Source organism: Deinococcus actinosclerus (genome assembly GCF_001507665.1).
In the GTDB taxonomy this organism is placed as follows: Bacteria; Deinococcota; Deinococci; order Deinococcales; family Deinococcaceae; genus Deinococcus; species Deinococcus actinosclerus.
In genome coordinates, this window is record NZ_CP013910.1 from 2,831,360 (window position 1) to 2,885,150 (window position 53,791).

General features: G+C 72.5%; 57 protein-coding genes, 2 tRNA genes and 1 riboswitch (1 of these 60 only partly in view). Of the genes, 31 read left to right on the forward strand and 28 right to left on the reverse strand.

The features are described 5' to 3' along the window. The 15 genes from AUC44_RS13890 to prmC all read left to right on the forward strand — a co-directional run. Window positions 1–1,425, forward strand: partial view of a phytoene desaturase family protein gene (locus AUC44_RS13890; protein ID WP_062159253.1) — the 3' portion only. The gene continues 111 nt to the left of window position 1, outside the view; 1,425 of the gene's 1,536 nt are visible here — the last part of the coding sequence; the start codon falls outside the window, past its left edge; the stop codon is at window positions 1,423–1,425. A 109-nt stretch (window positions 1,426–1,534) separates the two neighbouring features. Next, complete coding sequence (locus AUC44_RS13895) at window positions 1,535–1,918, forward strand: NUDIX domain-containing protein (RefSeq protein WP_062159254.1); 384 nt, start codon at window positions 1,535–1,537, stop codon at window positions 1,916–1,918. Further along, a complete protein-coding gene (locus tag AUC44_RS13900) occupies window positions 1,915–2,928 on the forward strand; it encodes a carotenoid biosynthesis protein (protein WP_062159255.1) in 1,014 nt (337 codons plus the stop codon). Before AUC44_RS13895 ends, AUC44_RS13900 begins: the two co-directional genes overlap by 4 nt. After that, window positions 2,915–3,607, forward strand: a complete 693-nt coding sequence (locus AUC44_RS13905) for a lysophospholipid acyltransferase family protein (protein ID WP_231724457.1) — start codon at window positions 2,915–2,917, stop codon at window positions 3,605–3,607. Before AUC44_RS13900 ends, AUC44_RS13905 begins: the two co-directional genes overlap by 14 nt. A 29-nt stretch (window positions 3,608–3,636) precedes the next feature. Then, on the forward strand, window positions 3,637–4,719 hold the full coding sequence (locus AUC44_RS13910) for a glycosyltransferase family 2 protein (RefSeq protein ID WP_417926376.1): 1,083 nt from the start codon (window positions 3,637–3,639) through the stop codon (window positions 4,717–4,719). 91 nt (window positions 4,720–4,810) lie between these two features. Further along, a complete protein-coding gene (locus tag AUC44_RS13915) occupies window positions 4,811–5,539 on the forward strand; it encodes a hypothetical protein (RefSeq protein ID WP_062159256.1) in 729 nt (242 codons plus the stop codon). 92 nt (window positions 5,540–5,631) lie between these two features. Further along, the gene (locus AUC44_RS13920; protein ID WP_062159257.1) at window positions 5,632–7,065 is read left to right on the forward strand and encodes a phytoene desaturase family protein; all 1,434 of its coding nucleotides are present in this window, start codon (window positions 5,632–5,634) and stop codon (window positions 7,063–7,065) included. Between the two features lie 82 nt (window positions 7,066–7,147). Beyond that, the gene (locus AUC44_RS13925; RefSeq protein ID WP_062159258.1) at window positions 7,148–7,918 is read left to right on the forward strand and encodes a hypothetical protein; all 771 of its coding nucleotides are present in this window, start codon (window positions 7,148–7,150) and stop codon (window positions 7,916–7,918) included. Further along, window positions 7,915–9,093: a cytochrome P450 gene (locus AUC44_RS13930; RefSeq protein WP_062159259.1), complete on the forward strand. Its 1,179-nt coding sequence runs from the start codon at window positions 7,915–7,917 to the stop codon at window positions 9,091–9,093. Before AUC44_RS13925 ends, AUC44_RS13930 begins: the two co-directional genes overlap by 4 nt. Window positions 9,094–9,273: 180 nt before the next feature. Then, the gene (locus AUC44_RS16900; protein WP_197408547.1) at window positions 9,274–10,611 is read left to right on the forward strand and encodes a carboxypeptidase-like regulatory domain-containing protein; all 1,338 of its coding nucleotides are present in this window, start codon (window positions 9,274–9,276) and stop codon (window positions 10,609–10,611) included. A gap of 30 nt (window positions 10,612–10,641) precedes the next feature. Then, complete coding sequence (locus tag AUC44_RS13940) at window positions 10,642–11,832, forward strand: DUF418 domain-containing protein (protein ID WP_062159261.1); 1,191 nt, start codon at window positions 10,642–10,644, stop codon at window positions 11,830–11,832. Then, window positions 11,825–12,325, forward strand: a complete 501-nt coding sequence (locus AUC44_RS13945; RefSeq protein WP_062159262.1) for a low molecular weight protein-tyrosine-phosphatase — start codon at window positions 11,825–11,827, stop codon at window positions 12,323–12,325. The genes AUC44_RS13940 and AUC44_RS13945 overlap by 8 nt, the downstream gene beginning before the upstream one ends. 190 nt (window positions 12,326–12,515) lie before the next feature. Next, window positions 12,516–13,097 (forward strand): Jag family protein, encoded by a 582-nt coding sequence (locus AUC44_RS13950; RefSeq protein WP_062159263.1) that lies wholly within the window; start codon window positions 12,516–12,518, stop codon window positions 13,095–13,097. Window positions 13,098–13,100: 3 nt separating this feature from the next. After that, window positions 13,101–13,280, forward strand: coding sequence for a hypothetical protein (locus tag AUC44_RS17330; protein WP_335338671.1), 180 nt, complete (start codon window positions 13,101–13,103; stop codon window positions 13,278–13,280). After that, on the forward strand, window positions 13,277–13,954 hold the full coding sequence (gene prmC, locus AUC44_RS13955; RefSeq protein ID WP_335338700.1) for a peptide chain release factor N(5)-glutamine methyltransferase: 678 nt from the start codon (window positions 13,277–13,279) through the stop codon (window positions 13,952–13,954). Before AUC44_RS17330 ends, prmC begins: the two co-directional genes overlap by 4 nt. Here the strand turns inward: prmC and AUC44_RS13960 are convergent. The 3 genes from AUC44_RS13960 to AUC44_RS13970 form a co-directional block, all read right to left on the reverse strand. Next, on the reverse strand, window positions 13,951–15,351 hold the full coding sequence (locus AUC44_RS13960; protein ID WP_231724458.1) for an MFS transporter: 1,401 nt from the start codon (window positions 15,349–15,351) through the stop codon (window positions 13,951–13,953). The genes prmC and AUC44_RS13960 overlap by 4 nt on opposite strands. Next, the gene (locus tag AUC44_RS13965; RefSeq protein WP_062159264.1) at window positions 15,348–16,253 is read right to left on the reverse strand and encodes a ChbG/HpnK family deacetylase; all 906 of its coding nucleotides are present in this window, start codon (window positions 16,251–16,253) and stop codon (window positions 15,348–15,350) included. Before AUC44_RS13965 ends, AUC44_RS13960 begins: the two co-directional genes overlap by 4 nt. A gap of 262 nt (window positions 16,254–16,515) precedes the next feature. Continuing rightward, window positions 16,516–17,610, reverse strand: a complete 1,095-nt coding sequence (locus AUC44_RS13970) for an acyl-ACP desaturase (RefSeq protein WP_062159265.1) — start codon at window positions 17,608–17,610, stop codon at window positions 16,516–16,518. Window positions 17,611–17,800: 190 nt separating this feature from the next. Here AUC44_RS13970 and AUC44_RS13975 point away from each other — a divergent pair, with 190 nt between their 5' ends. Together AUC44_RS13975 and AUC44_RS13980 are read left to right on the forward strand one after the other, a co-directional pair. Continuing rightward, a complete protein-coding gene (locus AUC44_RS13975; RefSeq protein ID WP_062159266.1) occupies window positions 17,801–18,256 on the forward strand; it encodes a peroxiredoxin in 456 nt (151 codons plus the stop codon). Then, window positions 18,256–19,254 carry a ParA family protein gene (locus tag AUC44_RS13980; protein WP_062159267.1) on the forward strand — a complete coding sequence of 333 codons (999 nt, stop codon included), beginning with the start codon at window positions 18,256–18,258 and terminating at the stop codon, window positions 19,252–19,254. The genes AUC44_RS13975 and AUC44_RS13980 overlap by 1 nt, the downstream gene beginning before the upstream one ends. A gap of 10 nt (window positions 19,255–19,264) precedes the next feature. Here the strand turns inward: AUC44_RS13980 and AUC44_RS13985 are convergent, their stop codons facing one another. Next, window positions 19,265–19,993 (reverse strand): PIG-L family deacetylase, encoded by a 729-nt coding sequence (locus tag AUC44_RS13985; RefSeq protein WP_062159268.1) that lies wholly within the window; start codon window positions 19,991–19,993, stop codon window positions 19,265–19,267. A gap of 107 nt (window positions 19,994–20,100) precedes the next feature. On the opposite strand from AUC44_RS13985, the gene AUC44_RS13990 reads away from it, so the two are divergent. After that, window positions 20,101–20,175, forward strand: a tRNA-Thr gene (locus AUC44_RS13990). A gap of 45 nt (window positions 20,176–20,220) precedes the next feature. Here the strand turns inward: AUC44_RS13990 and AUC44_RS13995 are convergent. The 5 genes from AUC44_RS13995 to gatC form a co-directional block, all read right to left on the reverse strand. Beyond that, window positions 20,221–20,664, reverse strand: coding sequence for a hypothetical protein (locus AUC44_RS13995; protein WP_062159269.1), 444 nt, complete (start codon window positions 20,662–20,664; stop codon window positions 20,221–20,223). Continuing rightward, a complete protein-coding gene (locus tag AUC44_RS14000) occupies window positions 20,661–21,188 on the reverse strand; it encodes a DinB family protein (protein ID WP_062159270.1) in 528 nt (175 codons plus the stop codon). Before AUC44_RS14000 ends, AUC44_RS13995 begins: the two co-directional genes overlap by 4 nt. Window positions 21,189–21,220: 32 nt before the next feature. Beyond that, window positions 21,221–21,787, reverse strand: a complete 567-nt coding sequence (locus AUC44_RS14005; protein WP_062159271.1) for a hypothetical protein — start codon at window positions 21,785–21,787, stop codon at window positions 21,221–21,223. A gap of 80 nt (window positions 21,788–21,867) precedes the next feature. Then, window positions 21,868–23,145, reverse strand: coding sequence for a serine--tRNA ligase (gene serS, locus AUC44_RS14010; RefSeq protein WP_062159272.1), 1,278 nt, complete (start codon window positions 23,143–23,145; stop codon window positions 21,868–21,870). Then, on the reverse strand, window positions 23,145–23,438 hold the full coding sequence (gatC, locus tag AUC44_RS14015) for an Asp-tRNA(Asn)/Glu-tRNA(Gln) amidotransferase subunit GatC (protein WP_062159273.1): 294 nt from the start codon (window positions 23,436–23,438) through the stop codon (window positions 23,145–23,147). Before gatC ends, serS begins: the two co-directional genes overlap by 1 nt. A 61-nt stretch (window positions 23,439–23,499) precedes the next feature. On the opposite strand from gatC, the gene AUC44_RS14020 reads away from it, so the two are divergent. After that, on the forward strand, window positions 23,500–24,969 hold the full coding sequence (locus AUC44_RS14020) for a serine hydrolase (RefSeq protein WP_062159274.1): 1,470 nt from the start codon (window positions 23,500–23,502) through the stop codon (window positions 24,967–24,969). Between the two features lie 58 nt (window positions 24,970–25,027). On the opposite strand, the gene mscL is transcribed toward AUC44_RS14020, so the two are convergent. The 3 genes from mscL to hisA form a co-directional block, all read right to left on the reverse strand. Beyond that, entirely contained in the window at window positions 25,028–25,411 is a 384-nt protein-coding gene (gene mscL, locus AUC44_RS14025; protein ID WP_062159275.1) for a large conductance mechanosensitive channel protein MscL, read from the reverse strand. A gap of 81 nt (window positions 25,412–25,492) precedes the next feature. Next, the gene (locus AUC44_RS14030; RefSeq protein ID WP_062159276.1) at window positions 25,493–27,007 is read right to left on the reverse strand and encodes a DUF512 domain-containing protein; all 1,515 of its coding nucleotides are present in this window, start codon (window positions 27,005–27,007) and stop codon (window positions 25,493–25,495) included. Window positions 27,008–27,197: 190 nt separating this feature from the next. Then, window positions 27,198–27,911 (reverse strand): 1-(5-phosphoribosyl)-5-[(5-phosphoribosylamino)methylideneamino]imidazole-4-carboxamide isomerase, encoded by a 714-nt coding sequence (hisA, locus tag AUC44_RS14035; RefSeq protein ID WP_062159277.1) that lies wholly within the window; start codon window positions 27,909–27,911, stop codon window positions 27,198–27,200. A gap of 59 nt (window positions 27,912–27,970) precedes the next feature. Between hisA and AUC44_RS14040 the strand changes: the two genes are divergently transcribed. Then, on the forward strand, window positions 27,971–29,116 hold the full coding sequence (locus AUC44_RS14040; RefSeq protein WP_062159278.1) for a glycosyltransferase family 4 protein: 1,146 nt from the start codon (window positions 27,971–27,973) through the stop codon (window positions 29,114–29,116). A 107-nt stretch (window positions 29,117–29,223) separates the two neighbouring features. On the opposite strand, the gene AUC44_RS14045 is transcribed toward AUC44_RS14040, so the two are convergent. Together AUC44_RS14045 and AUC44_RS14050 are read right to left on the reverse strand one after the other, a co-directional pair. After that, window positions 29,224–29,308, reverse strand: a tRNA-Leu gene (locus tag AUC44_RS14045). Window positions 29,309–29,502: 194 nt separating this feature from the next. Further along, window positions 29,503–30,294: a VC0807 family protein gene (locus AUC44_RS14050; protein WP_157445388.1), complete on the reverse strand. Its 792-nt coding sequence runs from the start codon at window positions 30,292–30,294 to the stop codon at window positions 29,503–29,505. Window positions 30,295–30,440: 146 nt separating this feature from the next. On the opposite strand from AUC44_RS14050, the gene chrA reads away from it, so the two are divergent. After that, window positions 30,441–31,562: a chromate efflux transporter gene (chrA, locus tag AUC44_RS14055; protein ID WP_335338672.1), complete on the forward strand. Its 1,122-nt coding sequence runs from the start codon at window positions 30,441–30,443 to the stop codon at window positions 31,560–31,562. A gap of 23 nt (window positions 31,563–31,585) precedes the next feature. On the opposite strand, the gene AUC44_RS14060 is transcribed toward chrA, so the two are convergent. Beyond that, entirely contained in the window at window positions 31,586–32,038 is a 453-nt protein-coding gene (locus tag AUC44_RS14060; RefSeq protein ID WP_157445389.1) for a GNAT family N-acetyltransferase, read from the reverse strand. A 49-nt stretch (window positions 32,039–32,087) separates the two neighbouring features. On the opposite strand from AUC44_RS14060, the gene AUC44_RS16675 reads away from it, so the two are divergent. Genes AUC44_RS16675 through AUC44_RS16905 form a run of 6 tightly spaced genes read left to right on the forward strand, consistent with a single transcriptional unit; the run spans window position 32,088 to window position 36,652 of the window. After that, window positions 32,088–32,651, forward strand: a complete 564-nt coding sequence (locus AUC44_RS16675) for a hypothetical protein (RefSeq protein WP_157445390.1) — start codon at window positions 32,088–32,090, stop codon at window positions 32,649–32,651. 53 nt (window positions 32,652–32,704) lie between these two features. After that, the gene (locus AUC44_RS14070; RefSeq protein ID WP_062159281.1) at window positions 32,705–33,298 is read left to right on the forward strand and encodes a hypothetical protein; all 594 of its coding nucleotides are present in this window, start codon (window positions 32,705–32,707) and stop codon (window positions 33,296–33,298) included. Continuing rightward, the gene (locus AUC44_RS14075; RefSeq protein WP_231724460.1) at window positions 33,295–33,885 is read left to right on the forward strand and encodes a nicotinamide mononucleotide transporter family protein; all 591 of its coding nucleotides are present in this window, start codon (window positions 33,295–33,297) and stop codon (window positions 33,883–33,885) included. The genes AUC44_RS14070 and AUC44_RS14075 overlap by 4 nt, the downstream gene beginning before the upstream one ends. Window position 33,886: 1 nt before the next feature. Beyond that, complete coding sequence (locus AUC44_RS14080) at window positions 33,887–34,888, forward strand: AAA family ATPase (protein WP_157445477.1); 1,002 nt, start codon at window positions 33,887–33,889, stop codon at window positions 34,886–34,888. Next, complete coding sequence (locus AUC44_RS14085) at window positions 34,885–35,676, forward strand: class I SAM-dependent methyltransferase (protein WP_062159283.1); 792 nt, start codon at window positions 34,885–34,887, stop codon at window positions 35,674–35,676. Before AUC44_RS14080 ends, AUC44_RS14085 begins: the two co-directional genes overlap by 4 nt. A 40-nt stretch (window positions 35,677–35,716) precedes the next feature. Further along, a complete protein-coding gene (locus AUC44_RS16905) occupies window positions 35,717–36,652 on the forward strand; it encodes a TM2 domain-containing protein (protein ID WP_197408548.1) in 936 nt (311 codons plus the stop codon). A gap of 79 nt (window positions 36,653–36,731) precedes the next feature. Here the strand turns inward: AUC44_RS16905 and AUC44_RS14095 are convergent, their stop codons facing one another. Continuing rightward, a complete protein-coding gene (locus tag AUC44_RS14095) occupies window positions 36,732–37,991 on the reverse strand; it encodes an aminotransferase class V-fold PLP-dependent enzyme (RefSeq protein ID WP_062159284.1) in 1,260 nt (419 codons plus the stop codon). A gap of 125 nt (window positions 37,992–38,116) precedes the next feature. Here AUC44_RS14095 and AUC44_RS14100 point away from each other — a divergent pair, with 125 nt between their 5' ends. Continuing rightward, entirely contained in the window at window positions 38,117–39,331 is a 1,215-nt protein-coding gene (locus AUC44_RS14100) for a hypothetical protein (RefSeq protein WP_062159285.1), read from the forward strand. Window positions 39,332–39,408: 77 nt separating this feature from the next. Then, a complete protein-coding gene (locus AUC44_RS14105; RefSeq protein ID WP_062159286.1) occupies window positions 39,409–40,110 on the forward strand; it encodes a creatininase family protein in 702 nt (233 codons plus the stop codon). A 51-nt stretch (window positions 40,111–40,161) separates the two neighbouring features. Here AUC44_RS14105 and ribH read toward each other — a convergent pair whose 3' ends face one another. The 4 genes from ribH to ribD all read right to left on the reverse strand — a co-directional run bounded on the left by ribH (window position 40,162) and on the right by ribD (window position 43,707). Next, the gene (gene ribH / locus AUC44_RS14110) at window positions 40,162–40,626 is read right to left on the reverse strand and encodes a 6,7-dimethyl-8-ribityllumazine synthase (protein WP_062159287.1); all 465 of its coding nucleotides are present in this window, start codon (window positions 40,624–40,626) and stop codon (window positions 40,162–40,164) included. Between the two features lie 107 nt (window positions 40,627–40,733). Beyond that, entirely contained in the window at window positions 40,734–41,939 is a 1,206-nt protein-coding gene (locus AUC44_RS14115; RefSeq protein WP_062159288.1) for a bifunctional 3,4-dihydroxy-2-butanone-4-phosphate synthase/GTP cyclohydrolase II, read from the reverse strand. Continuing rightward, the gene (locus tag AUC44_RS14120; RefSeq protein ID WP_062159289.1) at window positions 41,936–42,592 is read right to left on the reverse strand and encodes a riboflavin synthase; all 657 of its coding nucleotides are present in this window, start codon (window positions 42,590–42,592) and stop codon (window positions 41,936–41,938) included. The genes AUC44_RS14115 and AUC44_RS14120 overlap by 4 nt, the downstream gene beginning before the upstream one ends. 59 nt (window positions 42,593–42,651) lie before the next feature. Then, window positions 42,652–43,707, reverse strand: coding sequence for a bifunctional diaminohydroxyphosphoribosylaminopyrimidine deaminase/5-amino-6-(5-phosphoribosylamino)uracil reductase RibD (ribD, locus tag AUC44_RS14125; RefSeq protein WP_062159875.1), 1,056 nt, complete (start codon window positions 43,705–43,707; stop codon window positions 42,652–42,654). A gap of 96 nt (window positions 43,708–43,803) precedes the next feature. Continuing rightward, window positions 43,804–44,053, reverse strand: a riboswitch (FMN riboswitch). 162 nt (window positions 44,054–44,215) lie between these two features. On the opposite strand from ribD, the gene AUC44_RS14130 reads away from it, so the two are divergent. Continuing rightward, the gene (locus tag AUC44_RS14130; protein WP_197408549.1) at window positions 44,216–44,971 is read left to right on the forward strand and encodes an SDR family oxidoreductase; all 756 of its coding nucleotides are present in this window, start codon (window positions 44,216–44,218) and stop codon (window positions 44,969–44,971) included. Here AUC44_RS14130 and AUC44_RS14135 read toward each other — a convergent pair. The 3 genes from AUC44_RS14135 to AUC44_RS14145 all read right to left on the reverse strand — a co-directional run bounded on the left by AUC44_RS14135 (window position 44,959) and on the right by AUC44_RS14145 (window position 47,477). Further along, complete coding sequence (locus AUC44_RS14135) at window positions 44,959–45,804, reverse strand: hypothetical protein (protein WP_062159291.1); 846 nt, start codon at window positions 45,802–45,804, stop codon at window positions 44,959–44,961. The genes AUC44_RS14130 and AUC44_RS14135 overlap by 13 nt on opposite strands. After that, window positions 45,801–46,535, reverse strand: a complete 735-nt coding sequence (locus AUC44_RS14140; protein WP_062159292.1) for a Sir2 family NAD-dependent protein deacetylase — start codon at window positions 46,533–46,535, stop codon at window positions 45,801–45,803. Before AUC44_RS14140 ends, AUC44_RS14135 begins: the two co-directional genes overlap by 4 nt. A 426-nt stretch (window positions 46,536–46,961) precedes the next feature. Next, window positions 46,962–47,477, reverse strand: coding sequence for an RNA 2'-phosphotransferase (locus tag AUC44_RS14145; RefSeq protein WP_062159293.1), 516 nt, complete (start codon window positions 47,475–47,477; stop codon window positions 46,962–46,964). Between the two features lie 85 nt (window positions 47,478–47,562). On the opposite strand from AUC44_RS14145, the gene AUC44_RS14150 reads away from it, so the two are divergent. Then, on the forward strand, window positions 47,563–49,062 hold the full coding sequence (locus AUC44_RS14150; protein WP_062159294.1) for a carboxypeptidase M32: 1,500 nt from the start codon (window positions 47,563–47,565) through the stop codon (window positions 49,060–49,062). A 72-nt stretch (window positions 49,063–49,134) separates the two neighbouring features. Here AUC44_RS14150 and AUC44_RS14155 read toward each other — a convergent pair whose 3' ends face one another. The 5 genes from AUC44_RS14155 to AUC44_RS14175 form a co-directional block, all read right to left on the reverse strand. Continuing rightward, a complete protein-coding gene (locus AUC44_RS14155) occupies window positions 49,135–49,512 on the reverse strand; it encodes a RidA family protein (protein WP_046844003.1) in 378 nt (125 codons plus the stop codon). A gap of 28 nt (window positions 49,513–49,540) precedes the next feature. Next, window positions 49,541–50,605, reverse strand: a complete 1,065-nt coding sequence (locus AUC44_RS14160) for a PP2C family protein-serine/threonine phosphatase (protein WP_062159295.1) — start codon at window positions 50,603–50,605, stop codon at window positions 49,541–49,543. Between the two features lie 59 nt (window positions 50,606–50,664). Then, window positions 50,665–52,353: an HD domain-containing phosphohydrolase gene (locus AUC44_RS14165; protein WP_062159296.1), complete on the reverse strand. Its 1,689-nt coding sequence runs from the start codon at window positions 52,351–52,353 to the stop codon at window positions 50,665–50,667. A gap of 75 nt (window positions 52,354–52,428) precedes the next feature. Continuing rightward, on the reverse strand, window positions 52,429–52,824 hold the full coding sequence (locus AUC44_RS14170; protein ID WP_062159297.1) for a methylglyoxal synthase: 396 nt from the start codon (window positions 52,822–52,824) through the stop codon (window positions 52,429–52,431). Between the two features lie 45 nt (window positions 52,825–52,869). Next, window positions 52,870–53,766 carry a DUF1206 domain-containing protein gene (locus AUC44_RS14175; RefSeq protein WP_082689084.1) on the reverse strand — a complete coding sequence of 299 codons (897 nt, stop codon included), beginning with the start codon at window positions 53,764–53,766 and terminating at the stop codon, window positions 52,870–52,872. Window positions 53,767–53,791 lie beyond the last annotated feature (25 nt).

Sequence of the window (53,791 nt, forward strand, 5' to 3'; positions counted from 1 at the left end):
GTCGGCGGGGCCGTGAGTACCGAGGAGCTCGTGCCGGGGTACCGTTTCGATTACGGCGGGAGCGCGCACATCCTGATCCGCATGACGCCCGTGGTGCGCGAACTGGAACTCACCCGGCACGGCCTGCACTACCTGGAGGTGGACCCGATGTTCCACGCGTCGGACGGGGAGACGCCGTGGTTCATTCACCGGGACGCGAACCGCACCGCGCGGGAACTCGACGCCCTGTTCCCCGGTCAGGGCGAGGCGTACACGAAATTCCTGGACGACTGGACGCCGTTCGCGCGCTCCGTGGCGGACCTGTTCAACTCCGCGCCGGGGCCGCTGGACATGGGCAAGATGGTCGTGTCCAGTGGGAAGGGCAAGGACTGGATGGAGCAGCTGCCCCGGATTCTGCGCCCGTACGGGGACGTGGCGCGGGAGTACTTCACCGAGGAGCGGGTGCGCGCCCCGCTGGTGTGGATGGCGGCGCAGAGCGGGCCGCCCCCCAGTGACCCGCTGAGTGCGCCGTTCCTGCTGTGGCACCCGCTGTACCACGAGGGCGGCGTGGCGCGGCCCAAGGGCGGCAGCGGCGGCCTGACGAAAGCCCTGAAACGCGCCATCGAATCCGACGGCGGGCAGGTATTCGTGAACGCGCCAGTGAAGGACATCCTCGTCAAAGGCGGGAAGGCGCAGGGCGTCCGGCTGGAGAACGGCGAGACGTACACCGCGCGGGCCGTCGTGTCCGGCGCGCACGTCCTGACCACGGCGGGCGCCCTGCCGGACGAGTACGTCCCGCCCGCCGCGCGGCAGGTGCGGGTCGGGAACGGCTTCGGGATGATCCTCCGCCTCGCCCTGAGCGAGAAGGTGAAGTACCGCAACCACACCGAACCGGACAGCCGCGTCGGCCTGGGCCTCCTGATCAGGAACGAGCAGCAGCTCATGAAGGGGTACGGCGAGTACCTCGCGGGCGAACCCACCAGCGACCCGCCGCTGATCGCCATGAGCTTCAGCGCCGTGGACGACTCGCTGGCCCCCCCGGGCGGGGACGTGCTGTGGCTGTGGGCGCAGTACTACCCCTACGAACTCAGCAGCGGCTCCTGGGAAACCCGCACCGCCGAGGCGCGCGAGAACATCCTCAACGCCTTCGAGCACTACGCGCCCGGCACCCGCGACACCATCGTCGGGGAACTCGTCCAGACGCCGCAGTGGCTGGAAACGAACCTCGGCCTGCACCGCGGGAACGTCATGCACCTCGAAATGAGCTTCGACCAGATGTTCTCCTTCCGCCCGTGGATGAAAGCCAGCCAGTACCGCTGGCCCGGCGTGCAGGGCCTCTACCTCACGGGCGCGAGCACTCACCCCGGCGGCGGCATCATGGGCGCCTCCGGCCGCAACGCCGCGCAGGTCCTCGTGAAAGACCTGACGCGCCGCCGCTGGCGGTGAGGAAGTTGATGGGTTCTGAGCTGTGGGCTGTGAGCGGAGAGGGTCGGGGTGAGGGGGCGTATCCGCCGTGCTCCCGCCTGATTCACTGGAGTTACCCTTGATCCGGCGCATGGGTGCAGGCGTTGCTGTCCTGCACGCCGGGGCCGTCCTGCTGGTGCGCCGGGGCGATAACGCCCTGTGGGACGTGCCGGGGGGCGGCGCGGACGCCGGGGAGTCACCCGAGGACACCGCGCGGCGTGAGCTGCACGAGGAGACGGGCCTGAGCGTGGGCGCGCTGCGCTCACTGGGCGTGTTGCCACACCGGCACACGTATCCGGACGGGAATTTGGTGGCGTGGGAGACGCACGTGTTCACGGCCGACTTCGCGGGTGGGGAGCCGCGCGCCTCGGATGACGCGGTGGAGGTCCGCTGGTGGCCCCTCTCGGCTCTGCCGGTGGACGTGTCGGAGGCGACCCGCGCGTACTTCGCGGCGTTGACGGCGGTGCGGGCGTGAGCTTCTCCCCCACCGTGTGGCGGGCCGGGCTGGCGTTCGCGGCGCTGGGCGTGGCGTTTCTGGGGGCGCTGCTGGTCCTGGCGGATCTGCCGGCAGGCTGGGCGCTGATCGCGCTGGGGCTGCCGCTGTCGGGCGTGCTGGCGCTGGCGGGGGACGCGCTGGGGCGGGAGTTCGCGGGGGTGCTGGCGTCGCGGTTCGCGGGGCTGCTGGCGGTGACGCGCCCGTGGATGTGGTTCGTGGCGTTGTATGTGGCGCTGAAGATTCCGGTGCCGCTGTGGCCGGACGGCTTCCCGGTGCTGGGGCTGGCGAGCACGGGGGCGCTGTTCGTGGCGGCGCTGCTGTTCGTGTGGGAGCGTGAGAACGCCTGGAAGGCAGGACTGATGGCGCTGGTGGCGTTCCTGCTGGGCCTGGGGGTGGAGGTGCTGGGGAGCCGCACCGGGATTCCGTTCGGGCTGTACTCGTACGCGACTGCGCCGGGGCCGACGCTGCTGGGCGTGCCGCTGATCGTGCCGCTGGGCTGGTTCGCGCTGACCCTGACCGCCACGAGCCTGTCGGGCGGGCGGCCCTGGCTGGCGGGGCTGCTGATGCTGCTGTGGGACGTGGGCCTGGAGCCGCTGATGACCGCGCAGCGCTACTGGCTCTGGAGCGATCCGCTGCCGCTGTGGGCGGGCGCGCCGGTGCAGAACTTCCTGGGCTGGTGGGCGGTGGGGTCGCTGATCTCGTGGGTGTTCACGGGCCTCGCCCCGCGCCTGTTCGGGCTGCGGCGCGAGCCGTGGGCGCTGCCGGGGCAGGCGCCGCAGGTGCCGCCCCACCGGGGCCCCAGCCTGAGCCTGCTGCCGGGCCGCGCGGCGCGGCGCGCAGATTTCCGGGTGGTGTACCCGGTCGAGGCGTTCTTCCTGCCGGGCGGGCTGGTGCTCGTGGGCCGGTATGTGGAGGCCGGCGTGACCCTGGCCGCGATGGGCCTGGGCCTGATGCTGGCGCGGCGGGTGACTCGCTTTGACCGCTCCTGACCGCCCCGGCACCGACGCGCCGCAGCGGCACGCCTGGGCGACCGGGCTGCTGTCGCTGAGCATCCGCCGCAGCGTGCGGGGCTCTCTGGGCGGCGTGTGGGTGCGCGGCCCGCTGCCCGGCGGCGGGGCGGTGCTGGCCCCGAACCACCACAGCTGGTGGGATGGGTACGTGCTGCGCGAGGTGGCGCTGGCGTGCGGGCAGCCGTTCAGCGTCCTGATGACGGCGCGGCAGCTGGCCCGCTTTCCGTTCCTGCGGCGGGTGGGTGCCCTGCGCGCGGACGAGGTGCGGGCCGGGGTGCGCTGCGCCCGCGCGGGCTGGCTGGTGGTCTTCCCGGAGGGCGAGCTGCACCCGGCGGGGCCGCTGCGGGGCGTGCAGCCGGGCGCGGCGTGGATCGCGCGGCACGCGGGAGCGGCGCTGGTGCCCGCAGCGCTGCGGGTGGTGCTGCGCGGCGCGCAGTTCCCCGAGGCGTTCGTGCGCGTCGGGCCGCCGGTGGACGCCACTGAGCTGCCGGGTGCCCTGGCGGCGCTGCTGGCCGAACTGGACGCCGACCTGCTGGGCAGCGACCCGGAGGCCCCGCTGGCCGGGTACCTGCGGCTGGTGCCGGGCCGCGCGAGCCGTTCGGACCGGTTGGACTGGCCCTCGCGGCTGCTGGCGTGGCTGACCGGGGACCGCGCGTGACGCGGCGCCGCGTGAAGGGGCCGCCCGAGCTGGCCTGGGTGCGGGCGTACCGCACGGTCACGGCCGTGTGGCTGCTCGGCAAGGCGCTGACGCTGGCCGTGAACGCCGTGACCTTCCCCCGCCTGCGCCCGGCCCCCGTGCCGCCGGGGGGGCCGCGCGTGTCCATCCTGATTCCCGCGCGCAACGAGGCGGCGAACCTCCCCGTCACGCTGCCCGGCGTGCTCGCGCAGGGCGCGCACGAGGTGCTCGTGCTGGACGACCGCAGCGACGACGGTACGGGCGACGTGGCCCGCCACCTGGGTGCCCGCGTCATTCCCGGCGCGGCGCGGCCGGACGGCTGGCACGGCAAGCCCTGGGCGTGCCAGCAGCTCCTGCGGGCCGCGAGCGGCGACATTCTGATCTTCACGGACGCGGACGTCACGTGGCATCCGGGCGCGCTGGGCGGCCTGCTGCGCGAACTGCACGCGTCGGGCGCGGACCTGCTGAGCGTGCAGCCGCGCCAGTCGAACGTCACGCCCGGCGAGCGGCTGCTCACGCCCCTGGTGGACGCCGCCGTGCTGTCGTACTTCCCGTTCCCGCTGCTGCGCATGACCCCGCCTCACCCGCTGGCGACCATCGCCAACGGGCAGGTCATGGCGTACCGCCGCGCCGCGCTGACCCGCGTGGGCGGGTACGCCGCCGTGCGGGATCAGGTGCTGGAGGACACCGTCATGGCCCGCAGGCTGGGTCAGCTGGGCCTGCGGGTCTCCACCGTCATGGGTCAGGCGTGCATCGGCGTGCGGATGTACCGCTCGTACCCGGACTCCGTGGCGGGCTTCGGGAAGAACGCCCTGCCCATCCACCTGAACTCGCGGGCGTTCATGCTGGCCAGCGTGGCGCTGCACGTCGCGGGGCACACGCTGCCGTGGCTGCTGCCCCTGCCGAACCGCAACGCGCTGCGCGCCGCGAGCCTGCTGGAACGGCTGGCCGTGAACCTCATCGCGGGCCGCCGCACGCCCGCCGATCTGGCCGAGGGGCTGCTGGGGCCGGTCACACCGCTGCTGGCCTTGCCGGTCATGGTGCGCGCCCTGCGCCGCCGCGTGAGCTGGAAGGGCCGCGAGTACCGGCAGTGACCGCCCCGGGCCAGGACGGCCCCGCCGATCCCTGAACGCCCGGCGGGCGGGGGTTCATGCGCCGCTCAGGGGCCGGGCGGAGGCTCGGGGCATGTTCCTGAACCGTGTCCGTCTGGCCGCCGCCCTCCTCCTGTCGTCGCTGCCGCTGGCGTCCGCTGCGGGCTTCACCGAGGCGTCGTTCGCGCAGGTTGGCGCACAGGGCGGGGCGGGCATCTGGAAGCCGGTGCGCTTCTGGTGCGATACGCCGGGGCGGGTGCTGGCGCTGTCCGGCACGGGGGCCGGAGCGGGCACGCTGACGCAGTGGGTGGGTGGGGCGCGCTCGCAGGTGGGCGTGACGGTCGGCGCGGACGATCCGGGCGCGGGGCAGGTGTACACGCCGCTGACATTCGCGGGCCGCACGGCCCCGGCGCCGGGGTTCTTCGTGCACAGCAGCAACGTGGAGAACGTGCAGGACCCCGCCTACCGCCTGACGCACGTCAGCGAGTTCCGCGTGCCCGCCGGGTCGTTCGCGTGCCGGTACGTGCCGCAGGCGGCGGTGCTGGCCGCCACCGCGAAGCACAGCGTGATCGTGTGGGAGGCTGGTGGGAAGGTCACGTACGCCAGCCGCAACCGCGACGGCACGCCGGGCGTCATGATCAACGGCGGCACGCGCGCCACCCGGGACGGCCGGACCGAGTACCGCTGGAACCGGGGTGGGTACGGGTACGTCCTGACCGTGGGGCTGGCCGGACACGCGGGCGGTGAGCTGCGCGTGGAACGCGCCGGGCGGACGCTGAGCCGCGAGAGCCTGCTCGCGTACTCGGTCAGCACCCCCCGCTGAGCGGGTCTCGCATCTGACACTGTGCGCCGCCGGGGGTGCTCTATGCTCTGCCTCGTGATCCGTTCATCTGTCTGCCCGTCCGGGGCGCGGCCGTGAGGCGCACGCCGCAGCATGTCGCGGTGATCGGCGCGGGCTTCGCGGGGCTGGCGGCGGCGCTGCGGCTGGCCCGGGCGGGCGCGCGGGTGACGGTGCTGGACGCACTGGACGGCCCCGGCGGGAAGGCCGCGCTGGGCATGACGGCGTTCTCCAGCGGACCGACGGTGGTGACGATGCCGCAGGTGTTCCGCGCGCTGCACGCCCGCCTGGAGCTGCCCCTGCCGGAGCTGAGCGCGGCGCGGCCCACCACGACGTACCACGCGCCGGGCGGGCGGCTGTTCGCGCCCGAGGCGCTGCACGTCGCGGGCAGCCTGGAACCGACGCTGGCGCAGCTCTCCCGCCCCGAGGGACGGCGCTACGCGGCGCTGCTCGCGTCGTCCCGGCGGATGTACCTGGACGCGCAGGACACGTTCCTGTTCGCGCCGCCGCCCGGCCCGGCCCGGCTGGCCCGCTACGCGCTGACCCGGGGTCGGCGGGCCGCGCCGCTGTCCCCGCTGCACCGCCACGTGCGCTCGGGGCCGTTCATGACGCCGTTCTGGCTGCGCTTCGCCACGTACCTGGGCGCCGACCCCTACCGCGCGCCGGCCGTGCTGCACAACATCGCGTGGGTGGAACTCGGGTACGGCGTGTGGCACCTGCGTGGCGGCCTGCTGGATCTGGCGCGCACCCTGCACGCGCAGGCCGAGGCGCTGGGCGTGCGCTTCGAGTTCGGCACGCGCGTCACCAGCCTCAGCGCGCACGGGGGCCTGATCCTGGGCGCGCACACCAGTCAGGGCGCCTTCGCGGCGGACGCCTGGGTGAGTGCCGCCGACCGGGCCCTGACGCTCTCCTGGCTGGGGGGCACTGAGAAACCCACCCCGCGCGGCGTGAGCGGCTTCGCGCTGCAACTCCAGCTCTCGGAGGACCGGGGGCAGGCGCACCACATCTTCTGGCCTGCCGAGTACGCCCGCGAGTGGCGCGACATCCGCGCCGGGCGCCTGCCGCGCGACCCGACGCTGTACCTGCACCTGGACGGCACGCGGGGGTTCCTGCTCGTGAACGCCCCGCCCGACCCGGGCGTCACCGACCGCCCCGAGGAGTACGGCGCGTGGCTGCTGGGCCGCCTCCAGGAGCGGCTGCGAGACACCCCGGCCGGCCCGCTCCCGGTGGCCGACTGGCGGGCCCTTTCCCCGGCGGAGTACGCCCGCACCGCGAAGGGCGGCGCGCTGTACGGCCGCGCCCCGCACGGCCTGACCGGCAGCCTGCGCCCCGGCTGGCAGCTGCCACACGCCCGCAATCTGGCGCAGGTAGGCGGCACCGTCCATCCCGGCGGCGGCGTGCCCCTGAGCGTCCTGAGCGGCTGGAACGGCGCCGGGCAGCTGCTGGGCCTGAAGTTCGACGACCTCGACGGCCGTCAGGTGCCCCAGGGGACGGAGGTCTGGGAGTTCTGAACCCGGCCTCTCCCCTGGAGTAGGACCCCGCCGTCCACCTTCGGAGTGACGGCCCTGACGGGACAGCCCGGTACGCTGAGTCATGCGACTGCTGCTGCTGATCTTCGCTCTGATGGGTCTGGCCGGGGCGCAGGGGCCTGCTTCGCCGCTGCGACTGGTGACGTCCGAGGGGGTGGTCACGGCGTTCCGGGGGGCCGCCGCGCTGCGAACTCCGGCGGGGCGGCTGATCTGGCGGCGGGACCTGCCGGTGCGCTGGATCGAGGACGTGCAGGTGACGGGCGAGTCGCTGCTGCTGGCGGTGGCGGCGCAGGACGGTTCCGGGGTGCTGATCCTGAACCTGCGAACGGGGTTGCTGACCGGCGCTGACCTGCTGGCCGGGGCGAACCTGAACGTGGACGCGGCCGGTCGTGGGCTGCGCCGGGGCTGGGGGGTCGAGGGCGAGCGGGTCTGGTGGGTCTCGACGTCGTCCGGGGCGTACATTTCGTCGAGGACGCGCGTGGTGGATCTGACCTGGGGCCTGACGCAGGAGATCAGCGGGGTTCCCTTTGCCCGTCAGGGGCCGGTGCTCTTCTTCTCGCCGAGCACCCAGATCAGTCCCCTGTCGCAACCGGAGCGACTGGCGCTGATCTTCTGGGACACCCGCGCCGGGCTGGCGCAATCCCGCACGTTCACGGTCGCCGCGCGGCCCGGGTGCGGCGCGCTGCTGGACGCCTCCACGCTGGACGATTACGCGAACGACCTGGACGGACCGACCTTCACGGCGCTGCGCCGCGACGGGTGCGGCCTGTTCCGCAGTCGGTTCCTGTGGGCGCAGTCCGAACGGCAGACACCCGGTATCCTGCCTGCACCTTGAACCGCGCCGACTTCCGTGTCCTGCCTGAGCCGCCGACCCGTGCGGGGAACGGGCACCTGCAGGACTGGGCCCTCGCGCCGCTGCCGCTGATCGAGGAGGGCGCGGCGCGGGCGCGCGCGGCGGGTGGGGACGTGTTCCGGTTGCGGCTGGGCCTCCCGGCGGTGGTGGGGGTGGGGGCGGCGTGGAACCGGGCGGTACTGACGGACCTGGGCACGTTCCGCAGTGCGGGGAGCCTGTCGCGGATCGTGCCGTACCTGTCGGGCGGGGTGATCCTGTCGGACGCACCGGGGCACGCGGGGCGGCGCTCTCTGATGAATCCGGGCTTCGGGCGGGCGCACCTGCTGGCCTTGCAGGCGCGGACGCGGGCGGCGCTGCCGGGGGTGCCGGAGGGGGAGTTCGATGCGCTGGCCTGGGCGGACGGCGCGGTGCTGCGGCTGCTGAACGCGGCGTACTTCAGCGGGGAGTTCGATGAGGGCCTGCTGCACGCGTTCCTGGCGCCGCTGCGCCGCCCGTTCCCGGTGCCCGCCATTCCGCGTCCACTGCTGTTCGTGCGGGTCGATGCGGAGGTGCGCCGCCTCGCGCACGCCCGCCTGCGGGGGCGCGGCCACGACGACCTGCTGGCGGTGCTGGCCCCACTGCCGGGCGGGCTGGAGGAGGTGCGGGTGTCGCTGGCCGCCGCGCACGACACGACCACGCACGCGCTGGCGTACGCGATCTGGTTCCTGGCCCGTCATCCCGAGTGGCACGCGCCCGGGCATCACTCAGCGGTGCTGAAGGAGGTGCTGCGCCTGTTCCCGCCGGGCTGGATGGGCAGCCGCCGCCTGAGCCGCGACCTCATCTGGGGGGGCGTGCGGCTCCCGCGCGGAGCGCTGGCACTGTACTCCCCGTACCTGTCGGGGCGGGACCCGGCGGTGTGGGACCGCCCCGCCGAGTTCGATCCGGGCCGCTGGGCGCACAAACCCCCGGCCTGGGCGTACCTGCCGTTCGGCGGTGGGGAGCGGCTGTGCCTGGGCATGCACCTCGCACAGATGCTCATTCACGATGCGCTGGCGGCGCTGCCGCCGCTGCGGGCGGTACGGGGGAACGCGACGCCGCTGCCGGGCCTGACGCTGGGTCCGCGCGGGCCGCTGGTGGTGACGCGCGCCCCGGAACGCTCCGGAACCGGGCCAGCGTAGGCGGGGGCGCCTTTAGTCCGGTGGTCCGTGAGTGAGGTGTCAGCCGGAAGAGGGTACGCTTCAGGTCCGTTCCGCGTGCCACGGGGCAGCTGCCCGGTCTGCGGAACCTGCCCTGTCCACCCGCTGCCCGCCGCGGGGCTGACCGTCCGGTCGCCCCCAGACGCTCTGTAAGGAGATCCCATGCGCCGAACCCTGATGACCCTGACCCTTCTGCTGTGCGGCTCGGCCCTGGCGGCCGGACCGAAGTCCGCGCTGGTGGACGCGGCGTTCATTGACGGCGCGCAGATCGTGAACGGCTCGCCGGAACTCGCGGAGTTCGCCGGGGCGCTGCGCACGGTCGCGTCGGAGGCGGGGGGCAGCTGCACGAAGAGCGAGTTCGTGGTGTGGGATTCCGTGCCGGACCTGGAGGGCAGTTTCCGGCAGGTGCTGGGCAGCCTGGGGTACACGTACTCGGAGCTGAGCGCCAGTGACGATCAGGACGGCCGGTTCGTGGCGTTCAAGCTGACCAGGGGCGCGGCGGCGCTGTCGGGCATCTGGGCGGACAGTGACGGCACGACCCTGCTGGGCTGGTGCACGCTGAAACTCAGTGCGCCGGTGGCGGCCCCGGCGGCGCTCACGCCCACCACGCCCGCGAAACCGGCCGCGCCGGCCGCGCCCACGCGTACCCCGGCGCCAGCCGCGCCCGCCCCCACCGTGAAGCCGCCCGCACCGAAGCGCGGGTTCGTGACGGGGCTGGTGCTGGACACGCAGGGCCGGCCGCTGGCGGGCGCGGAGGTGTTCATCGTGGGCACCACGTTCACGCAGGGGCAGCGGACGAGTTTCACGGCCATCAGCGGCAAGGACGGCACGTACGCGATCCGCGTGCCGGATGGCCGGTACCACGCGTCGGCCAGCGTGAAGCGGACCCTGGGCGGCGCGAGCTTCACGCTGCCGCTGCACCCGGAATCGGGCTCCCTGAACACCGAGGTTGATTCCAGTGAGGGCGGGAACCTGAACTTCCGCTGGCGCCTGACCGGCAGCAAGCCCGGCGGCGGGAAGGACTGGGATGACTACTACGGGGCGAGCGTGGACCTGAGCTACTGCGGACTGCCTGCCAAGGCGTACTGCAACGAGCGCTACGCCGAGGTGATCCGGACGGCCGCGCCGGGGGGCAGCGAGGTCACGCTGACCTTCACGCCGCAGGGCGCGCTGATCGACGGCACGGCGGGCCGCCCGGTCGTGATGACGTTCCGGGCGGCGCCCCTCTCCCCTCCCGGCGGGTACCCGTACACCGATCCGAATGGTGGGGGGCGCACCACGCTGGGGCAGGGCTGGGCGTACCACGGGGAGAACTTCAACGACCTGCCGCTGGGCGTGTACACCGTGAGTGCCGTGGCGACCACCCCGGACGGCCGCAGGGTGCCGCTGAAGCTGGGCCTGACCGACAGTGACGTGGAGCACGCGACCGTGACGCTGCGCTGGGCGTCATACGACGTGAGTGGCGGCCTGAAGCAGCTGCGGGTCTACGTCCGCGACTGAGGGCCGGCCGGGCGCGCTAGCCTGCGGGGGATGACCGAACCTGCCCCCGCGCCGCTGCCCCCGGACCTGGCCCCGCCCGCCGCGCCGGAGGTGGGGCCGGTGCGGGACCGGGCAACCCTGCCGGACGTGCTGCGCGGCGCGGCGCTGCTGGGCATCCTGATCGTGAACATGCAGGATTTCGCGGGCTTTCTGGAGTGGCAGCAGCGTGGCCTGGACCGCGCCGCGCAGGTCGTCACGGACACCCTGGCAAACGGGCGGTTCATCTCGATCTTCGCGATGCTGTTCGGGTGGGGCGCATCCGGCATCCTGGCGCGGCGCGGAGTTGGCGTGTTCCTGCGGCGGCACGCGGCGCTGCTGCTCGTGGGGGCGCTGCATTACGTGCTGGTGTGGCACGGGGACATCATCAGCAACTACGCGACGCTGGCGCTGGCGCTGCTGCTGGTCGCGCACCTCTCGGCCCGGGCGCTGCTGGTGGTCGCCGGCGCGCTGGGTACGTGGTGGCTGGGCCTGGGCCTGCTGGCCACCGCCGCCATCGCCGGCCAGAACCGGCCGCGCTTCGCGTTCCTGCCGGACCTGCTGCCCACCTACGCCCAGAATGTTCACGCGCGCGCCGCCGAGTTCTGGCCGCTGCTGTGGGAGGGCGACCTGTTCAACGGGCCGTGGCTGGTGGCGCTGTTCTGCCTGGGCGCCGCCGCCGGGAAGACGGGGCTGCTGACCCGCCCGGCCGAGCACCGCCCGCTTCTGCGCCGACTGGCCGTGGGGGGCCTGGGCGTGGGGCTGCCGCTGGGGCTGCTGCTGGCGTACCTCAATACCCTCCCCAGCGAGCTGGCGGGCACGCTGGCCCTGCCGGTGCGCATGGCGGGCGGGCTGGCGGGCGCACTGGGGTACGTGGGCGTGCTGGGCCTGCTGGCCGCGTCGGATCGCCTGGGGGCGTGGCGCCTCTTCGCGGCGAGCGGCCGGATGGCCATGACGAACTACCTCACCCAGAGCGTGGTCATGACCCTGATCTTCTACCCGTACGGCCTGGGACTGGGCAACTGGCCGGGCACCGGCCGCAGCTGGGGCGCGGCGGCGGGCCTGGGCCTGTCGCTGCTGTTCGGGCTGGCGCAGCTGCCGCTGAGCGCGTGGTGGCTCTCGCGCTTCGGGCGCGGCCCGGTGGAGTCGCTGGTGCGCTGGGTGGCGTACGGGCCTGCGGCCCGGCAGAATCGTGGGCATGACTGAGCAGGCGGGAGAGACGGGAAGGCCGCTGCGGGTGCTGGCGCTGTGCCTGGGCAACATCTGCCGCAGCCCGCTGGCCGAGGCGCTGCTGCGCCGCGAGCTGGCGGCGGCGGGCGTGCCGGCCGTGGTGGACAGCGCCGGGACGGGCGCGTGGCATGTGGGTGAGGCGGCCGATCCGCGCAGCCGGGAGGTCGCGGCCCGCCACGGCGTGACCCTGGATGGCCGCGCGCGGCAGCTGGACGCGGCGGATTACTACGAGCATGACGTGATCCTGGCGATGGACGCCTCGAACCTGCAGGGCGCGCGCCGCCTCAGCCCGCCGAACGCGGAGGCGCACCTGCGGCTGATGCGGGACTTCGATCCGCTCGCGCCGGGCGCGGACGTGCCGGACCCGTACTACGGCGGCGCGGACGGCTTCACGCAGATGTACGAGATGCTGGAACGCAGCGCCCGCGAGTTCGCGCGGCGGGCGGCGGCGGGGGCCCTGGGCAGGTAATCCGAATCCCGCCTGTTGCGGTGGCAGACCGGACCACCGAGCGGCGCACTCTACGCCCGGAAGGACGTTTCCTGCGCCGCAGCCCTGCGGGTCGCGTCCGCCCGGCTGGAACAGCGTGCGCCGATCAGTCCGCCGGAGTCCGGAGAACCCGGTGGGAGGTGTGTGAGAATCGCGCGCTAGACTGCGGGGCATGGATAACCGCACGAACCTGGACGACTACCTCGCGGGGCTGGGCATCAGCGACGCGGACGAGAGCGAGCTGCCGCCGCCCGCTCCCGACGCGGCCCCCAGCGCCCCCACGCTGGAAGCCGCGCCGGAAGATCCTCGCGCGGCGCTGGAACGTTTCCTGCAGGGCCTCGTGACCCGCATCGACCCGGACCTGTCCGTCACCGTCCGCGAGGCCGAGGACGCCCTGGAAGCCGAGATCACCGGCGAGCACGCCGCGCGCCTCGCCGGGCGCGACGGCCGCACGCTGGGCGCAATCGAGGTGCTGGCGTACACGGTCCTCGCCAAGCAGGAGGGCCGCGGGCACCTGCGCGTCCGCGTGGACGTGGGCGGCTTCCGCAGGCGGCAGGCCGACACGCTGACGAAGCTCGCCGAGCGGCTGGCGGTGCAGGTCGCCAAGAGCGGCGAACCGCACGAGCTGCAGCCCATGCCGCCCGCCGAGCGCCGCGTGATCCACATCGCGCTGAAGGAGCACCCGGACGTCATGAGCGAGTCCGTGGGCGAGGGCGCCGCCCGGCGCCTGATCATCAAACCCCGGCACGGGTGAGACATGACGCTGCGTGACCTGCTGAGGCGGGGCGCGGCGCAGCTGGGCGCGGCGGGCGTTCCCTCTCCGGAGGTGGACGCCCGCGCGCTGCTGCTCTGCGCGCTGAACCTTTCGCCCGTGTCGCTGCTCACCCGCGCGGGGCCGAGGTCGCCCCGGCGGACGAGGCGCGTTTCGAGGCGCTGATCGCTCGGCGCGCGGCGCGGGTGCCCCTCCAGTACCTGCTGGGCGAGGTGGAGTGGGGCGGCGTGCGGCTGCGCTGCGACGCCCGCGCGCTGGTGCCCCGCCCGGAGACCGAGTGGCTGCTGCACCTGACCCTGGAGGCCCTCTCGCCCCTGGCGGCCCCGCGCGTGCTGGACGTGGGCACCGGGACAGGCGCACTGGCGCTGGGGGTGAAGGCCGCCCGCAGAGGCGCGCAGGTCACCGCGACCGACCTCAGCCCGCAGGCACTGACGCTGGCGCGTGAGAACGCCGCCCTGAACGGCCTGGAGGTCACGTGGGTGCAGGCCGACCTGCTGACGGGCGTGCCGGGACCGTTCGACCTGATCGTCAGCAACCCCCCGTACCTGCCCGACGCGGACCGCGAGGACGTGCAGCCGGAGGTCACGCACGACCCGGAACTCGCGCTGTACGGCGGCCCGGACGGCCTGACCCTGGCGCGGCGGCTGGCCGCGCAGGCGACCGGCGTGCTCGTGCCCGGCGGACGGCTGCTGCTGGAACTCGACCCGCGCAACGCGACAGCCTTCGCCGCCGAGCTGCGCACCCAGGGCTGGGCGGCCGGCACGGCGGCGGATCTGACGGGACGGGAACGGTTCGTGACAGCGCAGTGGCGTGGGGCGGCGGGGTCAGCCCTGCCCTAACTCTGGGCGGCGGCCTGCCCGGTGCGCCTGCTCGCCAGGGCGTCGCGCATGGCGCTCAGGCGCGCGCCGTGCAGGGGGTAGAAGCTCAGGATCGCCAGGGCCAGCAGCGCGCCCGCGATGGGCGGCACGGTCATGAAGAAGCGGAAGCCGTCGGCGACCACGCCGGGCTGCACGGTCAGTGTAGGATCGTAGCCGCTGGCACGCGTGACGGCCCCGAAGGTCTGGGAGGTCAGGGCGCTGCTGAGGGTGGTGATGAAGCCCGCCATGCCGTAGTACATGCCCTCGCGGCGCTGGCCGCTGCGGAGTTCGTCGTCGTCGATGACGTCGGCGAGGATCACGTCGCCCATCAGGATCAGGCCCGCGAGGGCCGCGCCGAACAGCACGGTGGTGATCGCCGCGCCCACCAGGGAGTTCACGAGGGCCAGCGGGATCAGCGAGGCGGCCGTCAGCGCGAAGGCCAGCATCAGGGTGCCGCGCGGGCCCAGGCGCGGCGCGATGAAGGTCCGCCAGGGGTACAGGGCCAGTCCGGCGGTCACGAACGCCCCGGCGAGCAGGATGGTGGTGGCCGCGCCGCCCTCGATGCCGAGGCTGTAGCGGACGTAGAAGCCCATCCCGGCGGCCAGGGTGCCGGTCGCGAAGAAGCGCATGGTGAGCGCCGCGACCACGATCAGGAACGCGCGGTGCGTGAAGGTGGCGCGCAGGGCGGTGAAGAAGCCCAGTTCGCGGTCACTGCTGCCGGGCCGCTCGAACAGGCCGCCCAGCCCGGCGAAGATCGCGGCGGCGGACAGCGCGGCGAACACCCAGGCCATGGCGGTCCAGCCGATCATCCCGGCCAGCAGGGGCGGCAGCGCCAGCCCCACGAGCAGGCCGAAGATCTGCACGGCGTTCATGCGCCACGCGACGTCGGTGCGCTCGCGGTAGGTGCGGAACATCTCGGGCAGCAGCGCCAGGTACCCGGTGCCCACGGCCGTGGCGAAGCCCTCCCACAGGACGAGCATCACCACGAAGTACACGAGCAGCGCGACCGGCTGATCGGTGCCGCTGAACGGCGCGCTGAACAGCAGCCCGAACAGCAGCAGGCTGGGCAGCGCCCCGAACCGCACGTACGGGATGCGGCGGCCCCAGCGGCTGCGGGTGCGGTCGCTCAGGAAACCGATCAGGGGATTGTTGGCCGCGTTGTACAGCGCGAAGAAGGTCATGGCGGTCGCGGCCCAGGCGGGATTGAGCTTCAGGTGGTCCACGTAGTACAGCAGCAGGAAGCTGGTGGTCTGCGCGGGGATGGTCAGCCCGAAATTCATGATGGCGTAGCGCCAGCGCTGCGAGACGGTGGTGTCGGGCGTCAGCTCCGCGCCGGGTGCGTCGGGCAGCGGCGCGTCGGGGACGGGCGTGGCGGTCACGCCTGACCCCGCAGGGCGCCCTGCAGCGCGCGGTACGTGGTGGTCTTCACGCCGCTGCGCGCGAGCATCGCCGGGAAGTCCGGCGAGAGGAACGCGGCGTGGTTTGCCACGCGCCCCGCCCAGTCGCCGCAGATGGCGCGCAGTTCGGGCGTGTCCCGCGCGGGGTGCAGGATGAAGTGCGTCAGGCCCGCCGGAAGCGAGAGGAGCAGGTCCTCGATCAGCGGCAGGTGGTCGCCGCCCACGTGCAGCGGCAGCATCACGAGGTGATCCACGAGCGGCACGCCCCGCGCCTCCAGCGTGCGGGTCACGGCCGCCATCTGCGCGGCCTCCGGCTCACCCAGCCCGTGCGAACGCCACCCGGCCTCGTCCAGGCGCGGCAGCATCGGCACGATCCCGCGCGGCAGGGCGGCGTCCAGGCACGCCTGGAGGAATTTGGGGTGCGCGGCGGCGCCCATGTGCGCGTCCACGTGCGAGACCTCGATGCCCCAGTCCAGGGCGCGGCTCACCTGCGCCTCCAGTTCGGCGCGCGCGGCGGCCGGTTCAGCGTGGGCCTGCGCGGCCTCCACGCTGGCGTGCATGAACCCCTGCGGGTCGATCAGGCCGCTCTGCGGGTCGCGGGTGCTCAGGGGAGCCCAGCGGTAGGTGGGCCACTCGCTGGTCAGGGTCAGGTGCACGCCCAGGTCCGCGCCGGGCAGGTCGCGGGCCAGGTCGGCGGCGGCGGGCGCCCAGGCGCAGGGCGTCATCACGGACGCGCTGCTCAGCGTGCCGGCCCGGAACAGATCGGCGCAGCCGCTCACGGTGGCCTCGCACATGCCCAGGTCGTCGGCGTGGAAAATGACGACCCGGTCGCCGGGACTGAATCCCAGCGCGGCCAGGGCCGGATTGAGGGCAGGGGTGGTCATGACGGTCTCCTTGAGAGGGGGCGGCTGGACTGAACGGTGAACCCAGCATGCCACGCCCCCGCGCGCCGCGCGACGAAAAACCCGCCCCGGAGCAGGGGGCGGGCAGAGGGAGAAGTTGCGGCTTTACATACGGGTTCCGGGCGTGGAGTTGACAACCCGGAACATCACCGGGTTGCCAACTCCACGCCCGGAACCCGCCTTACTCCTCCTCGCATCCGCTCGGATTGAACGATTTTGGCAAACCGTTCAATCGGAGTGGGGGTCAGTCGTCGGCGGCGCTGGACCCCGTGCGGGGCACCTCGGGGTTCTCGATGAACTCGGTCGGGTCGATCGCGTCGAAGCCGATCTCCTTCTCGTAGTCCTGGATCTTGACGTGCAGGCGGCGGACGTCGCCCTCGACGGCGCCGTAGTCGAAGGTGTCCCAGATGGCGGTCGTCTTGAAGTTCCCGCCGTCGAAGTCCGGCACCTCGCGCGTCTTGCGGATGCCCTCCTCCAGCGCCTTGCGGCTCTCGATGCCGAGGTTGCGGAAGGCGACCTGCATCACGTCGCGCTGGAAGTCGCGCGGGCCGTAGATCCCGGCGCGGTACACCGTCTCGAAGAAGTGCTCCCAGTTCGGCACGAGCTGCGCGGCGGGCATGCTGAACTGGCTGATCACGTTCTTGATCGCTCTCAGGGTCTGCTCGGGGTAGTAGTACAGGTACATGCGCACGCCTTCCAGGAAGAAGTTGTAGTGCGCGGCCTCGTCCACCGCGATGGTCTGCGCGACCTTCGCGAGTACCGGGTCCGAGACGCCCTTCAGGTGGGGCTTCTCGCTCCTGCCCTGGGCGATCTTCATCATGTTCAGGTAGTTCAGCTGCGTGGCGCGCTCCTGGAACACGGTGTACACGAGGTTGTGGATCGCGTCCGGGAACGGCAGTTCCCAGGTCTGGGATTTCAGGCGGTCCTTGTACTCCTCGACCCACTGCGGGCTGCGCTGGCCGCTGAACAGCACGGCGTTCTCCCAGGCGTCGGCGTGTTTTTCCTCCTCGCTGCCCCAGCGGAGCTGGAAGTGCGAGCGGCCGTGGCTGCGCCGCACGAGGTGCACGAGGTTGCTCGTGAAGTCCGGCGCGTACTGCTCGACGGCGAAGAAGCCTTCGAGGACCGTGATGACCTCGGGCGGCAGGTTCTTGTTCAGGCTGCGCCAGTCGAAGCTGCGGTCCGGGTTCCAGTTGCGGGTCTCCTGGCTGCGGGCGGTGTACCAGCGGTACAGGCCCAGGAAGCCGCGCTCGATCAGGCGGTCTTTCTCACGGTTGCTGAGCAGCCCGGCGGGGGTGCGGGGGCGCTCGTTGAGCATGTTGGGGGGCATCACATCGGCCATGGGTTTTCCTCCTCGGATGGCGCGCCGCCTTGCCGCGTGTGAAGCTGCGCGGGGCAGACGGCGGGGACGGTACACAGGCAGGCTACGCCCAGCCCCGGCCCGGCAGGCTCATCACGGGACTCGGTTCAACATGAGAGACCGTGTCGGGCTGCGCCGCGCGGCCCCGGGCGCGCCCGGTACACTGCCGGGCATGAGCCTCGTCGGACAGCCCGCGCCCGATTTCACCCTGCCTGCCTCCACGGGTGAGCAGATCACCCTGAGCAGCTACCGCGACCAGCAGCACGTGGTGCTGGTGTTCTACCCGCTGGACTTCAGCCCGGTGTGCTCCATGCAGCTGCCCGAGTACTCCGGCCGTCAGGACGACTTCGCGGACGCGGGCGCCGTGGTGCTGGGCGTGAACCGCGACAGCGTGCACGCGCACAAGGCCTGGGCGGCCGAGTACGGCATCGAGGTGCCGCTGCTGGCCGACATGAAACTCAACGTGGCCAGGGCGTACGGCGTCGCCATCGACGACCGCGGCATCAGCGGGCGCGCGGTGTTCCTGATCGACCGGTCGGGCGTCGTGCGCTACCAGCACGTCGAGGAGAAGACCGGGGACTACACCGTGCGCCCCGAGGCGGTCCTGGCGAAGATCCGCGAACTCTGATGGCCCCGCAGGTCATCAGCTTCATCAACCTCAAGGGCGGCGTCGCGAAGACCACCGCGACCGTCCAGCTGGCTGACACGCTGGCGTTCATGAAGCACAGGCGCGTGCTCGTCATCGACCTGGACCCGCAGACGAACGCCACCCTCGCCCTGATCGGTGAGGACCGCTGGGAGCAGGCCGACGACGACGGCCAGACCCTCGCGCACCTGTTCCTGGACCTGCTGCGCGGCGACGGCACCTTCACCTTCGACGCCACGCAGGCCATCATCCGGGGCGTCAGCAACCTCAACCGCGTGCCGCCCGAGATGATCGACCAGCTGCCCCCCCAGACCCGGTACGGCCGCGTGGACCTCCTGCCCAGCTCCATCCGCCTGATCGACGTGCAGGACCACATGCAGGACATCGCGGGCCGCTCGCACTACTCGGTCGGCCCGATGGAAGCCGTCAAGAAGTTCGTCGCGCCGGCCTTCAGCGCGTACGACTACGTCCTGATCGACTGCCCGCCCAACCTGGGCTTCGTCACGCAGAACGGCCTGGAGGTCAGCGACCACTACCTGATCCCCACCATCCCCGACCGCCTGAGCACCTACGGCATCCCGCAGATCGCGTCCCGCATCGCGCAGATCCGCCGCGCCCGCGACCTGAGACTGCGCTGCCTGGGCGTCCTGATCACCAAGTACCAGAGTCAGAGCGCCCAGCACCGCCAGGGCCTCCAGCGCCTCCCGGACGACCTGAAACGCGCCTTCCAGACGACCGGCGAGGACACCCCGCCCATCCTCACCACCGTCCTGCCGCAGACGAACGCCAGCGCCGAGGCCATGACCAGCGACCGCGCCCCCGCCAACTACCGCGAGAAGTACGGCGGCGGCGTCGTCGCCGGGCAGGCCGCGTACAGGTACGGCCTGGACCTCGCCGACGAGATCGAGGACCTCCTGGGCGGCCAGACCCGCGCGCCCAGCCCCTTCAGCCAGTGGGCGCAGGCGATGGGCGGCCGCTGAGCCTACTGCTCTACAGAGTCAGCGGGTCGACCAGCAGGGCGTCCTCCGCCTCGAACGCCTCGGCGTAGCGGACGCGGGCCATGGTGCCCCAGTACGTCATGCGGGCGCGGCGGCGCTCCACGATCTCCGGCGTGACCGTCTCCGAGATGGCCGCGCCGGAGAACTGACTCTCGTGCGCCAGCACCGACGCCGCCCACACGTCCTGCACGTCCGCCACGTCGATCAGCACGTTCGGGGTGATGTCCGCGTTCCCCTGATACAGCAGCACCCGCGACACCCGGTGAGGGTCGCCCGGCAGGTCCGCCTTCGCCAGCTGCGCTAGGTGCACCGCGCGCTTGCTCAGGTGGTACGACCCGAAATGATCCGGGTGCCGGTCCCGGTGGTGCGGCACGACCAGCACGCGGGGCCGCACCGCGCGCAATGCGGCCGCCAGGGCGTGCGCGCCCTCCAGCGTGTCCCGCAGCTCCCCGTCCGGCAGGCCCAGCTGCCCGCGCCACGCCAGCCCCATGATCCCGGCCGCCCGCGCGCACTCCGCCACGCGCACCTGCGGCGACCCCTGCGTGCCCCGCTCGCCGCGCGACAGTTCCAGGATGCCCACTGCGCGGCCCGCCCGCGCCAGCCGGATCAGGGTGCCGCCCGCGCCGATCTCCGCGTCATCCGGGTGCGGGGCCAGCACCAGCCACTCCAGCGGCTGCACCCGCCCATGAATCGTCTCGAACACCAGTTCCGCGTCACTCATGGCCCGCAGCATAGGCCCCCGCCCCACCCGGGCGGCTCGCCTTGACACCCCCCGCCCCCCTCCATATACTCTTTGAGCTTCACATGGGAAGCCCCAATCCGTAGCCCGCCAGTGTAGCTCAGGGGTAGAGCAACTGATTCGTAATCAGTAGGTCGTCGGTTCAAATCCGACCTCTGGCTCCAAAGAAAAGGCCCGCCTAGTGCGGGCTTTTTTGCTGTCTGCTGGGGTCATTCCAGCACGAAGCGGATGCTCTCCTCGAAGGTGATGCGGGCGACATCGGCGCGCGGCAGGACGACGTTGCGGCGCCAGGGCATCCATTCGGTCTGGCCCTGGGCGCTGCGCAGGAAGCCGCGCAGGCCGACCTCGACGTAGCGGGCGTCCCCGCCGAGCAGGGCGGCCAGTCCGGCGCGCACGGCGTCCGGGTCGGTCAGGGGGCCGGTCAGGCGCGCGGAGGGAACGCCCGGGGCCTCCTCCAGCGTGGGGGGGGTCTGTCCGGTGTGGGGCTGACCGGTGGGGTTGGGGTGCGGGCGGTACAGGTCCACCGTGAAGCCCGGCAGGGCCAGCAGCGCGGCGCGGGCCTGCGCCTCGGGCAGCGGACGGGTGAAGGTGACGTGCAGGTCGAGCTCGAAGCCGCGCGTGCCCTTATCGGTGCGGGAGGTGGGGGCACTCACGGCTGCGCACTCCGTTCCAGGGCCTTGCGGTGCTGGTACAGGTGCGCGGCGACCATGCGGGTCCAGTCCAGGGCGTCCAGTTCCCCGAAGAACGGGTGCCACAGGGTGCGGCCCGGCGTGGCGCGCAGCCCGGCGGCGACGTTCAGGAAGCCCGCGCGGCTCTGCGTCCAGCTGCCGTCCAGGTCGGCCCAGGCGAGGCCCGTCTCGCTGGGACGGGTGTGGGGCGGGGCGACGCGGCGGCCGTCGGGGGTGAGTTCCCCGGGGGTCTGTGGGGTGGGGCGCAGTTCGCGCTCGGAGAGGAGCAGACCGACGCCGCGCGCGATGGAGTCGTTGATCTTCAGGACGTGCTCGGCCTCCTGCGCGGGGCTCCAGTCGCGGCCGGGCTGGGTGCGGGTCCAGTCGTCCCGGCGGGTCCGCAGGTGGGCCTCCAGCAGGTCGAATTCGCGTTCCAGGCGGGCGCGGACGTCCTCGGGCGTGGCGCCCATGGTGGCCAGCACGGCCGGGTCACTCAGGGGTCGGGTCATGCGGGCAGTGTACGCCGCGTGGCCCGGCGCGGTCAGCCCTGCATCCGCCCGGCCCACACGCCCAGCGGGCCCGCGCCCGCCACGCCGCAGCGCGCCCGGAACGGCAACCCGGCGGGCGTGCGCCAGCGGCTCAGGGGCTCGGCAGGGCCGTAGGCGTCGAAGTCCCGGTCCTGCGCGGCCAGCCCGGCGGTGACGCAGTCCTGCACGGCCTGTGGGCGGAAGGCCCGGCCAGTCAGGGCGCTCAGGAACGCGGCGGCCTCGCGGGTCTGCGCGGCGGTCAGGCGCGTGCCGCGCGGGGCGCTGGGGCGCAGCAGGCGCGCGCCGCTGACCTGCCCGCCGGGGCGGACGTCCACCTCCAGCCGCCAGCCGCTCGCGGTGCGGTAGGTGAGCTGCTGGCCGTCATGCCAGCCCAGGGTGTCCGGCGTGTTCACCCGGACGGTCTGGAGGGTGCAGCGCAGCGCCCGGCACAGCGGCGTGGCGGGGACGTCCACCGGGCGGCCGATCCAGGCGGGCTGCGCCGCGCCGCCGGCCTGCGCGGACGTGAGCAGGAGCAGCGCCGGCAGGGCGGCGCGCAGGACCTTCATACCGGCAGCCTTCATACCAGCAGGGTAGCGGGCACGCATGAGGAGGGGAGGGGGACCGCAGGTCGGCGCGGTCCCCCTCTCCCCCGTTCCTGAAGTCAGCGGACGGGCTGGCCCAGGACGGCCCTGCCGCCCAGGTACGGGCGTAGCGCCTCGGGCACGTGGATAGTCCCGTCGGCCCGCTGGTGGTTTTCCAGCAGCGGCACGAGGATGCGCGGCGTGGCGATCCCGGTGTTGTTCAGCGTGTGCGCGTACACGAGTTTGCCGTGCTCGTCGCGGTAGCGCAGGCCGGTGCGGCGCGCCTGCCAGTCGCCCAGGTACGAGCAGGAGTGCGTCTCGCGGTACTTGGCCTCACTGGGCACCCAGGTCTCGATGTCGTACATCAGGACCTTGCCGGCGCCCATGTCGCCCGTACAGTTCTGCACGACGCGGTACGGGAGTTCGAGCGCCTGCAGGATCGCCTCGGCGTTGCCGAGCAGGGTCTCGAACCACTTCAGCCCCTCCTGCTCGTCGGCGCGGCAGATAACGTACTGCTCGACCTTGCGGAACTCGTGCACGCGGATCAGGCCGCGCACGTCCCGCCCGGCGCTCCCGGCCTCGCGGCGGAACGCGCCGCTGATCGCGGAGAAGGCCATCGGCAGCTGGTCGGCGCTCAGCTGCTCCCCGGCGTAGAGGCTGTTCACGGGTACCTCGGCGGTCCCGGCCAGCATCAGCTCGTCGCCCTCGAGCTTGTACACGCTCTCCTCGTCGCCGGGGAAGTGCCCGGAGTTCACGAGGGTCTCCGGGCGCACGAGCGCGGTCGTGCTCAGCGGCGTGAAGCCCCGGCCCGCCAGGAAGCTCATGGCGAACATCTGCACGGCCATCTCCAGCAGCGCGCCCTCGCCCTTCAGGAGGTAGCTGCGGCTGCCGGACACGCGCGCCACCCGCTCGAAGTCGCTCCAGCCCTGTCCTTCGAGCAGTTCGACCTGATCGCGCGGCGTGAAGTCGAACTCCGGGAGCTGCCCCTCGCGGCGCAGTTCGACGTTCTCGCTGTCGTCCCGCCCGACCGGCACCGAGGCGTGCGGGATGTTCGGGACGCGCAGCAGCAGCTGCCTGAGGTTGTCCTCGTGGGCGCGCAGGGCCGGGTCGAGCGCCTTGATCTCCTCGGCGAGGTCCTTGCCCTTCTGGATGAGCGCGGGGCGCTCCTCGGGCGTCGCCTTCGGCACCAGTTTCGCGTTGGCGTTGCGTTCGGCCTGCATGGCCTCCACCCGCTGCTTGAGGTCCACCAGTTCGCGGTCGATTCGCAGCAGCTCGTCGATGTCCAGGGGCACGCCCTTGACCTCCACGGCGTGCTTCACGGCCCCGGCGTTCTCGCGGATGAACTTGAGATCCAGCATCAGTCGGTCTCCACGGTGCGGGGGACGCGGATGTGGCCGTCGGGCATGCTCTCGGGCGCCAGCGCGGTCACGGTGCTGACGGGGAACGCGTCGCCCGCCACGTCGTCGCGCAGGACGTTCACGAGGTTCACGGGGCGCTGCATCTCCTGCACGCCGCCGGTGTCCACCTCGCTGAGCTGTTCGAAGTAGCCGAGCACGCGGGTCAGGTCGGCCTGCATGGCCGCGCGTTCCTCCGGGGTCAGGTGCAGCCGCGCAAGCTGCGCGAGATGGTCGATCTGGGCCGCGTCAATCATGCCCAGAAGTATAGGCGGCGGCCCCCGGAACCCGCACCCGCCCGCTGGCGTAGTCAGGGGCATGCGACCTGCCGCGACCGTCCTCCTGACCGTTCTCGCCGCTGCGCCCCTCGCGTCCGCGCAGGCGCAGGCCGCGCCCAGCCCGGCGGCCGCCGTGACGCGTCTCTTCAGCGGACCGGTGCAGCCCGCGTGGCTGGCGCTGTCCTTCCTGGCGGCCCTGCCGACCGAGGCGCTCCAGACGGCGCTGGACGGCCTGACCGACCAGCTGGGGGCGTTCGTGCGGGCCGAGGAGCGCGGTGAGACGCTCGTGGCGGTGTTCGAACGCGGTGACCTGACCGTGCTGAGCACGCTGGACGACCAGGGCCGCTTCACGGCCCTGCGCTTCGCGCCGCTCGTGGCGACGGCGACCGGGGCGGGCTCGCCGCGCGAGATCCTGACCCGCATCTTCGGCGGGCCGTTCGACGCCTCGCTGTTCGCCCCGTCCTTCCTGGCGGCCGTGCCGGAGGCGCAGCTGCGCGCCCTGCTGGCGGACGTGCGCGCCCAGTTCGGGGCCCTGAGGGACGTGCAGATCAGCGCGCAGATAGCGGGGCTGATCTTCGAGCGGGGGCAATTGAACGTCACGCAGTTCGCGCTGGACGACCAGGGGCGCGTGACGGCGCTCATCCTCACGTCCCCTCCGGCGCAACTGGCCTCGCTGGACGAGGCCCGCGCGGCCTTCGCGGCGCTGCCCGGTCAGGTCAGCCTGCTCGTGCAGGAGGTCGGGGCGCCTGCGCCCGCCGCCGCACTGAACGTCACGCGGCCCCTGGCGGTCGGGTCCACGTTCAAACTGGCGATCCTGGCTGACCTGCAAGCACAGGTGAGCGCCGGGCAGAAACAGTGGACGGACGAGGTGACCCTGACCGACGCAGACCGCAGCCTGCCCAGCGGCACCCTGCAGGACGCCCCCACGGGCAGCCGCTACACGCTGCGGGACCTGGCGGCGCGGATGATCGCGCAGAGTGACAACACCGCCACCGACCTGCTGCTGGGCGTGGTGGGCCGCGCAGGCGTGGAGGCCCGGTTCGGCCAGCAGCCCCTCCCCAGCACCCGCGAGGTCTTCGCCCTGAAGAATCCCGCGAACGCCGCGCTGCTGGCCGAGTACCGCGCCGCCGTCCTGAGCGTGCCTGCGCGCCGGGCCGTGCTGGAGCGCGCCCGGGTGGCCCCTCTGCCCGCCGCCTCGGCGTTCGCGGGCGGCGGCACCCTGGCGCGGGACGCGGAGTGGTTCGCCACACCGGCCACGCTGTGCCGCCTGATGGCCGGGGTGGCGGGCCTGAAGGAGACGCAGCTGAATCCCGGCGTGGCCGACCCGTCGAAGTTCCGCAGCGTGAGCTACAAGGGCGGCAGCGAGCCCGGCGTGCTGAACCTCACGACCCAGGTCACCACCCTGACGGGCCGCACGTACTGCGTGAGCGCCACCTGGAACGCCCCGAGGCCCCTGCAGGAGGACGCCTTCTTCGGGCTGTACGGCGCGACCCTGAACCTCCTGAAGTGACAGCCGAGCGGAGATTCGCCGGGGCCCGCAGGTCCGGGGGACACCACGGCGCGGCGGGTCAGGGGCGGCGGCGCAGTTCGTCGCGGATCTCGGCCAGCAGCTTCTCCTCGTTGCTGGGTTCGGCCACGGCGGGTTTCTCCTCGCGCTTGAAGCGTTCCATCAGGCGGTTGAAGGGCGTGATCACGAAGAAGTAGATGACGGTCGCGGTGATCAGGAAGCTGATCAGCGCGGTGAGGAACTGGCCATACAGGAACTCGCTGCCGTTCACGCTGAATTTCAGGTTGTCGAAGTTCGGGACGCTGCCGAAGATGCCGATGATCGGCATGATCACGCCCTTGGTGAACGTGTCGACGACCTTGCCGAACGCCGCGCCGATCAGGACGCCGACCGCGAGATCGATGAGGTTGCCGCGCAGCAGGAACTTCTGGAATCCACTCAGCATGACCGGAGTGTGTCAGGCCGTGAGGGCCCGGGACAATCCTCCCGGGCCCTCACCTGCCTAGACAGAAAGTGTGCCGGGGGCTTACGCCTGCCCGCGCATGTTCTGCTCGGCCACCTGCACCGAGACCGGCTCGGCGGTGTCCTTGACGGCGTGTGCGCTCATGCCGAACTGCGGGCCGCTGCTCTGCGCGCCCTGGAGGATCACGCGGGCCAGTTCACCCAGCGTGGAGCCGCCCGAGCGGATGTCCATGCGCAGCTCGGCGCGCAGTTCGTCCAGGCTCACGTCGTCGAGCATGAGTTCCGTGCCGTAGCGCAGGGTGGTGGGCGGCACGATCAGCAGGTCGGCCTCGCCGGGCTTCACCGCGTGCCGGAAGCAGCGGCCCGTGAGAAGACCCGCGACGGTCGTGACCTTGCCAAACGTCTTGTTCTCGACGGCGCGCACCTCGATGCTGAGGTTCCTGATGGCCCGCAGGGGCTCCACGGCGCGGTCAAGGGACTCGGCGAACAGCGTGCCGGTGCCCAGGATCACGCGCCGGGGTTCGGGCAGCGCGGCGGGCAGCTCCGGGACGCCCTCGGTGAGGAAGTCGCGGATCATGCCCACGCCGTTTTCCAGCATGGGGAAGCCCTCGTACTCCTCCTCGCTGGGGAGCGGCTCGCCGGCCAGCAGGTACAGCTCGTCCGACGGGAACACGAAGCGGGTGCCGCGCTCGGCGAGGAACTGCTTGCGCCACACGTTCAGGCGCCGCAAGGTGTCCTGCGCTTCCTCGCGGGAGAAGGTCCGCACGTCCGGGAGGTTCGTGCGGTGACTGGTCAGGCCGATCGGCACGACCGCCGCGCTGATCACGTTCGGGCGGCTCGACAGGTACTCGACGGTCTCGTCGAGGTGCTCGCGGTCGTTGCGTTCGGGCACGAGCACGATCTGCGTGTACAGGTCGATCTGCTCCAGCCGCTCGATCATGCTCCGGATCTGCACCGCCTGGGGGTCCTTCACCTTCAGGCGCCACCACTTCATCATGTCCTGGCGCAGGTCCTGGTTGGCGGTGTGGACCGACACGTACAGCGGCGAGAGGTTCTCCTCCTCGATGCGCCGGATGTCGTGCTCGGAGAGGTTCGTGAGGGTCACGAACGAGCCGTACAGGAAGCTCAGACGGTAGTCGTCGTCCATGATGTACAGGCTCTTGCGGAAGCCCCGGGGCATCTGGTGCACGTAGCAGAAGTCGCACTTGTTCGCGCACTTCTTGATGCCGTCGAACAGCACTTCCTCGAACTCCAGGCCCGGGTCCTCCCACTCGACGCTGAACGTGAACGTGTCGTCCAGGCTGGGCGCCGCCGCCAGGAAGAGGCGGTGGTGGTCCTGCGCGGTGCCGGGCACGCCGGTCATGACGCGCGGCGCCTCCTGCGGGCGGGCGATCTCCAGCGTCGCCTTGCCCTGCGAGAGCAGGTGGCGGTACGCGAGGACGTCCGTGACCGCCTGCCCGTTCACGCGCAGCAGCACGTCGCCGGGGCGCACGCCCGCACGTTCGGCGGCGCTGCCGGCCTCCACGGTCTTGATGGGCGCGGGAAACACCTGATCCTGAATCTGTTCGGCTGCCGTCACGTCACTTCACCCCTTTTCGGGACGCTGTGGCGGCCCCTCACCTGTCACCTGCGCGCGGGCCGCCCTGGGGGCACCGCATCAAGCACAGCAGCATAACAGCCGCGTCCAGGGTCAGGTGTGAGCGGAGGCAGGTTCCCGGCGCTCCCGCCGGGGCCCGCTGCCCCGCTCTGTCCGGAGCCGCCCCCGGCCGTCAGTCCAGCGTCGCCGGGAAGGGCAGGGTGCCCTCGTAGATGGCGCGGCCCACGATGGCGCCCTCGATGTGCTCCTCACGCAGCAGCCGGACGTCGTCGAGATTGGCGACGCCGCCCCCCACGATCAGGGTGTTCGTCCACAGCTGCCTGACCTGCGCCATGAGCTCGCGGTTCAGGCCGCGCAGCGTGCCGTCGCGGGTGACGTCCGTGAAGATCAGGGTTTCCAGGCCCGCGTCGGCCAGCGTGGGGGTCAGGTCGGCGACCATGACGCCGCTGCCCTGCGCCCAGCCGTGCGTGGCGACCTCCAGCCCGCGCGCGTCCAGGCTGACGACCACGCGTTCCGGGCCGTGCGCGGCGATCAGGTCGCGCACGAGCTCCGGCTGCTTCACGGCGGCGGTGCCGATCACGACCCGGTCCACGCCCAGGCGCAGCAGCTCCTCGGCGGCCTCGCGGCTGCGGATGCCGCCCCCCACCTCGACCGGCACGCCGAGTTCCTGCGTGATCTGCGCGATCACGGCGCGGTTCTCGCCGCGTCCGGTGGCGGCGTCCAGGTCCACGAGGTGCACCAGGCCAGCCCCCAGGTCCACCCAGTGCCGGGCGGCGTCCAGGGGGGAGTCGAAGTACACGGTCTCGCGGTCCGGGTCACCCTCGAACAGGCGCACGGCGCGGCCGGACTGGATGTCCACGCAGGGAATGATGAGCGGCTCTTGCATGCGCCACAGGATAAGGGGACCGCTCGCGCGCGGGCTCCGGGGGGGGCTACACTGCGCGGGTGCGCGTCGGGATTGTCACTGCGACCTACCTGCCGTCCCGGAACGGGGTGGCGACCAGCACGGCACTGTTCGCGCGCGGCCTGCGTGAACGGGGGCACGAGGTGCGGATCTTCGCGCCCCGCCACCCGCTGATGCCTCCACGCGAGGACGGCGTGTACCGCCTGAACTCGTCCTTTGCGGGCGCGCGGGCGCTGGGCGCCCCGGCGGACTATCCGGTGATGCTCGCGCCGGGCCCGCTGCTGACCTCGCGGCTGCCGCTGCGTGGGCTGGACGTGCTGCACACCATGCACCCGTTTCTGGCGGGCCAGCTGGCGCTGAAATGGGCGCGGCTGTCCGGCGCGCCCGTGGTGTACACCGCCCACACGCAGTACGACCAGTACCTGCACTACGCGCCCATGCCCAAACGGGTGGGCCGCGCGGTGCTGCGCCCGCACGTGAGCGCCTTCGCACGCCGGGTGGACGCCGTGCTCGCGCCGGGCCGCGCGATGGTGGACATGCTGCGCGAGTACGGCTTCCAGGGGCACGTTGACCTGATGCCGAACCCGGTGGATCTCGCCGCGTTCCGCGCGGCCACCGGCGCGGCGTTCCGCGAGGCATACCACGTCGCGCCCGACGCCCCGCTGGTGGTCTCGCTGGGCCGCCTCGCCCCGGAAAAGAACCTCGACGTGCTGCTGCGCGCCTTCGACCGCGCGCGGGCCAGCCGCCCCGACCTGCGCCTCCTGGTGGTGGGGGACGGCCCCAGCCGCGAGGCGCTGGAACGCGCGGCCCCCGAGGGCGTGACCTTCACCGGCCCCGTCCCCTACGAACGGGTGCCGCAGGCCCTGGCCGCCGCCGACGTGTTCCTCACCGCCAGCACCAGCGAGGTGCTCCCCATGAGCATGATCGAGGCGCTCGCCGCAGGCGCGCCCCTGGTCGCCGCGCAGAGCCCCGCCGCGCTGGACCTGATTCAGGAGGGCGTGAACGGCACCGTCCGCGCCGCCACGCCCGAGGCGCTCGCCGAGGGCCTGCTCGACACGCTGATGCCCGCCCAACTGCCCACGCTCCAGGCCGGGGCGCGCGCCAGCGCCGCGCAGTACGACCTGACCACCCGCGCCGCCGCGCTCGAAGCCGTGTACGAACAGGTCATCCAGCGCAAACGCCGGTAGGGAACGGAAGGGCAGCGGAGGCGAGGCCGCACTGGTCTCCCCTCCGCTGCCCTTTGATCGTCAGGCGATACAGGAAGGCCCCGGCATTGCTGCTGGGGCCTTCTGTGTGGTGCCGAAGATGGGACTTGAACCCACACGCCTCGCGGCGCTAGTCCCTGAAACTAGTGCGTCTACCAATTCCGCCACCTCGGCACACCTTTGGTATTCTCGCCCGCGCTCGGGCGCGTTTCAGGGCTCGCTTACTTTATAGGCGAGTGCCGAAACTGTCAACACCCCTTGCCCTGGATGTGGCCGGGCCGCGCCGGAGCACCCTCCCCTGACGCGGCCCGTGGTGGTGATTCAGGCGTCTGGACCGGCGCATGCACACCCGTCCAGCCGGGTCCGGATCAGGCGACAGGTTCACCGCGTTCGCGCATCCGGTCGGCCAGCTTGCCGGGTTCGAAGAGGCTGGCGCCCGCGCCGTAGCGGGCGGTCACGGCGCGGTTCAGGAGCCACACAGCGCCCGCGACGCCCACAAGGCTGATGATCAGGCCCGGGACGCGCATGACGGCGTTCACGGCGGCGATCTGGGCGTTGAAGTCGTCCGTGCCGAACTTCGCGGTGACGCGCTGGTAGTTCACGACGCTGTTCACGACGCCGCCGATCAGGTCCACCACGGCGAACACGACGGTGCCCTGCACCAGGCCGCGCCGGACGATGGGGTCGCGCATGGCGGTCTGGGTGGCGGCGCGGTGCTCGGGGCTCTCGCCGATGCTGGTCGCGTCGATGAACACCCGGAACAGCGGGACGCTGGTGGCAGCGCTGATCAGGAACAGCAGGCCCGTCAGGTAAGAGCGGGCGCTGTCCTTGATGGCGTACCAGAAGCCGTCCACGTACCAGAAGGCCAGCGCGCCGCTGAACAGCGCGCCCGCCCCGCCGATCAAGGCGACGGGACTGACGTTGCGGTTCACCAGCAGGTCCCACAGGACGTACCCGACGGGGATCAGCGCGGCCAGGAGGTACGCGCGGACGTTGCCGGTGGTGCCGCCCCCGAAGACCTGCTCGGCGACGCTGATGCCGCTGCCGAGGATGTTCGGGCTGAGAATCAGGATCGGGATGACAAGCGTGAACACGAGGTCCCAGACGGTCTTGGGCACGCGGGGGCGTTTGGCGGGCGTGGGGGTGGGGGCGGCGGTCATGCCTGGCATTCTCGTGCATTCCCGCGTGAGGAGCAGCCCGGGGCCGGGGGCGGGCCTGACGGGCGGTCCGGTACGCTGGGGGCAATGCGTGTCCTGGAGGTCTTCACGGTGTTCCTGCGGCTGGGCCTGTCGAGTTTCGGGGGCCGGTGGCGCACCTGGGGTTCTTCCGGGCGGAGTTCGTGGGGCGCCGCGCGTGGCTGTCGGACGCGGAGTACGCGGAGCTGGTGGCGGTGGCGAACTTCCTGCCGGGGCCGAGCAGTTCGCAGGTGGGGCTGGCGGTGGGCCTGCGCCGGGCGGGGTGGGCCGGGGCGGGCGCGGCGTGGCTGGGGTTCACGCTGCCCAGCGCCCTGATCATGGCGCTGCTGGGGTTCACGCTGGCGGGCGGCGCGGCGGACGGGGCGGGGTGGGTGCAGGGCGTGAAGCTGGCGGCCGCAGCGGTCGTGGCGCAGGCGGTGGCGGGCATGTGGGGCGCGCTGGTGACGGACCGGGTGCGGGTGGGGCTGGCGCTGGGCGCGGCGGCGGCGCTGCTGGTGCTGCCTGCGTGGTGGCCGGGCGTGGGCGGGTGGGGCACGCTGGGGGTGCTGGGCTTGTGCGCGCTGATCGGCTGGCGCACCCTGACGGCGCCGGTCGCAGAGGGGCAGGCGCTGCGCGTGCCGGTGTCGCGCCGGGCGGGCACGGCGCTGCTGGCCCTGTGCGCGGCGCTGGCCGCAGCCCTCGCGGCCCTGTCGGCCCTGGGGGGCGGCTGGGCGCTGCTGTGGGCGACCTTCCGGGCGGGCGCGCTGGTGTTCGGCGGGGGACACGTGGTGCTGCCCCTGCTGGAGAGTGCGTTCGTGCCGGGGCTGCTGCCGCACGGGGCGTTCGTGGCGGGGTACGGCGCGGCGAACGCCATGCCGGGGCCGCTGTTCACCTTCGCGTCGTATCTGGGAGCGGCCGCCGCGCCCGCGCTTGGCTTAGGGGCGGGTGTGGGGGCGCTGCTGGGCACGCTGGGCATCTTCCTGCCGGGCGCGCTGCTCATGCTGGGGGCGCTGCCGTTCTGGTCCGCGCTGAGTGGGCGCGCGGGCGCGCGGGCCGCGCTGGCGGGCGTGAACGCGGGCGTGGTGGGCCTGCTGCTCGCGGCGCTGTACACGCCGGTGTTCACGGGCGCGGTGCGCGGCCCGGCCGATCTGGCGGGCGTGCTGGTGGCCTACGCGGCCCTCACGGCCGGGCGGGTGCCCGCGTGGGTGGTCGTGCCGGTCTGCGCCGCGCTGGGTGGACTACTGGGCCGGTAACCGGGCTGCGCCGACAGAGCCCCTCAGTTCAGGTCGGCCACCATGTCCACGCGGTGCAGGCCCGGGCCGTAGCCGTCGGGCGTGCGCCCCAACTCGCGGAAGCCCAGGCGGGCGTAGAACGGCGCGGTGTGCTGGCTGGTGTCCAGCGCGGCGTGCGGGACGCCCAGGGCGCGCAGACGGTCCAGGCGGGCCTGGGCCAGGGTGCGGCCCAGCCCCTGCCGTTGCCGGTCCGGGTGCACCATGCCCCACGCGAACCCGGCGGGCCGGGCCGGATCGGGGCTGAACCACAGGCCGCCGCAGGCGATGACCTGCCCGCCCTCCTCGATGACGAGGTACTCGGCGGGGCCTTCTTCACCGTCGAGCCAGCCCTCGAAGTCGCGGCGTTCCTCCGGCAGGAAGAAGCGGGGGGTGTTCGCGTCGAACAGGTGCAGGCACGCGGCCCGGTCGCCGGGCTGGTAGGGGCGCAGGGTGGGCATGCGGGTCAGTGTGGCACGCGCCGCCGCGGTGGGGCCGTAGAGTGGGCGGATGCGGGAGGCTGCGGGATTGGCGGTGCTGGGTGGGCTGGACGTGCCGGTGTCGGCGCGGCTGTCGCCCCTGCTGGCCGAGGCGCTGGCGGGCCTGGAGGCGGACCGGGTGGACGTGGCGTACGTGCGGTCGGCGGCGTTCCGGGCGAACGTGATGCAGGCGAACCGCGCGGCGGAGATCGCGGAATCCGACGGAAAGCTCGCGCTGATCGCGCGGGCCCTGGCGGGCTGCGCGCGGCTGCACCCCTCCCCCACCCCGGACCGCTTCCAGGCGCTGCGGATCGTGGAGGGCCTGTCCGCGCGGGAGATGGACGCGCTGGGCGAGGTGTTCGACCTGCTCGACCCCATTGACCCGTTCGCGGACGCCCTGCCCCTGCGCGGCAGCGTGCCCCTGGGCTGGTCGCGGCTGGAGTTCGAGGGGGCGCTGGGCGGACTGGCGGGCCTGGGCCTGCTGGCCCGCGAGGACCGGACCGGCAGCCTGGACACCCCGGAGCGGGCGTGGGTGCTGACGCCCCTGGCGCGCGGCGTGGCGACCCTGTGCGGCTTCTTCGGTGAGGCCCTGTGAGCGGCCGCTGATCTTCACTGGACGGAGCGGGGCGCAGGCGGCAGAGTGTCCACATGACGGAACCGGGCGGGGATCTGAACGGGCGGGTGCAGCTGGAGCGGCTGGTGGCGTACCGGGCGGACGGGTCGGTGTCGCCGGTGGTCGTGGCGGGTCGCCTGTCGCCGGACGGTGTGTTCGGGTGGGAGGGCCAGCCGGGCCCGCCGGTGGACGGGGCGGGCGTGCAGGAGGGCGTGGCGTTCGCCGGGGCGCTGGTGTCGGCGCTGGGGGGCCTGACCGAGTCGAGTGACACGGACGCGCCGTTCGTGCCGTTCGTGCTGCCGCGCGCGTTCACGCCGGAGGCACTGGCGCGCGTGGACTGGCTGGGGCTGCTGCCGCTGCCAACCGGGGAGGTCGAGGTGGAGGTCGTCCCGTCCGCCTTCCGGCTCGCGGAGCGCCTGACGAGACGGGAGGCCGAGGGGAACGCGGCGGACCTCTACGCGCCGGGCGAGCCGGAGGCGATCCGCACGGCGGCGGCGCTGTTCGCGTCGGGCGCGGACGGTCGCTTGGTGACGGTCACGGCGGGGCGAGTGGCGCTGCTGCTGATCGACGTGGTGCGCCTGCCGCGCGGCGCGTGGGCGGGCGTGGCGACCCTGAGGATCGACACGTGAATCTGTTCGGTCTGACCGTGCCGCCGCTGCTGCTGGACCTGACGGGCGGGGCATGCGTGCTGGTCAGCCTGTACTTCCTGTGGTCGAAGCGGGCGGTGTACTGGCACTGGTCGAACCTGTCGCTGCTGCCGTACTTCCTGCTGTTCCTCAGCGGTGGGCAGTGGATGCTGGCGGGCTTGCAGGTCACGTACCTGCTGTTCGGCATCCATGGGCTGTACCTGTGGCATCTGGAGGCCCGGCGGGCGCGGGGGGAGATCCGTTTCAACGAGCCGCTGTGGTACGGGGTGACGTGGGTGGCGAGCCTGCTGATCTTCGCGTACACGGTGGCGGTGACGGATTTCGGCGCGGCGTGGAACTGGGTGCAGTTCGCGGCGGTGACCTTGGCGCTGGTGGCGAATTTCGGCACGACGCGCCGCTGGGCGTGGTCGTGGCCGGTGTGGATCGCGGTGAACGCGGTGCAGGCGGTGTTCTTCTGGCATACGGGGTACTGGGTGCTGTTCGCGTTGCAGTTCGTGCTGGCGGGCATGAGCGTGTACGGCTGGCGCGAGTGGCGGCGGGACGAGGCGCGGGAGGTGGCGTTTGCCTGACGTGACGGGTCGGCGCTACCGGCACGGGCTGGTGGTGGGGAAGTTCGCACCGCTGCACCGGGGGCACCTGAGGGTGCTGGACGAGGCGCTGGCCCGCTGCGAGCGGGTGAGCGTGTGGGTGTACTCCCGCCCGGACTTTCCGGACATGCCCAGCCCGCTGCGCCGGGGCTGGGTCCGGTCGCTGTACCCGGCGCGGCTCTTCCCGGGGCTGGACCTGCTGCCGGACGCGCCGAATCCACCGCTGAACGAAGCGCCGGACGCCACCCACCGCGTGTACGTGCGGGGCGTGCTGGACGGCTGGGGGGTACGGCCCGACGCGGTGTTCACGTCCGAGGCGTACGGCGAGGCGTTCGCGGCGTCGCTGGGCGCGGCGCACGTCTGCGTGGACCGGGCGCGGGCAGCGGTGCCGGTCAGCGGCTCGGCGCTGCGCGCGGACGTGCACGGCCTGCGTGAGTTTCTGGAGCCGCTGGTGTACGCGCATTTCGTCCGGCGGGTGGTGATCCTGGGCGCGGAGAGCACCGGCAAGAGCACCCTGACCCGCGCGCTGGCGGAGGCGTTCGGGACGGCCGGGGTGCGCGAGTACGGCCGGGACGTGTACGAGCGGGAGAACGGTGCGCTGACAGAAGCGCACTTCCTGGAGATCGCGCGGGGGCACCGGGCGCTGGAGGACGAGGCGATCACCTCGCCCGGCGTGCACCGCTGGGTGTTCAGCGACACGGACGCCGCCACGACCCTGATGTGGTCGCACCTCCTGACCGGCGGGGCGCTGCCGGAGCTGCGGGCGCTGGCCGACGACTGCCGCTCGCGGTACGCGCACGCCTTCCTGTGCGGCACGGACCTGCCGCACGAGCAGGACGGCTGGCGGGCGAACACGGAGGTGCGGGCGGTGCAGCAGGCGTTCATCCGGCAGGATCTGGAGGCGCGGGGCGTGCCGTTCACCCTGCTGAGCGGGTCGGTTCCCGAGCGGGTGGCGCAGGTGCGGACGGTCCTGGGGGACGGATGAGCGAGGAACGGGTGCGGGCGAACGAGCGGCTGTTCGATGCGGTGGCGGACCGGTACGACGGGGTGGGGTTCCTGGCCCAGGCGGCCCGCTTCGTGGCCGAGGTGGCGGGCGTGCAGCCGGGCGAGGCGGTGCTGGACGTGATGACCGGCACAGGCGCGGTGGCCGCCGCCGTGGCAGGCCGCGCGGGGCGGGTGGTGGGCGTGGACGTGTCGGCGGGCATGCTGGCGCGGGCCAGGGCGCGGGTGCCGGGCGCGGAGTTCGTGCGGGGGGACGCGGCGGCGCTGCCCTTCCCGGACGGTGCCTTCGGCGTGGCGGTGTGCGCGGCGGGCGTGTTCTTCCTGCCGGACATGCCGGGCGGCGTGCGCGAGTGGGCGCGGGTGGTGCGGCCCGGCGGGCGGGTGGTGGTGTCGTCGTTCGGGCCCGAGTTGCTGGGCCCACTGCCGGGGCTGTGGCGGGCGCGGCTGGCCGGGGCAGGCCTGAAGCCGGGCGCGCCGCCGCTGGGTCGCCTGCCCACCCCGGAGGCCCTGGCGGACGTGCTGCGCGCGGCGGGCCTGACGGACGTGCAGGCGGCCCTTCACCCGCTGACGTATGCCCTCCCGGACGTCGAGGCGCGCTGGGCCGACATCCGCGCGGGGCTGGAGGGGCTGCCGCTGGCGTCCCTGCCCCCGCAGGAGGTGGCGGCGCTGGAGGCCGCGCACCACGCCGACCTCGCGCCGCTGTTTGAGGGAGGGCCGCTGACTGTGCCCCTCCCCGTGATCGTCGCGTCCGGGCACGTCGCCACCGTTTGACGAATGAAACGGCCCGCGTGGGAATCGCGTACTGTGGGGCATGACCAACCCGGACGACAAGCAACCCGACGCCTCCAGCAACGCGCCGTCCTGGGTGGACGAGGTCCTCGGCGGGTCCAGCGCCAGCCCGGCCACCAGCTCGACCTCGGCCCCGACCGCCGCGCCGAAGCCCGCCGGGGCGGACGACCTGCGCATTCCGGACGCTGCCCCGCGCGCCGCCGCGCCCTCCTGGGTGGACGAGGTCGCGGGTGCGGCTCCCACCGCCCAGCCGAGCCGGCCCGCTGAGCCCGCGCCTGCTCCGTCGTGGGTGGACGCCGCCGTGGGCACCTCCGGCACGACCAGCAGCGCCCCCGGCAGCGCGCCGGTCAGTCCGGCCCCGGCGCCGTCCTGGGTGGATCAGGCGGCCGGGAGCAGCGCCGCGCACACCCCGCAGCCCCAGCCGCAGCAGGTGCCGCCCGCGCATCACGTGCCGCCCACCCCGGTCGCCCCGACGGTCGTGCCGCCCCCCCGCCCCCCGGCGGACGACGACTGGGTGGCGCGCGCCACGGGCGGAGCGAAGAACCCGTCCATCCCGCAGGGCCCCGCCCCCATGCCCCACGCGCCCAGTCAGAGTGGGAACTTCGACGATCTGGAACGGCAGGCGCGGCAGGCCATCAACCAGTTCACGCAGGGCGTCCAGAGTGGCGACGTGGCGCAGAAGAAACTCATCGCGGGCCTCCTGGCGATCTTCCTGGGCGGCCTGGGCGTGCACAAGTTCTACCTGGGCAACACCCAGGCCGGCGTGATCATGCTCGCCGCCACCATCGGCGGGTGGATCCTGGGCATCATCGGGTCGTTCATCATCGTCGGCGCAGTGTTCTTCCTCGTGCCGTTCCTGGTGGGCCTGCTGGGCTTCATCGAGGGCGTCATCTACCTGACGAAGAACGACGCGGACTTCCAGCGGGACTACATCATCGGCAAGAAAGCCTGGCTGTAAGGCGTTGACGGTGGAAAGTTGATGGTTGAGAGAGGGAGTGACCCTTCCATCAACCATCAACGTCGACCATCCACCCCTCTTACAGCGCCTGTTCGATGTCCGCCTGGAGGTCGCGCAGGGCTTCCACGCCGACGCTCATGCGGATGGTGGTGGGGGTGACCCCGGCGGCGTGGCGGGCGGGTTCGGGCACGCGGCCGTGCGTGGTGGTCCAGGGGTGCACGACGAGCGTGCGGACGTCCCCGAGGTTCGGGGCGATGCGGAGCACGCGCACGCGCGACAGGAACGCGCTGGGGTCCGGCACCTCGAAGGTCAGGACGGCGCCCTGCCCGCCGCGCAGGTACGTCTGCGCGAGGTGGTGGTGCGGGTGGCTGCTCAGGCCGGGGTAGCTGACCTTCCCGACCTTCGGGTGCGCCTCCAGCCACTGCGCCAGGGCGAGGGCGGTGGCGCTCTCGCGTTCCAGGCGCAGCGCGAGGGTCTCGAGGCCCTGCGCGATCAGGAACGCGCTGTGCGGCGCGAGGGTCATGCCCAGCTGGTGCGCGCCGAACCAGCGCTGCCGCCACGCGAGGGCCGCGTCGCCCCGCACGCTGAGGATGCTCTGCTCGCCGCCGTCCGTGTAGATCGGGTTGCGGGTCAGGTCGTGCCCGGTGCCGACCGTCACGGCGCCGCCCAGGACGCTGCCGTGCCCGCCCGCCCACTTCGTCAGGGACTGACTGACGATGTCCGCGCCGTGCTCGAGCGGGCGGCACAGGAAGCCCACACCCCCGCAGGTGTTGTCGATCGCCAGCAGCGCCCCGCGCTCGTGGGCGATGTCCGCGAACGCGCGGATGTCCGCGATGTCCCCGGCGGGGTTGCTGATCATCTCCGCCCACACCAGCCGGGTGTTCGGCTGCATGGCGGCGCGCACGGCGTCCGGGGTGTTGTCCACCAGCGTCGCCGTGATGCCCATCAGCGGCAGGATGTTACTCAGCATCCCGGTCGTCCCACCGAACAGGCTGCTGGCCGACACCACATGATCCCCGGCGCGGCACACGCTGAGGATCGCGGTGAGGGTCGCCGCCTGCCCACTCGCCACCGCCACGGTGGCCGCGCCGCCCTCCAGGGTGGTGATGCGGTCCTCCAGCGCCCGCACGGTCGGGTTCTGGAGGCGGGCGTAACTCAGGCCGGTGTTCTGCTGGAATTCCAGTTGCGCCTCCTCCAGCGTGTCGAACTGGAACGCCGCCGCCGCGTGGATCGGGAAGCCGATGGTCTGTCCCAGTCCCCGGGGAATGCTGCTCTGCACGGCAGTCGTCTCGAACGTCCACCCCTGGGGGTGCGTGGTGTCGGCGGGCGTGTCGCTCATGCCCCCACGCTACGCCGCGACGCCCCGGCGCGCTCCGGCCATGTCCGACCCGCCCGGATGACCCGGTGGGGGGGGATGCGTCACATGAGGACGACAGAGGCATGAAGGCTCCTTAAGGTGACCGTGTGAAACGAACTGCCGTCCTCCTGACCGTCACGACCCTGCTGCTGGCCGCCTGCACGCCCACACCGACCCCCGTCGTGGAGCCCGACCCCGCCACCACCGTCCCCGCCGCGCCGGCCCTGGGGCAGAGCCTCGACCTGAAGGCGGCGCCCGCCACCGCCGAGGCCGCCGCGCAGCAGTTCCAGACCCTGACCGACCCCACCAACCCGGACCTGGACCCGGACCTGAAGACCCTGATGGGCCTGTTCGCGCCGGCCGGTGGACCCATGAGCCTCAGCCTGGACCAGCCCACAAAGATCGGGCGTCAGATCCTGGATCGCGTGACGGGTCAGGCGAAACTGAGCAGCCAGAGCGCCGTGGCGGCCCGGAAGTACGCGCTGCCCACCGGCACCACGACCTTCAAGGCGGACGGCACCCGCACCTACAGCGAGGCTCCCACGGACGGTTACGTGGAGATTGAGGAGCGCCTCGGTGCCCGCATTGACGTGAAGTGGACAGTCGGCGGCGCCGCTACCGTCTGGATGGATCGCGGTGAGGACTATGACTCCCAGACGGGTCAGATGGTGCCCGTGCAGGTCGAACTGCCCACGAACGCCAGCGCCACGATCAGCTCGAAGGGCGCCGTCCGCGCGGGCGCGACCTTCAGCATGACGCCCGGCGGCTGCCTGAACACCTTCGGGCCCGAGGCGCTGACGCTGAGCGCCTGGGCGGGCCGTCAGACGAACGCGCCGCTGAGCATGACCCTGGATTACGGCTGGGGCCCGCAGGGCCTGAAGCTGAAAGCCGCCGCCCAGCACACCACCACGAGGAACGCGGGCAGCGTGAGCGTGGACCTCAGCCTGAACGGCACCACCGCTGGCCGCTGCACGGACACCGTGACCTTCACGCCCACGGCCGCCACCCTGAAGGCCGACCTGAGCCTGCCCGGCCACAAGGTCGCCAGCGCCGTGTACCTGCGTGACGTGAAGAACGTCGTGATCAGCGACGCGGCACTGAAGAAGGCGAACTTCTTCCAGAACGTGAGCGGCACCCTGAACGCCGCCCTGAGCTACAACGACCGGAACGTCCTGACGGCCAGCGGCTCCATCGCCGACGGGACCGACCTGGACCTCGCGCCCGGCGATCAGGTGACCGTGAAGTACGTCCGCGACGGCAAACTGGTCGGGAAGACCCTGCCGGACGCCCTGACTGATCTGGGCACGCTGCTGCCCCGCTGACCGCCCCCCGCATCTGGACGCGCCCGCCTGCCCGGCCGGTGCGTCCTGTCCATGCACCCCACACGCTAATGTGACCCATGCACATTCGGGATATGAACTGGGTCATGGTCGAGGACCTGCTGACCCGCGAGGACCGCTGCGTCCTCCCGCTGGGCTGCACCGAGCAGCACGCCACCCTCAGCCTCGCGACGGACACGCTGCTGGCCGAACGCGTCGCGCGTGAGGCCGCCGAGGGCAGCGGCGTACCCGTGTTCCCCGCCCTCCCGTACGGCATCACGCCCACCTTCGCGGCGTACCCGGGCACGCTCAGCCTGCGGGTGAGCACGTACCTGAATCTGCTCGACGACCTGCTGAGCGGCCTGCACGCCCAGGGCTTCCGGCGCATCCTGATCGTGAACGGGCACGGCGGGAACGCCCCGGGGCAGGGCTGGCTGGCCGAGTGGCTGGCCCGGCACCCGGACGCGCGCGTGCAGTGGCACAACTGGTGGAATGCGCCCCGCACCTGGGCCGCCGTGCAGCGCGTGGACCCCCTGGCCAGCCACGCCAGCTGGATGGAGAACTTCCCCTGGACCCGCCTGGACGGCGTCCCGGCACCCGAGGAGCGCAAACCCATGGTGGACGTCGCCGCGCTGCGCCAGCTGCCCCCCGCGAGGGTGCGCGAGGTGCTGGGCGACGGGAACTACGGCGGCCTGCACCACCGCCCGGACCGCGAGATGCAGCTCATCTGGCAGGAGGCCGTCGCGGAAACCCGCGCGCTGCTGGAGAGTGGCTGGGCCTGACAGGCGCGGGGCCCGGGCCGGGGTCTCCCCCACCCGGGCCCCGCCGCCCGTTTACCCGATCTGTTTCAGCAGGTTCACGGTCTCGACCATCGCCAGGACCGCCTCGGCGCCCTTGTTCCCGGCCTTGATGCCCGCGCGGTTCAGGGCCTGCTCGACCGTGTCGGTCGTCAGCACGCCGAACGCCACGGGCACCCCGGTGTGCAGACTGGTGTTCAGGATGCCGTTCGCCGCGCCGCCCGCCACGAAATCGTAGTGGTCCGTATCGCCCTTGATGACGGCGCCCAGGCACACCACCGCGTCGTACTTCCCGGACTCCGCCAGCTTGCGGGCGATCAGCGGCACCTCGTAACTGCCCGGCGCGAGGAAATGATCCAGGTTCTCGGTCTTCCCGCCGTGCTGCACGAACGCCAGCTCCGCCCCCTCCACCAGACGGTCCACGATCAGGTGATTCCAGCGGGTACTGACAACAGCGAACTTCAGGTCGGTGGCAAGCAGATTGGCTTCGATTCGGTTCATGGTGATTCTCCTTCGGAAGGGCTATGAGCGCTGGGCTGTGGGCTATGCGTGGGGTAACGAGGTGTCCCTCGGCTCGTGGACTGGCCGCGAAATGGACTGAGGGATTCTCAGTCGCCGCTGCCGTCGGTGCCGAGGTGGCCGAGTTTGGCGGCCTTGGTGCTGAGGTAGGCGGTGTTGTGTTCGTTACGGCCGACGTGCAGGGGCACGCGTTCGACGACGTCCAGGCCGAAGCCGCCCAAGCTGTGGAGTTTGCGGGGGTTGTTCGTCAGGACGCGCAGTTGCCGCGCGCCCAGGAGGTGGAGCATCTGAGCGCCGATGCCGAAGTCGCGGGCGTCGGCGGGAAAACCCAGTTGCAGGTTCGCCTCGACGGTGTCCGCGCCGCCGTCCTGGAGGTGGTAGGCGCGGATCTTGTTCAGCAGGCCGATGCCGCGCCCTTCCTGCCGGAGGTACACGAGGACGCCGCGGCCCTCGGCGGCGATGGCCTGCATGGCGGCGTCGCGTTGCGGGCCGCAGTCGCAGCGCAGCGAGTGGAAGCCGTCCCCGGTGAGGCATTCGCTGTGCACGCGCACGAGCAGGGGCTCGGGGGTGACGTCGCCCATGACGAGCGCGACGTGTTCCGCGCCGCTGAGGGTGTCCTCGAAGCCGACGAGGCGGAACTCGCCGTACTCGGTGGGCAGCCGCGCCTCCGCCACGAGCTGCATGAAGGGGTCGTGTTCCATGCGGTACGCGATGAGGGCCTCGATGCTGCCGACCTTCAGGCCGTGCCGTTCACCGAATGCGAGGAGGTCCGGGAGGCGGCTCATCTCGCCGTCGTCCCCCATGATCTCGCAGATCACGCCGACGGGCGCGAAGCCCGAGAGCCGGGCGAGGTCGCAGCCCGCCTCGGTGTGACCGGCGCGGCGCAGCACCCCGCCGGGCCGCGCGACGAGCGGGAAGATGTGGCCGGGGCGGCGGAAATCGGTGGGTTTGGCCGCGTCGTCCATCAGGGCGGCGATGGTGGCGGCGCGGTCGAAGGCGCTGATGCCGGTGGAGTTGCTGACGTGATCCACGCTGACGGTGAACGCCGTGCCGTTCGGATCGCTGCTCTGCCCCACCATCGGCGTCAGGTCCAGCGCGCGCGCCCGCTCCGGCGTGAGGGTCACGCAGATCAGGCCGCGCCCCTCGCGCGCCATGAAGTTCACCCACTCGGGCGTGGCGGTCGCAGCGGGCATCAGCAGGTCGCCCTCGTTCTCGCGGTGCTCGTCGTCTACCAGGATCACGGGTCGCCCGGCGCGCAGTTCCGCCAGCAGTTCAGGGATGGAGGCCAGCGTCATGCGCCCACCTCCTGCTCCGCCTGTTCGGGCGTCCAGTCGCGCATCAGGATGAGCCGCTCGACGTACTTGGCCATCTGGTCGGCCTCCAGATTCACCTGCGTGCCCGCCGCCCAGGTGTGCAGGGTGGTGACCTCCAGCGTGTGCGGCACGAGCCACAGCGTGAACTCGTCCGGGCGCAGGTCGGCGCGGCTGCCCGCCGGGCCGCCCGCGTCCACGACGGTCAGGCTCACGCCGTCCACCGTGACGCTGCCCTTCGGCACGAGGTAACGGGCGAGGTGCGGCGCGGCGCGCACGGTCATGGTGTACGCGCCGGGCTGGGCGTCCACGCGCAGGACCGTGCCCACGCCGTCCACGTGCCCGCTGACCACGTGCCCGCCGAAGCGCGCCTGGGCGGTCATGGCGCGCTCCAGATTCACCTTCGTGCCCTCGCGCCAATGGGGCGCGGTCTTGGCGATCGTCTCGCGGCTGAGGTCCACGGTGAAGCCCGCCGCGTCCCAGGTGGTCACGGTCAGGCAGGTGCCGTTCACGGCGATGCTCTCGCCGAGTTCCACATCCGCCCACATGCGGGCGGGCTGGATGGTGACGGTCAGGTTGCCCTCGTTCTCGGTGGTGCGGGCGATCTGCCCGACCTGTTCGATGATTCCAGTAAACATGGAGTGACCTCGGGTGGAGGCAGGAGCGCACTCGCTCCCCCTCCACGGGGAAGGAAGGCTCAGACGCGCGGGATGGCGTGCAGCAGGCCGGTGATCAGGACGTCCGGGCCGAGCGTCTCGACCGTGACTTCGTGCAAGGCCTGCGCCTCGTGCATGGGGCGCGCGGGACCAGTCAGGGGACTCAGGCCCGCGCCCAGGAGTTTCGGGGAGAGAAAGACCCGCACCTCGTCCACCAGTCCCTGCGCCAGAAAGGCACTCAGGAGGGTCGGGCCGCCTTCGAGCAGCACGCTGCCGATCCCCAGGCCCGCCAGTCCGCTCAGGGCGTCCGGCAGCGATGCGGCGCGCTGCACGGTGATCCCGGCGGCCTCGTGCGCGGCCGCGTCGGCGTCCGGAGCGGTCACGAGGACGGCACCGTCGCGCCACGCGCGGGCCTGCGGATCGCTCGCCGCGCGGCGGTCAAACACCACCGGGCGCGGGTCCCGGCCCCCCGGCACGCCGCGCGTCGTCAGGGCCGGGTCGTCCAGGCCCAATGTGCCGCTGCCGACCGCGATGGCGTCCAGTTCGTCGCGCCAGCGCATGGTGCGCTCCCGGGCCTGCGGGCCGCTGACCGCGCCGTTGCCCTCGTTCAGCGCGGCCACCTTGCCATCGAGGGTCATGGCGTACTTCGCCACCACCCACGGGCGACCCCGCACCACTGCGCTGCGGAAGCCCGCCTGCTGCCGCGCGGCCTCGGCCTCCAGTACGCCCACCGTGACCTCGATCCCGGCGTCCCGCAGGCGCTGCACGCCGCGCCCCGCCACCAGCGGGTTCGGGTCCAGCGCCGCCACGACCACGCGCCGCACGCCCGCCGCGATCAGCGCGTCCGCGCAGGGCGGCGTGCGCCCGTGATGACTGCACGGTTCCAGTGTCACGTATACCGTCGCGCCGCGAGCCCGCTCGCCCGCGTCCCGCAGGGCGAACACCTCCGCGTGCGGCTCACCGGCCCTGGGGTGGAAGCCTCGCCCCACCACCTCGCCGTCCTGATCGGTACGGGCCTGCACGATCACGCAGCCCACGGGGGGATTCGGCGCCGTGCGGCCCAGTCCTCTGGCAGCCTCCACCAGCGCGAGCGTCATGAATCGCTCGTCGACCGGCAGTGCCGCCGCCACCCCTGCGGGTGGAGCATTCACTTCATACATGGTCTGTCGCCGCCTGCTGGGGGGCAGGCAGCGTTCCTCCTTCTCTCATCCGGACTGAATGGGCCACAGGCTCAGGGACGGCCCCTCGCCTTGCTTGATCCGCCTGAGCGTCTCTGCGCGCCATAACACCGTCGGCTCTGGATTCCCACCAGATCGGGCCTGCGCGTGGTGCAATCTGCGCGGGCTTCGCGGGCTGAGCCAGTTCAGCAGGACGAGCCTTCTGCTCGCTCCGTGAAGCGACATCACCGCCGGTAGGGAATTTCACCCTGCCCCGAAGGAAGTCGGCCCACCCGGAAGCGGGCCAGCTCTGAAGCTAGCACCCTCCTCCCCCCAGACTGTGGGGGAGATCAGACACCTGCCGGGGGACAATCCGCCACGCGCGATGGCGTCTGCTGAACGCAGCAACGCCCCCTCTCCCCCTTTCCGCGCCGCTGGAGGCCACCCCATGACAACGATCCTCGTGACCGGAGGCAGCGGCGTACTGGGCCGCGCCCTGACGCCCGCCCTGGAGGGCCGCGCGGACGTGCGCGTCCTGTCCCGCCACGCCGACCCCCGCCCCGCGTTCCGGCAGGGTGACCTCCAGACCGGCGCGGGCCTCGCGGAGGCGCTGCGCGGCGTGGACACCGTCATCCACGCGGCCAGCCAGCCCTCGCGGCCCCAGGCGGACCTCGAGATGACCGGCGTGCTCCTCGCGGCGGCGCGGGAGGCGGGCGTGCGGCACGTCGTGTACGTAAGCATCGTGGGGTGTGATCAGGTGCGGGCCTTCCCGTACTACCGCGCCAAGACCCAGACCGAGGCGCTGGTCGCGGCGGGCGGCGTGCCGTTCACGGTGGTGCGCGCCGCGCAGTTCCACGAGTTCGTGGCGTTCATGCTCTCGCGCCTGAACCGCGCGCCGCTGCTGCCCCTGCCGGGCCTGCCCCTCCAGCCCGTGGACGTCCGCGCCGCCGCCGCGCAGATCGCCGCCGTCTCGCTGGGGGCGCCGCAGGGTCGCGCGCCGGACATCGTCGGCCCACAGGTCATCCCACTGCCGGAACTGGCCCGCACCTGGGCCGACGCGACTGGTGTGCGCACCCGCATCCTGCCCGTCCCCGCCGCGCGGCGCTTCACGCCCCTCACCCGTCCCGACCTGAGCGGCGTGGGCCGCACCTGGGCGCAGTGGCTCGCGCAGGAGGCCGCGCGCCCTAATCCCTACGCGGGCTGAGCCGGGCGGAGCGGCTGGTCGGCATTCAGGTCCGCGAGTTCCGTCTCCTGCCCCCCGTGCCAGATGAACACCCGTCCGGCGCGGGCGACCAGCAGCCGCCCCCGACGGTCGAGGTCGGCCCAGGTGGCACCCTCCAGATCGGGTGCTGGGCCGTCCGCCAGCCAGCGGTACCGGACGAAGCGGTGATACCGCTGATCACAGATGAAATTCAGTTCCAGTGACCTCTTCCGCAGCGTGAACGGGTGCGCTTCACCCATGCCGATCCACTGCTCGGGCTCGTGCGTGACGTGCCAGCCGGTGCGGCGCAGGGCATGCCGGACGGTGTCGACCCGCCCTCCTCCCTGAGTAGGCACGACGGTGAACCCCGGCGGGCGGATCAGTTGCTGTTTCGTCAAGTCGGTGTGATTGACCTGGATCGTGCGTGAGTCCTGGAACGCGCCGCCGCCGCTCCAGCCGTCCGAGGCGTTCCACAGGCCGATGGCGTGCACCTGCGGCGGTTTCGACAGGGCCGTCCAACTCCACATCCTGACGCCGTAGCGTTCCATTGCCAGCGCCTGCTGCTGCTTTGATTCGTTCCGCGCGGTGTACAGCAGGTGCTCGCCGTCGGGCGAGAGGTCGCTCATCCACTCGTACAGCCGCCCGTGGAACCACGATCCGGACGTCAGAGTGTCAGTGGCGGTGTCCCACAGGTACACGCGCGTCCAGCGTGTGGGGGCGCGCCGGAACAGCACCACGCGGTCGGCCTCGCTGGCGAGCAGGCCCCAGATTCGCGCCGGGGCGGGTGGGGTACTGGCCGGGCCTTTCACGTGGCTGCGCTGCGGGTGGACTTTCATCCCAGCAGTGCGGCGAGTCCGCGTGACGCGACGTCCCGGATGACGTAGGTCATCTGGTGTGAGATTTCGGTCTCGGTGGGGTTGATCTCGATGGCGATTCCGCCGCGCCGCAGCGTTTCGGCGGCCAGTCCGGCGGCGGGATACACGGCGCCGCTCGTGCCGATGACCAGCGCGACCTGCGCGGCGGCGAAGGCGTCCTGCGCGGCTTCCAGGGCGTCCTCCGGCAGGTACTCGCCGAACCACACGACGTTGGGCCGCATGCGGTTCCCGAGCGGGGAGGTGGGCGGCGTGACCAGTTCGGCGGGCGCGGGGAGGGGGAACGTCTGCCCCGTCACCTCGTCCCGGCCGCTGAGGAGGTTGCCGTGCAGTTCCACGACCTGCCCGCCGTGCGTGCCGCTGCCCGCGCGGTGGTGCAGGCCGTCCACATTCTGCGTGGCGAGGAAGAACCCTGGCCCCTTCTGCGCCTCCAGCCGTGCCAGCAGGTCGTGCGCGCCGTTCGGCTGCGCCGCGAGCACGTCGCGGTAGCGGCCCGCGTACCACTCCCAGACCATCTCGGGATCGCGGCGGTACGCGGGCGGACTGGCGAGGTCCTCGGGCCGGAAGCGCGCCCAGTGCCCGGTCTGCGCGTCCCGGAAGGTGGGAATGCCGCTCTCGGCACTGACGCCCGCGCCGGTCAGCACGGCAACGCGGGTGGCAGAGTGCAGGGCGGCGCGGGCAGCAGCGAGATCCATGAGGGCAGGGTAGCCCGCAGATGGAAACCGCGCGCCCACAGATGACCCGGGCCCCAGCCGAAGCCACCCCGTACACAGTTGATCAGCAGCCCGCACCGCCCCCCCACGCCCCGACCGCAGACTGCCACCGGCTGTCCGGGCCTTCCACCGTAACGGCAGGATGGCGTCGAGGCCGGACCCGTCACCGCCGAACCCAAACCCGCCGCGCCAGTCAAATCTCTTGCCCAGTGCAGCGCCTGCTCCCCCCGTCACCCCTGGGGATGTGGGCTGGGGCCACCACGCGCGAAACAGCCCAAAAATAAAAAACCCGCCTTCTTCGGCGGTGATAAGAAAAGGATACCCCGGTATGCAGGCCGCGTCAACCCCTGTAGATCGGCCTGATTTGTGCCGTTCAGCACGCCAGTCACCGTACTGCGCTTTCAGGCCTTATGCACCGCCGATGTACGCGGGCGGCACGCAGTCCACCAGCCACACGCCGTTCTCGCTGACGAAGAACGTCAGTCCAGCGGCGTGCAGCTCCCCTGCGCGGATGGTGAGGATGACGGGGGAGCCGCGCCGCGCGCCGACCCGCCGGGCGGTGTCGGGGTCGCCGGAGAGGTGGACGTGGTGGCGGTTCATGGGGCGCAGGCCCTCACGGCGGATGGCCTCCAGCGCCGCGGGGTGCGTGCCGTGGTACAACAGCGCGGGCGGCGTGGCCGGTTCGAGTTGCAGGTCAACGGGGACGCTATGCCCCTGGTTCGCGCGGATGTGGTCGCCGCGCAGACTGAAGCGCTGTTTGTCGCAGTGAGTCACGGCGGCTTCGACCTGCGCGCGGGTGACGTTCAGGTGCGTGAGCAGTGGCGCGAGGGGCACCCAGCCGCCCGGCGCGAGGGTCAGTCCGGCCTCGTGCGGGGCGTGACGCAGCAGGTACGACAGGCGTCTGGAGAGGGCGCGGTCGGTCATGCGCCCAGTCTGCGCGGGGCGGGGGGACTGGGCATCGGCCAGGTGGCGCAGGCCATCCGGCTGGGTGCGCGGTAGGCTGCGCGGGATGACACAGCATGAGACGTGGGTGGCCCTGCGGGCGCACTGGCAGGAGCTGGCGGACCTGGGCGGAACCCTGGCGCTGCTGGGGTGGGATCAGAGTACGTACCTGCCGCGTGGGGGGGCGGCGGGGCGGGCGCGGCAGCGGGCGCTGCTGTCGGGCCTGCGGCACGCGCGGGCGACGGACGCGGGGTATGGGCGGCTGCTGGATGCGGCGGGCGCGCTGGATCTGGGGCCCACGGAGGCGCGGATGCTGACGGTGGCGCGGCGGGACTTCGAGCGGGCGACGCGCCTGCCGGGTGAGTTCGTGCAGGCGTCGGCGCAGCATGCCGGTGAGAGTTACGCGGCGTGGGTGGAGGCGCGGCCTGCGAACGACTGGGCGCGAGTGGTGCCGCTGCTGGAGCGGACGCTGGACCTGAGCGTGCAGCGCGCCGCGTTCTTCCCGGAGTTCGCGGATCCGATGGATGTCTTCGTGGACGCCTCGGATGAGGGGATGACGGCCGCGCAGGTGGACGCGGTGTTCGCCGAGTTGCGCCGCGAGCTGGTGCCGCTGGTGGACGCGGTCACGGCGGCCCCGGCGCCCCGCATGGATTTCCTGGCGCGCGAGTACCCGATTCCCACCCAGTTGCGGCTGGGTGAGGAGATCGGGGCGCTGTACGGGTACGATTTCACGCGGGGCCGGCAGGATCTGACGGCGCATCCGTTCATGACACGGCTGGGCGCGCGGGACGTGCGGATCACGACGCGGGCGCAACTGGCGGACCCCACGGACGCGCTGTACTCCACGCTGCACGAGGTGGGGCACGCGCTGTACGAGCAGGGCGTGGCGGAGGACCTGCTGGATACCCCGCTGGGCGGCGGCGTGAGTGCCGGGGTGCACGAGAGCCAGTCGCGGCTGTGGGAGAACCTGGTGGGTCGCTCGCGGGCGTTCTGGGCGGGGCAGTTCGGGCGTTTCCGCGACGCCTTCCCCGAACAGCTGCGTGACGTGACGGAGGAGGAGATGTTCCGCGCGGTGAACGTGGTGCGCCGCAGCCTGATCCGCACGGACGCGGACGAGCTGACGTACAACCTGCACGTGATCACCCGCTACGAGCTGGAGCGGCAGCTGCTGGGCGGCTCGCTGGCGGTCTGCGATCTGGCGGACGCGTGGCATGCGGCCTACGAGGCGAACCTGGGCCTGCGCGCGCCCAGTCACGCGGACGGGGTGCTCCAGGACGTGCACTGGTTCAGCGGCGGGATCGGCGGGGTGTTCCAGGGATACACGCTGGGCAATGTGCTGAGCGCCCAGTTCTACGCGGCGGCCCGGGCGGCGAACCCGGACCTGGACGGGGACATCGCGCGCGGAGAGTTCGGGCGCCTGCACGGCTGGCTGCGCGAGCACGTGTACGCGCCGGGGCGGACGTTCACACCGAACGAACTGGTGCAGCGCGCGACCGGGCAGGAGATGACGGCCGCGCCGTACCTCGCCTACCTGCGCGGGAAGTACACGGACCTGTACGGCCTGTAGGAAAGGGCGGAGGGTCAACGGGCCCGAGGCACACCCTCCTGGACCCGTTGACCCTCAACTGGTGGACAGCGGTCAGTGGCGTTCGGCCAGCACCTCGATCTCCACGCGGACGTCGCGGGGCAGGCGGGCGACCTGCACGGTGCTGCGCGCGGGGTACGGGGCGGGGAAGTGCGTCTCGTACACGGCGTTCATGGCGGCGAACTCGTTCATGTCGGCCAGGAACACGGTGGTCTTCACGACCCGCGCGAGGTCGGTGCCGGCGGCGGCCAGCACGGCTTTCAGGTTCGCGATGACCTGCTCGGTCTGCTCGGTGATGCCGCCCTCGACCAGGGTGCCGTCGGGGGTCAGGGGAATCTGGCCGCTGGTGACGACCAGGTTCCCGAAGACGGTGGCCTGGCTGTAGGGGCCGATCGCGGCGGGGGCGTCCGGGGTCTGGATGATGTCTTTCATGCGTGGCAGCATACCCGGCGGCGGGCGCCTAGCGGGGCTGGCTGACGCTCTCGCGCGGGCTGGCCGGGGCAGGGACGCCCAGCGTGGCGGCGGGCGCGCCCAGCGGGTGCTGCGTGCGGCGCCGCTGCGTGAGCCGCTGCCCGATCAGCAGGACGAGCAGTAGGCTGGTGCCCAGCAGGCCGATCAGGCTGCGCCGTTCGGGCACCAGCATGATGCCCAGCAGCGTGAAGTACGCGATCATGAGCAGCAGGTAGGTCATCAGGCTGTTGCCGCGCTGCGTGGTCAGGAGCACGTCGACGTACATGGGCCCGTCCTCGCGCCGGGGGGGCAGGGCGTAGCCGGGCAGGCGCGCGTCGCGGTGAATGTCGACGATCAGCGCGGTGATGTTGTCCGGGCCGCCGCCGTCGTTCGCGGCGTTCACGAGCAGGCGGGTGATGGTGTCGGGCGGCAGGGGACGGGCCAGGATCGCGCAGAGCTCCTGATCCGTGACGACGCTGCTCAGGCCGTCACTGCACAGCAGCAGGCGGTCGCCGGGCTGGGTGGGCAGGCCGTGCAGTTCCAGCCGCACGCGCTCCTCGCCGCCCAGGGCGTTGCTGACGACGCTGCGCCACTGGTGGTCGCGCGCCTCGGCCTCGGTCATGTGGCCCAGGCGCACCTGTTCGGCCACCCAGGAGTGATCCTCGGTCAGGCGGTGCAGTTCCCCGCCGCGCAGCAGGTACGCGCGCGAGTCCCCGACGTGCGCGATCAGCACGGCGCCCCGGTCGATCAGGGCGGCCAGCAGCGTGGTCCCCATGCCGACGTACTCCCCGACCGCGTGGCGCAGCACGGCGAGGTTCGCGGCCTGCACCGCCTGGGCCAGCCGGTGCGGCGGCGCGCCGCGCCCGTCCAGGTAGTGCTGGCTCAGGGCGTCCAGGGCGAGGTTGGCCGCGAGTTCCCCGGCGGCGTGGCCGCCCATGCCGTCGGCGACGGCGTACAGGCCGCCCTGGGGCAGGTCCAGGGCCAGGGCGGCGTCCTGGTTCACGCCGCCCTGCCGCTGCCGACCGACGTCGGTCAGCAGACCGGACGTCAGGGAGGGCGTCGCGGGGGCGCGCATGAGTTCAATATAAGCCACCTGACTGTGGGGTCGGGTGTAGAGCGCCCGCGGCAGTGCCGTCAGGTGCCGTCGCGGGCGGGCAGCCCGCCGCGTGCGTGCAGGTCGCCCAGGGCCTGCACGCACGCCGGATCGAACAGGGTGCCCGCGTGCTGGCGCAGGTGACTCAGGGCCTCGGCGTCCGTCCAGGCGGGTTTGTAGGGGCGGGCGCTGACCAGGGCGTCGAAGGTGTCCACGACCCGCACGATCCGCCCGCCCAGGGGGATATCGGGGCCGCGCAGGGCGTGCGGGTAGCCGCTGCCGTCCCAGCATTCGTGGTGGGACAGGGCGATCTGCGCGGCGAGGCGCAGCAGCGGCCCGCCGTCGGCCGCGCCGGGCTGGGTGAGCAGTTGCGAGCCCAGCCTGGTGTGACTGGCGATGGTCTCGCGTTCCTGCGGGGTGAGGGGGCCGGCCTTGAGGAGGATGGCGTCGGGAATGCCGATCTTGCCCACGTCGTGCAGGCGCGCGGCGAGCCCGAGTTCCTCGGCGTGGGCCGGCGCGCAGCCCAGGTGCAGGGCCACGGCGGTGGTGGCGTCGCCCACCCAGCGGGTATGGGGGCCCAGCGGGGCGTCGCGGAATTCGGCGGCGCTGGCGAGCAGGTCGATCACCGCCCGCTGGCTGCGGCGCAGTTCCTGCGTGCGGGCCTGCACGAGCGCCTCCAGTTCGTCGTTGCGCTGGCGGTGCAGCCGGGTTTCGTGGCGGGTCACGTCCAGCGCCACGCGGGCCTGGGCGGCGCGGGTGCGTTCGCGCTGGTGGGCGCGGCGCTCGTCCCGGTCCAGCTGGTGGTACTGGTGGTGGTGGCGCAGCGCCCGCGCGTACTCTCCGAGCTGTTCGTACAGTTCACTGGCAGCCAGGTGCAGCGCGGCGTGTTCCTGCGGGTGGGTGGGCGCGGCCGGGTCGCGCAGGGCGGCCTCCAGCAGGTGCCGGGCCTGGTCGGGCTGGCCCAGGCGCAGGTGCGCGCGGGCGTGGTCGGCCATGACCCTCAGGGCGGCGCGGGTCTGGCCGCTGGCGCTCAGCAGCGGATCGGCCTGGGCGGCGGCGTGCAGCGCGGCCTGCGGGTCGTCCAGGTGCAGGTGGGCGTGGGCCAGGGCGGCCCAGCTCTCGCCACCCAGCGGATCGTGGGGGGCCAGGGCCGCGAGTTCCCGGGTGTGCCCGGTCAGGGCCTCGGTGGGGCGCTCCGGGGGGGGCAGGTCGAGTTCGGTCAGGGTGAGGCGCACCAGGGTGCGGGTCAGGCCGGGCTGGGCGTGCTGGCGGCGCAGGTGCAGGCTGGCGCGCAGGGTATCGCAGGCGGCGTGCACGTCACCCAGCGCGGCGTGCAGGGCCGCCAGATCGTCGAGCAGGTCCAGCTGCAACGTGAGGTGGCTGGCGTCCCGGGCGAGGCGCAGGGCCAGCGCCAGGTACTCCTGCGCCTCGGCGTCGTTGGCGAGGTTCAGGTGGACGCAGGCCGCTTCCCGCCACGCGCAGGCCTGGGTGTACGGGTCGTGTCCCAGGTAGGCGACACTCTCCAGCAGGGCGTCCAGGGCCTCACGGGAGCGCCCCAGGCGGTTCAGCGCGGCGCCCCGGGTCAGCAGGGCGGCCGCGAGGTGCGGGTCGTTCCCGGTGTCGCGGGCCTGACGGCTCTGGTGGTCGGCGCGGCTCAGTTCGCGTTCCCAGTGCTGACGTTCCGTCCGGCTCAGGGCGTCCGGGTTGCCGCAGGGAAGACTGATCCACATCTGGGGTCATCACACCACCTGGGCCGCCTGAACGCATTCACCTGTCAGGGGCGCCGCTGGCGGGGTGCGGGGCGGTCAGGGGTCCAGCTGTTCCCGCAGCCACAGCATCAGCGCCTCGGCGCTGGCCGGATTGGTCGCCAGCGGGATGTCGTGCACGTCGCACAGGCGCACCAGGGCGCTCACGTCGGGCTCGTGCGGCTGGGCGGTCAGGGGGTCGCGGAAGAAGAATACGGCCAGCACGCGTTCCTCGGCCAGCCGGGCGCCGATCTGCTGGTCGCCGCCCAGCGGGCCGGACAGCACCCGCTCGACCTGGAGGCCGGTCTGTTTTTCCAGAATGCCGCCGGTGGTACCGGTGGCGACCAGATGAAACTGGCCCAGTACGGCGCGGTGGTTCAGCGCGAACAGGGCCAGTTCGAGTTTCTTCTTGTCGTGGGCGATCAGTGCCACCTGACGGCTGGGGTTGGGTGCCATGCGGGGCATTCTCTCACCACGCCGGACCGGCCGGACCGGGATGGGTCAGGCAGCGCCCTCGATCCGGATGCGGCGGTAGCGGGCCTGCACGACGCACCACACGCCGTAGCACAGCGTGCCCAGCGCCACGGCGCCGAGCAGCAGGTTGCCGCTGGGCTGGGTGCGCAGCCAGGTCAGGGCCTCGCTGATCCCCACGGTCTCGCTGGCCTTGCGGTGCCACGCGGCCAGCAGCGCGAACACGCCGATGATGACCATCAGCACGCCGCGCGAGGCGATGCCGACCTGCCCGGTGCGTTTCAGGAGGTCGCAGGTGCGCTGCGGCAGGTCGGTGAAGACCACCCGTTTCATGAATTTCGCGCCGTAGGCGGTGTAGAGCTGGCTGCCCGCGATCACGAGCAGGATCAGGCCGCCCAGCGCCAGCCACAGCTGCCCGCCGGGGAGGTTGAGGACGGTGCCCGCCACCTGCTCCTCGCTGTTCTGCGAGCGGGTGGCATTCCCGATCAGCGCGAGCCGGGCGGTGAAGAACGCCAGCCCGAGGTTCGCGAAGCCGCTGAAGGTGTACCCGGCGCGCTTGACGATCCCCTTGGCTTCATGCCCCTGCCCTTCGGGATCCAGGGCGGCGCGGATCAGCTGCCACAGCGCGTAGCCGATCAGGCCCAGCGTGAGCAGCCACATCAGCAGCGTCCCGGCGGGCAGGTCCTGGAGCCGCAGCAGGGCACCTTTCGTGTCGGTGGTGGCCCCGCCGCGGCCCAGCGCGACGCTCAGGGCCAGCAGGCCGACGGTGCCGTACACGACGCCCTTGCTGGCGTACCCGAAGCGGGCCAGGGCTTCCAGCCAGGGCGCGGCGTGTCGGGTGGCGTGGGCGGCGGCCTGCTGCGCGTCGTCCACGCCACTTTTCAGGGTGCTGGCCGTCTGCTGGCCCAGGTGTTTGAGGTCTGCCATCAGACCTTCAGTCTGCGCGGCGCGC

Excerpts from the sequence above, each read along its gene's own strand:
- AUC44_RS14145 (WP_062159293.1), bottom strand. The coding sequence starts at position 47,477 with ATGACCGACCGCGCCCTCTCCAGACGCCTGTCGTACCTGCTGCGTCAC.
- AUC44_RS13940 (WP_062159261.1), top strand. The coding sequence starts at position 10,642 with ATGACCGAACCTGCCCCCGCGCCGCTGCCCCCGGACCTGGCCCCGCCC.
- AUC44_RS14155 (WP_046844003.1), bottom strand. The coding sequence starts at position 49,512 with ATGAAAGACATCATCCAGACCCCGGACGCCCCCGCCGCGATCGGCCCC.
- AUC44_RS14120 (WP_062159289.1), bottom strand. The coding sequence starts at position 42,592 with ATGTTTACTGGAATCATCGAACAGGTCGGGCAGATCGCCCGCACCACC.
- AUC44_RS14175 (WP_082689084.1), bottom strand. The coding sequence starts at position 53,766 with ATGGCAGACCTCAAACACCTGGGCCAGCAGACGGCCAGCACCCTGAAA.
- AUC44_RS14150 (WP_062159294.1), top strand. The coding sequence starts at position 47,563 with ATGACACAGCATGAGACGTGGGTGGCCCTGCGGGCGCACTGGCAGGAG.
- AUC44_RS13950 (WP_062159263.1), top strand. The coding sequence starts at position 12,516 with ATGGATAACCGCACGAACCTGGACGACTACCTCGCGGGGCTGGGCATC.
- AUC44_RS14135 (WP_062159291.1), bottom strand. The coding sequence starts at position 45,804 with ATGAAAGTCCACCCGCAGCGCAGCCACGTGAAAGGCCCGGCCAGTACC.
- AUC44_RS14105 (WP_062159286.1), top strand. The coding sequence starts at position 39,409 with ATGCACATTCGGGATATGAACTGGGTCATGGTCGAGGACCTGCTGACC.
- hisA (WP_062159277.1), bottom strand. The coding sequence starts at position 27,911 with ATGCAAGAGCCGCTCATCATTCCCTGCGTGGACATCCAGTCCGGCCGC.
- gatC (WP_062159273.1), bottom strand. The coding sequence starts at position 23,438 with ATGATTGACGCGGCCCAGATCGACCATCTCGCGCAGCTTGCGCGGCTG.
- AUC44_RS13970 (WP_062159265.1), bottom strand. The coding sequence starts at position 17,610 with ATGGCCGATGTGATGCCCCCCAACATGCTCAACGAGCGCCCCCGCACC.
- AUC44_RS14140 (WP_062159292.1), bottom strand. The coding sequence starts at position 46,535 with ATGGATCTCGCTGCTGCCCGCGCCGCCCTGCACTCTGCCACCCGCGTT.
- AUC44_RS14070 (WP_062159281.1), top strand. The coding sequence starts at position 32,705 with ATGACGGAACCGGGCGGGGATCTGAACGGGCGGGTGCAGCTGGAGCGG.
- AUC44_RS13895 (WP_062159254.1), top strand. The coding sequence starts at position 1,535 with ATGGGTGCAGGCGTTGCTGTCCTGCACGCCGGGGCCGTCCTGCTGGTG.
- serS (WP_062159272.1), bottom strand. The coding sequence starts at position 23,145 with ATGCTGGATCTCAAGTTCATCCGCGAGAACGCCGGGGCCGTGAAGCAC.
- AUC44_RS14170 (WP_062159297.1), bottom strand. The coding sequence starts at position 52,824 with ATGGCACCCAACCCCAGCCGTCAGGTGGCACTGATCGCCCACGACAAG.
- AUC44_RS14160 (WP_062159295.1), bottom strand. The coding sequence starts at position 50,605 with ATGCGCGCCCCCGCGACGCCCTCCCTGACGTCCGGTCTGCTGACCGAC.
- AUC44_RS14020 (WP_062159274.1), top strand. The coding sequence starts at position 23,500 with ATGCGACCTGCCGCGACCGTCCTCCTGACCGTTCTCGCCGCTGCGCCC.
- AUC44_RS14050 (WP_157445388.1), bottom strand. The coding sequence starts at position 30,294 with ATGACCGCCGCCCCCACCCCCACGCCCGCCAAACGCCCCCGCGTGCCC.
- AUC44_RS14000 (WP_062159270.1), bottom strand. The coding sequence starts at position 21,188 with ATGACCCGACCCCTGAGTGACCCGGCCGTGCTGGCCACCATGGGCGCC.
- AUC44_RS13945 (WP_062159262.1), top strand. The coding sequence starts at position 11,825 with ATGACTGAGCAGGCGGGAGAGACGGGAAGGCCGCTGCGGGTGCTGGCG.
- AUC44_RS17330 (WP_335338671.1), top strand. The coding sequence starts at position 13,101 with ATGACGCTGCGTGACCTGCTGAGGCGGGGCGCGGCGCAGCTGGGCGCG.
- mscL (WP_062159275.1), bottom strand. The coding sequence starts at position 25,411 with ATGCTGAGTGGATTCCAGAAGTTCCTGCTGCGCGGCAACCTCATCGAT.
- AUC44_RS13975 (WP_062159266.1), top strand. The coding sequence starts at position 17,801 with ATGAGCCTCGTCGGACAGCCCGCGCCCGATTTCACCCTGCCTGCCTCC.
- AUC44_RS16675 (WP_157445390.1), top strand. The coding sequence starts at position 32,088 with ATGCGGGAGGCTGCGGGATTGGCGGTGCTGGGTGGGCTGGACGTGCCG.
- AUC44_RS16905 (WP_197408548.1), top strand. The coding sequence starts at position 35,717 with ATGACCAACCCGGACGACAAGCAACCCGACGCCTCCAGCAACGCGCCG.
- AUC44_RS13980 (WP_062159267.1), top strand. The coding sequence starts at position 18,256 with ATGGCCCCGCAGGTCATCAGCTTCATCAACCTCAAGGGCGGCGTCGCG.
- AUC44_RS16900 (WP_197408547.1), top strand. The coding sequence starts at position 9,274 with ATGCGCCGAACCCTGATGACCCTGACCCTTCTGCTGTGCGGCTCGGCC.
- ribD (WP_062159875.1), bottom strand. The coding sequence starts at position 43,707 with ATGACGCTCGCGCTGGTGGAGGCTGCCAGAGGACTGGGCCGCACGGCG.
- AUC44_RS14095 (WP_062159284.1), bottom strand. The coding sequence starts at position 37,991 with ATGAGCGACACGCCCGCCGACACCACGCACCCCCAGGGGTGGACGTTC.
- AUC44_RS14130 (WP_197408549.1), top strand. The coding sequence starts at position 44,216 with ATGACAACGATCCTCGTGACCGGAGGCAGCGGCGTACTGGGCCGCGCC.
- AUC44_RS13985 (WP_062159268.1), bottom strand. The coding sequence starts at position 19,993 with ATGAGTGACGCGGAACTGGTGTTCGAGACGATTCATGGGCGGGTGCAG.
- AUC44_RS14060 (WP_157445389.1), bottom strand. The coding sequence starts at position 32,038 with ATGCCCACCCTGCGCCCCTACCAGCCCGGCGACCGGGCCGCGTGCCTG.
- AUC44_RS14165 (WP_062159296.1), bottom strand. The coding sequence starts at position 52,353 with ATGTGGATCAGTCTTCCCTGCGGCAACCCGGACGCCCTGAGCCGGACG.
- AUC44_RS14115 (WP_062159288.1), bottom strand. The coding sequence starts at position 41,939 with ATGACGCTGGCCTCCATCCCTGAACTGCTGGCGGAACTGCGCGCCGGG.
- AUC44_RS14005 (WP_062159271.1), bottom strand. The coding sequence starts at position 21,787 with ATGAAGGCTGCCGGTATGAAGGTCCTGCGCGCCGCCCTGCCGGCGCTG.
- AUC44_RS14085 (WP_062159283.1), top strand. The coding sequence starts at position 34,885 with ATGAGCGAGGAACGGGTGCGGGCGAACGAGCGGCTGTTCGATGCGGTG.
- ribH (WP_062159287.1), bottom strand. The coding sequence starts at position 40,626 with ATGAACCGAATCGAAGCCAATCTGCTTGCCACCGACCTGAAGTTCGCT.
- AUC44_RS13925 (WP_062159258.1), top strand. The coding sequence starts at position 7,148 with ATGCGACTGCTGCTGCTGATCTTCGCTCTGATGGGTCTGGCCGGGGCG.
- AUC44_RS13965 (WP_062159264.1), bottom strand. The coding sequence starts at position 16,253 with ATGACCACCCCTGCCCTCAATCCGGCCCTGGCCGCGCTGGGATTCAGT.
- AUC44_RS13915 (WP_062159256.1), top strand. The coding sequence starts at position 4,811 with ATGTTCCTGAACCGTGTCCGTCTGGCCGCCGCCCTCCTCCTGTCGTCG.